Raw genomic sequence first — 56,358 nt, 5'->3', positions numbered from 1 at the left:
CGAGCGCGAGTTCACCCTCGGCGAGACCCCCGGCACCCTGTGGACGCCCGAATCCGCCGCACCGCTCCCGCTGGTTCTGATGGCGCACAACAACGGCCTTCCCAAGGCGGATCCCCGTCTGGTGGCCCGGGCCCGCTACACCGCGGCGCGCGGTTACGCGGTGGCCACCATCGACGCCGCCGGCTGCGGCGACCGTCCCCGTTCGGCCGCCGACGAGCAGGCCCGTGCCGACCTCCGGCGGGCGATGCAGGCCGGTGAGCCGGTCGACGAGATCTTCGAGTCCTTCATCGGCCCGCTGGTCGAGAACGCGGTTCCGGAATGGCAGGCCACTTTGGACGCCCTCCTCGAACTGCCCGGGATCGGCGGCCCCGTCGGGTACTCCGGGGGGTGGGCCGCCCTCGGCATCCGGCTGGCGGTGGTCGAGCCGCGCATCGCGGCCGCGGGCCTCTTCGCCGGAGGGTACGTGCCTCGTGCCCAGCGCGAGGAAGCCCGGCAGGTCTCCATTCCGCTGCTGTTCCTGCTGCAGTGGGACGACCAAGGGAACCCCCGGCAACGGGCCCTGGACCTGTTCGACGCCTTCGGCAGCAAGGAGAAGACGCTGCACGCCAATCCGGGTGGGCACATCGGCACCCCGTGGTTCGAGCTCGAGGACGGGTGCCGTTTCCTGGACCGGCATCTGAAGTGAGGCCGGGCCGTCCGGCGCGCAGGGGACGGCAGGCGGTGCCGGCCGGGACGCCGTCGCCGGTGACAGGTCCCGGCGTTCCTTGACGGCGGTGGCCGGCAGGTGCACAGCCGCCCCGATCCCGGCGGTAGCCGCGATCGGGGCGGCGCTCGGTCTTCAGCGCCGGCATGGGCCGGGAGCTGAGGCGACCCCGGGTCACTTGTCAGGTCGCTGGGGAAGGGGGCCGGTGGCCGGCAGGGGTGCAGCCTGCGGGACGCCGGCCTGCCGCCATTGCGCGGGGGAGAGGCCGTAGACCGTACGGAAGGCGCGGCTGAAGTGGGCGTGGCTGGCGAAGCCCCAGCGGTGCGCGATGGCAGCCACCGTCTGCCCCGCGAGTTCGGGGCGGAGGAGATCCCTGCGGCAGGCCTCGAGCCGGAGGCGCTTGATCCAGCGGCCGACGGTCATGGGCTCGTCCTGGAAGAGCTGGTACAGGTAGCGGACGGAGATGTGGTGGGCCGCCGCGACTGTCGCCGGGGCGAGGGTGGGCTCGTCCAGGTGGGCGCGGATGTACGCACGGAGGCGCTGCAGGAGGGCCTGCTCCACCGCGGCCTGTTCCCCGGCGCTTCCCTCCAGGGCGATCAGAGCCGTCAGCACATCGACGATCCCTTGCCTGAGGAATTCCGTGGAGGCCGGTGCGAAGTTGCAGTGGTCCGGTGCGCGGATGCAGCGGTCCGTGATCGTGACGAGTCCGTTGACGTACGAGGCGAGGATTCCGCTGATTCCGTGGCCGGGGGAGTAGGTCCGGCCGGTGGCCAGACGCAACGCCGAGTCGGGGAGTTCCACCAGCTGGCGGGGGACTGTGGCGACGTGTTGTCGTACGGGGCAGGTGAAGTCCAGGACGTAGGGCCTGCGGGTGTCGAGGATGACGAGTTGGCCGGCCGCGACCGGGGTTTCCCGGCCGTCTTGGGTGGCGATGCCGTACCCGGTCCTTTGGAGGCTGACGACCAGCGAGTCGTCGCCGTCCGCGGCGATGAGCGGCGCGGTTCGCACCATCCGTTGCGGGCTGGCCTCGAGGGACCCGACCTGGACGCCCGCGACGCATGCCTGGCGTATGGTGCCGTGGATTTTGGTTTCCGCCTGTGTGTGGACCTCCAGCCGGATGAAGGCCTTGCCTACGGCGTCCGTCCAGTACTCGGCCCGCTCGGCGGGCGGTTTTCTGTCGGTGCAGAATGCTTGGATCACGATGTCCTCGCGAAGGGCCAGGAGGCATTGGGCCCCCTGGAGGCTGCGCGGGGTGCGACACCGGGGACCCCTTACGCTGCCACCGTAAGGTCCTGCCGCGGTCCCGGGCGGCCTGGCGGGCGAGTGTGCAGGACATCCGTAGATGTGTGGCGCGGAGGCTGCGGAATTCCCGCTGTGCAGCTATGTGCGACTGAGCATGCTGTTGCACATTCCGCGGACGTCACCATTCTGGCCGGTACTTGCCAAGCATCGATTGTCCTTCCTGGCAACGCGCCGCGCCCCCTGCGCCGTCGCGGGCACACTCGACGTCGCCGAGTGGTCCTGCATCCTGATGTCCCGCACCATCTGCGCGTCCGCATCGGCTTCGGCAAGCCCGCGGCCAGGCGCACGAGGCCGCGCTCGCAGTGGCAGGCCGGCTCGACCCGGTCGCGGGTAATCGGCCGCCGCGTCCCGGAAGCCACCTACCGGGAGCTGCCGGCGCCGTACGGTACTGGGCTCGCACCCCGTGTGAGGCTCTACGGATTCGCACAAGCGCTGTTGGGGACGGCCTGCCGTTGCTGGTGGGAGGCGGCCCGACCTGGGCGGTGGCCGCGACCCTGCACCGGTACGGGATGTGCACGGTCGGTCGGGTGGCGCGTGTGCCATTGCAAACCCCTGCAGCGGGACCTCGAAGCCGCGCGATGGCGCGGCTGGTCCGTGAGCGTGCCAGCGGAATCGACCCGCGGCCGGTGACCGCGACCGCTCTGCCGCAAGCGTCGGCATCCAGAAGGCCTGGGCGGGGACACTCTCGACCCGGTCTCGTCGGCAGGGAGATTCTTCACGCGGTGGTGAAAGGGGCCCGCCGGCCACGCGAGCCTGCCCATCGACCCAGCCGGGCTCGGCGTCATCGAGGGCCGCCTGATCCGGCTGCTCGCTGCGCCCACTCGCCTGGACGTGTCCTCCACAGCAACCGCGTGGCGGCGCACACCGACAACTCGAATCTCCTTGACAAATTTTTTTGTCGGATGGATCCTGGGTACACGCGCCAGCCGCGAACTGCCGCCTGCGGGTGGTCGCGTGGGCACCAAGCGATCGAAGAACCGACACGAGAGACCGAGGAGCCGTGATGCGCACCCTGATCAGCACCGCTTTCATTTCCCTCGACGGCGTCATGGAGGCCCCGGGTGGCGAATCCGGCTACCGGAACTCCGGATGGACCTTCAAGGACATCGAGTTCGTCCCGGAGGCATACGAGATCAAGGGGCGCGAGCAGAGCGAGGCGGCAGCGATCCTGATGGGCCGGGTCAGCTACGAGGCGTTCAGCCCGGTGTGGCCGGACATGGTGGAGTTCGCCGCCTACAAGGCGATGCCGAAGTACGTCGTCTCGACCGTTCTTGCCGAGGGCGACCTGGTCACGAACTGGGGCGAGACCACGATCCTGCGCTCGCTGAACGAGGTCGCTGCTCTGAAGCGGACCGAGGGCGGCCCGATCATCGTCCACGGCAGCGCGTCCCTGAACCAGAGCCTCTCGGACGCCGGCCTGATCGACCGCTACCACCTGCTGGTCTTCCCGCTGCTGCTCGGTGCGGGCAAGCGCCTGTTCAGTGGGGCGGACAAGGACACGCAGAAGCTGAAGCTCGTCGAGCACGCGGTCTACGAGAACGGCCTGCAGAAGAACGTCTTCGACGTCGTCCGCTGACGCACGCGGCGCGGGCTCGGGCAGACCGAGGCCGGCGAAGCCGGGCACACAAGGCTTCCCTGGCGCGGAATTCCGAATTCGGGCGAGAGACCGCCCCCAGCATGGGGGGATGTCTTCCTCTCTTCCTGGGCGGCGCCCCGTCCGGGAAGAGAGACGGGGCCGCCGCCCCAGGGCCCGCCTCATCCGTCGAGTGACCGAAACCACGACGGCCCGCGCCGCTTTGCCGCGGACGCGGGCCGTTCCCTTGCCCATGGCCCCCGACCTCAGGCAGCGGTCAGGGCACCAAGCAGGCCAGAGCTCCATGGGGGGCTACACGAAGAGGTGGACGCCCCCCGCTCGCCTGCAGCGGCGCGGAAAAGGTCGCGTGGAAGCGCACTTGCAGCATGAGCTGAGGCTTGGCCGAGGAGATCATGGAACGCTGAGTCGGGCCATCGGCTCGCAGCGGTCGGCGGGCGCGTTCGGCTTCGTCCGAAATCTCAGCGCACGCGTCGGCCTCGGTGCGGCCTGCAGCGTGCCGCTTCCAAGGAGGTGCAGTTCGCGCGGCCCGGTCGCAAGCTGCCGCATGGATTGCCGCTTCGTCAGCGCGGCGAGACAGTAGAACCCTGGGGTGAGCCCACATCGCCCGCGGCCGCAATGGGCATCTTGATCCTGGGCACGAAACGGTGGCGCTTGACGGGTCTCCGGCGGTGCCGACAGCTTGAGGGAGGCCCTCGTGGAGCCTGATCCGATGCAGCTGGCGGAGGTGCTCAACGCGGCAGAGGACGCCGCGCCGGTGGAGTCGGTCGACGTGGTCGCACGCCACCTTCGTGACCGGTTCGACGCACGGTATGTGGCCTTCCTCTTCGTGGACGTCATCCGGCAGCGGTTGGTGCGGGTAACCGAGCACGCCGCGTGGCAAGGCAGCCGCCAGGTCGAACACGTTCCACTGGCAGGCAGTCCTTATGACGAGGCACTGCGTACCCAGCGGCTGGTGTATGAACCCGATGGCGCCCAGTGGTACCGGGTGCTCGCGCCGGTGACCAACCGCGGCGACTCCATCGGGGTGCTGGAGCTGACCGTGCCGCGCCCCACGGAGGAGATGCTGCGCCAGGTTCAGGAGACGGCGCACGCCCTCGCGTACATCATCGTCACCGACCGCCGCTTCACAGACCTCTACCAATGGGGGCAGCGCACCACGCAAGTGAGCCTGGCCGCCGAAATCCAGCGTCAACTACTGCCCACCGCCTCATGTTGCGAGGCAGCCCAGTTCATCCTTGCCGCAGCACTGGTGCCCGCGAACTTTATCGCCGGGGACACCTACGACTACTCCCTCGACCGCGAGACCCTCCACCTGTCCATCACCGACGCCATGGGCCACAATGTGGAATCCGCGCTGCTGGCCACCCTCCTGGTCAACGCCTCCCGCGGGGCCCGACGTGCCGGCTGCGATCTCGCGGAACAAGCCCGACGCACGCACCAGGCACTCCTCGACCACGCCCCGGGGACCCTCGCCACCGGCCAACTGATCCGCGTAGCCCTGGACGGAACCAGCTTTCAACTGATCAATGCCGGGCATCCCTGGCCGCTCCTCCTGCGCGACGGCGCGGCGGATGAAGCACGACTGAATGTCGACCTGCCCTTCGGCGTCCCCTCACCTATGCCGTTCAGAGTGCAGAACCTGGACCTGCAGGCCGGCGACCGACTCCTGCTCTACACCGACGGCATGCAAGAACGCGCAGCGCAGGCCGTGGACCTGCCGGCCATCCTCCGCGAAACCACCAAAGAGCACCCTCGTGAAGTCGTACGCACCTGCACCTCTGCAGTAACCGATGCCTGCGGACCACAGTTGGAGGACGACGCCTGCGTGATGTGCCTGGACTGGCACGGTCCTCAAACCTCCGGCCGCTCCACAAGGGCCGGAGCAGACATCTGACTACAGGCAAGGCAAGGTGAAGACCTCACTCGGTCATGAGCGTGGCGCGAGCAGGATCACGTCGTGGTGTGGATGCTGTCGGAGCTGAAGGCGCGGGCCCGAGGGAGGAACACTTCACAGTCAAAATGGCCGGGCGCTGACAGCGGGCGTCGGCTCGTGGGGACCGGACGGTCGCGCGTCTTCGTTACCGGCGTCCTCCTCCGGCACTACGTGCACGGCGGCCTCTTCTGCCCCGGTGGTACCGCCGTTTGATTTCGAAGCCGGTCGCCTGACCGGTCGGGAAGGGCCGCGGTGCCGTGCGTTCGTGGGCCGCCGTAGCGTTGCCGGAGCCTGCTGGCGTCAGCCCTCGACGGTGAAGGGCGGCCCGGCCCGTAGGGATGATCGCCTTCTGTCCGTGGTGGCAGTTGCCGATGAAGTGCACGTGGAGCGAGGTGTCGGAAGGCAATGTCATGATCCCTCGTGTACGGCAGGCGGTGTCGCTCGGCGCAAGGTGCCCCAGCCGTCGTGTTTGCGCGTCACGTCTGTCCCGGCCTCCGCGATGACGACGGCGCTCAGCCAGGCGAGTGGATGCACCTCCGCCACCAGCGGCTCGCTGTCGGGACCGCGGCCGACGAGCCCGCCCGGCCGCAGCTTCGCCCCGCACGACCAGGCGGACCGAGCGGCCCCGCTCGTCCAGAGCCGAGAGGATGCGGGCGGGGCCGCGCCCGTGGCGCCTCGTCCTGGGGGGCTGTCCCGTTCCGCTTGGGACGGGGCCGCACCTCCACACTGCGCTCAACCGCCCCAGGGGCATCCTGACGGGATGGAGCACCGCATAGTCGTGATGCCACCGGGGGACACCGGCGGCCGCGTCGTGCGCGTCGACAACGCGATCCTGGGCACCGCGTACCGCATGGCAGACCTGTTGGAGTTCCTACGCCGCACTGGCCTCGACCCCGACGACGTCAGCGTCCTCGATCCCGACTTCTTCGACTGGCGCGGTGGCGGCCCCGATGTGTGGTGATCGCCTATGGGGCATCTCGATGCCGTGATCAATCTGCTTGTGCCGGAAGTCGGAAGAAGTCATGGCCGGAGCGCGCGCATCGGGCACTGCGGAGTGGTTCCAACGACTCAAAGGCTTCGGCGTCACCGAGCAGGACGGTGGGTCGGATGTGCGGTGAGCACCGCAGCCCTTGAGACCGAGGGCGCCAGGAGTCTGACCGAAGGCCAGAAGGCGACGATGGAGGTCAGAACCGCGCGAAGGGCGCTCAGACCGAGAACGGCGTCGCTGAGTTCTCGGCGATCGCCAGCGGCTCGGATTGCTGGCTTCCCGTGCAGCCGTCAGTCGCACGCCTGCACCGGCTCGGCCGGTTCCTCGGCCTCGGCGCCGGCCCTCCACGCGAGCGGCTGAGGGCACAAGTTTCGCCTTTCGGGTTTCAGTCTCGTCGACAAGGCAAGGCGAAGGAGCGGAGCCACCGTCCTCCGTCGCGGGGGTGGCGGTGGCTCCCCGAGGGGGCTTCCCCTCGGCGGTTGGTGCCCTTGTAGATCGGGGCCTCTCTCCACGCTGGGCCCCGATCGACGAGGAGGTCACGATGGACGAGACAAGCCGCATGCACCGTCCTGGGGAGAAAGTCCCCGTCAGCGGAATATACGAGTGCACCTGCGGCCAGGGCCACCGCTTCACCAGCACGGATGTGCTGGGCCACACCTTCCCGCCGGTCCCGAGAGGTTGCTCAGGAATCGGCTGGAACCTCTTGACCCCCGCCCGTGCGGAGCGGAGCCCGTAGGACGAAGTTGCCCGCCTGGCTGTGCGGGGCCATGCAAGCGGTCAGGCGGGCCTCAGACGCGGTCCCGCCGAACACTGACCCGCCTGCCGCGGCGGGACCGCCACCTTTGGGATCGATCATGATCATCAACAGCATCACCGCCCGCCGGGTTGCCGCGGCCGCCCTCGCGGCACCCATCCTCGCGCTGATCGGAGTCGGCGCGGCCGCCGCCGCGCCACAGCAGACCGTCAAGACCACGCAGCAGTCCGTCGTCGCCCACGGCGGTTGCTGGGGCTACGGTTGCGGCTACGGCGGCTACGGCGGCTACGGATTCGGGTACGGACCCGGTTACGGCTATGGATACGGACCCGGCTATGGCTACGGCGGCAACGGCGTCATAGTGATTTTGGGGTAACCGCAAGCGAACTGACAGTGACGCCCCACCCGGGCACCGATGTAAACGTGCCCCTGAGCCCTCCCGTCGACTGCGGGAGGGCCCTGATCGAAGGGCAGTGTGAGCCCACCGCTGGTACTGCCCGAGCAAGAGGCCGACTGCCATGCCGGACGCTGTCGATTCCGGATCAGTTCGGACAGCTGGTGAGGGCAGCACATCTGGGACCTGTCCGGATATCCGGAAAGCGCCGGCGATGACTCGATCGGCTTCTCCGGTTCCGGACCGAGGGTCTGGGGGCAAGGGCGTCCTCAGCCCCTGTGGGGATTCCGCGTTCTCGGGTGCGAGGCCGGTGCGGCGCGGGCGGCCGTTGCCGAAGTGGGCCTTGGCGCGGAGGGCGGGTAAGGATGTGGCAGGGCTGCTGACCCGGTCTCATCGTCAACGACGCACGTTGACCTGCCCGTTCCTGACGGTCATCGGGTGGACTCGCCGGGTCGCCAATTCCCTGTCCTATCGCGGCGGATTCCTCCCGTCGGCCCGCCTCGGGGCCAGTGGGGAGGAGGCCCCGATCCACAAGGGCGCCGATCACCGAGGGGCGAAACTCATCGGGGAGCCACCGTACGGGCTGGTTGCGGCGTTCCGCCAGGTCGCTTACCGCTCGTGAGCCGCCGAAACCTTGAGGCTGGGATCCTCATGTCGCGTCCACTTCCGGGGCGCAACGGTGCGCATTCGGTAGCGAACCAGGCACTGTGCTGTCGCGGGCGGTGGGCGGTCCCTCAGCGGAGCAGACTTTGACGCCTGTGGCGCCCTCTCGCGACGATGTAGACGAAGTCGAGCACGAGGACGACGATGCCGATGATCAAAAGGTAGAACAGACCATGGGCAACCGCGCCGATCAGACCAAGGATGATCGCCGCGATGATCAGCAACAGGAAAAGCACCATTTCCGAGCACCTCCTCGACGCAGCTCCGCGACGGGCGTGCCATCGCCACCCCGCGACGTGAGCAATGGCTCCAGTAGGGCGTCTTGCCTCGGCCAGCCGTGGGAAACCACTACACCGGAGTAACTCACCGCGCGCCGAACCGCCCCGCATTCGCGCTGACGGTCCGCGCGCGATGGGACCGCCTACGTAGCCTTTGGCCTGGTCACCGGTCACTCTGCCTGTCCTCTACTCCGCGACCGAGAAGCACGGGAGCGGGTTCCTTCAGGTCCACGCGAGCGGCGGGACGCGCATCCGGCACCGGCGGGTGTGGGAGCGCGAGTACGTCGAGGTGCCGCAGTCGGAGATCGCGCGAGGATCGGAGCGCGGCCGGACTTCGCCATGGGGTCGCCCTGTCGGTGGCAGATCTTTGAGCAGCGGAAAGGTACGCCAGCTGTTCCGGCCCAGAGGTGACCTGGTTAGCCCTGCGCGGCGAGGGCGCCCCCTGGGCGTCATTCCTCGGCGGCGTGTTGAGCCCTTTCGCGAGCGAAGCGCAGCAGATCGGACAGGGGCAGAGCCGTAAAGGTGCCAGCCGCAAGACGGGTGACGCTGGGGGCGAAGACGAGGCCGGCCGCGAGGCCGGTGGAGATACACAGTCCCCTGCAGAACGGACAGGTAAGCGGTTCGCCTTTTGCGGGCGCCGCTACCGCGCACCGTTCAACGTCGGCCTGGGCAGGCACCACCCTGTCGGCGCACGCGAGTGAGGCGGCCGCCCGCTGGGTGCAGGCAGGGATCATGAGGCCGAGGCAGGTCCGCTCGCAATGAAAGCCGTTCGCCCATCCGGCTCGCTACCGCTCACTAAGACGGGTCGTCTCTGGGCAGCACATGAACGCCACCACCTGGCGACTTTTCTTGGTACGGCCACGATCGGCCCAATCGGCGCAGGTGACAGGCATCCGCACTGTCGGGGAACGTTGCATCGCTGAACCACCTGGCGGCTATGGCACAGGTGCGCCCGGCGACAACCACGGCGAAAGGGCGAACTCCGATATGGCAGTGCAGGTGGAGCCGACGCAGGGAGCGGAACGAGAGCGGCTCAAGCCCGGGGCGGTGATCGTCGACTGGCTGACGACGACGGACCACAAGAAGATCGGCTCCCTCTACCTGGGCACCGCCTTCCTGTTTTTCCTGTTCGCTGGGGTGCTGGCGCTGCTGATGCGGGCGGAGCTGGCCCGGCCCGGCATCCAGATCCTGTCGAACGAGCAGTACAACCAGACATTCACCCTGCACGGCACGATGATGCTGCTGATGTTCGCCACCCCGCTGTTCGCCGGGTTCGCCAACGCCATCATGCCGCTCCAGATCGGCTCGCCCGACGTGGCCTTTCCCCGGCTGAACATGCTGTCGTACTGGCTGTTCCTGTTCGGATCGCTGATCGTCGTCGCCGGACTCTTCACCACCGAGGGCACCGCGGACTTCGGCTGGACCGCCTACACCCCGCTGTCCGGCGGCGAACGCACCCCCTACGTCGGGGGCAACATGTGGGTGATCGGTCTGGCGATGTCCGGATTCGGCACCATCCTGGGTGCGGTCAACTTCATCACCACGATCATCTGCATGCGCTGCCCGGGGATGACCATGTTCCGGATGCCGATCTTCACCTGGAACATCCTGCTGACGTCCGTGCTGGTGCTGTTCGCGTTCCCGGTGCTGGCCGCGGCCCTGCTCACGTTGTTCGTGGACCGCAAGTTCGGGGCGCACATCTACGATCCGGAGAACGGGGGACCGCTGCTGTGGCAGCACCTGTTCTGGTTCTTCGGGCACCCCGAGGTGTACGTCATCGCGCTGCCGTTCTTCGGCATCGTCACCGAGGTCATCCCGGTCTTCGCGCGCAAGCCCGTCTTCGGCTACCTCAGCCTGGTCGGCGCGACGATCTCCATCGCCGGCCTGTCCGCCACGGTCTGGGCGCACCACATGTTCTCCACCGGAGCCGTGCTGCTGCCGTTCTTCGCGTTCATGACCTACCTGATCGCCGTGCCGACCGGGGTGAAGTTCTTCAACTGGATCGGCACCATGTGGAAGGGCAACCTGAGCTTCGAGACACCCATGCTGTGGTCGATCGGCTTCCTCATCACGTTCCTGTTCGGCGGTCTGACCGGGGTCATCCTCGCCTCCCCACCGCTGGATTTCCACGTCACCGACTCCTATTTCGTGGTCGCCCACTTCCACTACGTCGTCTTCGGCACCGTGGTGTTCGCCATGTTCGCCGGGTTCCACTTCTGGTGGCCCAAGTTCACCGGCAAGATGCTCGACGAACGCCTCGGCAAGATCCACTTCTGGACGCTTTTCATCGGCTTCCACGGCACCTTCCTGGTCCAGCACTGGCTCGGCGCCGAGGGCATGCCCCGCCGCTATGCCGACTACCTGGCCGCCGACGGCTTCACCACCCTGAACACCATTTCCTCCGTCGGCGCCTTCCTGCTGGGCCTGTCCACCCTGCCGTTCATGTACAACGTGTGGAAATCCTCCCGTTACGGGGTGCCGGTCGAGGTCGACGACCCCTGGGGCTACGGCCGGTCCCTGGAGTGGGCCACCTCCTGCCCGCCGCCGCGGCACAACTTCCTCACCCTGCCCAAGATCCGCTCCGAATCCCCCGCCTTCGACCTGCACCACCCCGAGATCGCCGCGATGGACCAGGAACTCAATGCCGGCCGCCGCGACGTCATCGAACCGGGCAAGGGCGTCGCGAAGCCGCTCGGCGAGGGGGACCAGACGTGAAACGACGAACTCCCCACGCTGTGGCCGGCGCTCCGACGGCCGCCGAGGGCATCGCCCAATGCGAGGATTTCCTTTCCTGGCACGCGGAGATCAGCGACGCCCAGAGTGCGGCCAGGGGATACGCCGACCGCATGCCCTGGCTGACCACCTCGCAGCGGCACGAAGTCGTACGGCTCTACGTCGCCGACCGGGTCGACCTGGTCCGCGTCATGCGGACACGCACCGCCGAGCGCAACAGAGCACTGAACGTCGAGTACATCAGACGCTACGAGGCCATGCGTGACCGACTGCTGTGCACCGTCGTAGCCGTCGCTTTGGTGACCGCGACCATCTGTATTCCTGTGCCTCTCCTGGTGCTCTTGACCGGAGATTGACCCGCCTACGATCCTCTGGCTCGGCTCGAGGCTCACACCCAACCCTTGCCGGCCAAGGCCAGACGCGAGACCTGACCCGGCAGCCCTGGTGCCGCCGGCCGTGGCACGGCTTGGTCAGCCTGCCATGAACTTCCCGCCGGTCAGTCGCCGCCGCGTCGCTGGTCGTCGCTTTCCTGACGCAGCTGCGCCGCGTGCCGGGTGAGAGCGTCGACGCGCGCGGCGACCTCCGGATGCCCCGGCTGCAGGTGAGCGCGGGTGGCCGCAAGGGGAGTCATCAGGCGCGCCGCGTCGTCGTGAGCGAGGGCCTCATCGACGGCTGCTACGGCGGAGCGGGCGCCGGGAGGGAGGTCGGTCAGCCCCGTGACGTGAGCGGCCAGGCGGCGCAGGTCTGCGGCGTTGTCACGCGCCCAGGCAGTGACGGTGCGGTCGGCGGCGCGGCGGTCGCGGGTCGCTCTCACGCGATCCTCACCCGTGGAGCCCGCTGCTCCCGGCTGCAGTCGCAGGTAGCGGCGTTCGGCGGCCTGACGACTGGCGACCCCGAGCGGACCGGCCAGGTCCGCCCAGCTGGCGCCGGCGGCTCGGGCGGTTTCGATCAGGCCCCTCTCCCAGCCGGCGAGCTGCTCGCGCACCTCCCGCAGAAGCAGCAGCGAGGCGATTGCCTCTTCCGCGTCGCCATCGGAAGGAGGTGCGGGCATTGCGTCTGCGGCACGGGCCTCGCGCACGGCCCGGTCAATGGCACCGAGAGCAGTCGCTGCGGCGAGGAGGGGTACCGGTCCGCAGCCGTCGGCGTCCCTGGGCGCGGGGGGCTCGGTCACGTCCATGGTCGCTCCTTTCGTCATCCGTTTGACGACTCAAGATTTGTCATCGCTTGGATGACATGGTACAAGGGAATCAGGTGAAGCGCATTGGCAGTCACTGCCCGAACCCTTGGAGGTGTTTCACGATGTTGATGCGCACCGACCCGTTCCGTGAGCTGGACCGTCTGACCCAGCAGCTGCTGGGCACGTCCGGCACCTGGTCGAGGCCCCAGGCGATGCCGATGGACGCCTACCGCGAGGGCGAGCACTACGTGATCGCACTCGACCTCCCCGGTGTGATCCCGGACGCGATCGACATCGACGTCGAGCGCAACATGCTGACGGTCAAGGCCGAGCGCCGCCCGGTGGCCAAGGCCGACGACGTGCAGATGGAGCTGTCCGAACGGCCCCTCGGTGTCTTCTCCCGGCAGCTGATGCTCGCTGACACCCTGGACACCGAGCACATCGAGGCGGACTACGACGCAGGCGTCCTGACCCTGCGCATCCCGATCGCCGAGCGGGCCAAGCCCCGCAAGATCGCGATCACGTCCACCGGCGACCGCAGGCAGATCAGCGGCTGATCTCCGGGCCGGGAGACCCACCCGGGATGCCCTGTGGCGGAGGACGGATGGCCGATGCCCTCCCTCCGCGGTTCCGTCCTCCGCATCACTCAAGGGGGAGATCATGGCATTGCGACGTGAAGCGTTCCTGGCGCGGGTCCAGGAACGCGGCGAATACCCGACGCGGCAGGAGGCGGACCGAACGGCCCGCGTGGTGCTCGGACTGCTCGGCGCGCATGTAGTCGGCGCAGAACGTTCCGAGCTCGCTGCCCTTCTGCCGGAGACCTACGCACTCATCCTGCTCAACCCGCTTCAGGCCGTCGAACCGCTGGACGCGGAGCGGTTCGTGCGGGCGACCGCCGCCTGGATCGACGGCGCGACCGAACAGACCGCGAGGTGGGATGTCGGCGCGGTCCTCAGCGTGGCCGCCGACGAGGCCGGACCGGAGCTGTTGCGACGGCTCCTGCTGCAATTGCCGCCCGGCTACGACCTGTTGTTCGGCTACCTCGAGCCGGCCTGACCTTCGCGATCTAAGGGGCTGGGCATGCTCTCCCGCCCCCCGGCACCACAGAGAGAGAAAGGCACTCCGATGTCTCCGCAGGGCACAGTGGACGACTCCCACTCAACGGCGATGGCGTTCGATGCGATGGTCGAGCATGTCCGCTACGAAGGTGCCTACGAAACACGGGACCAGGCCGAGCAGGCCATTCGTGAGGTACTGGGCGGCTTGGGACGGCAGTTGGTCGGCGACGAACGTGTCGCACTCGCTGCCCGGCTTCCCGTGGAGGCCGCGCTCGAGTTCACCGCCCAAGTCCCCCGGCCGGAACCGCTCACGGGTTTCGACTTCGTCAGCGACCTGGCCGGCCGCACCGGCGGAACGCCGGCCACCGCACGATGGGACGCCGGGACCGTCTTCGCGGTACTCGCGCGCCTGGCCGGGGAGGACCTGGTCAGCAGGGCCCTCGCACAGCTGCCGAGGGGGTACGCCTTGCTCTTCGGCCGCGCCGAACTTGCGTCGGCAGGATAGCGATTGCCGGGCCTGGGTATCTGGTTGCCTCTTCGGCGACCATGCTGCACAGATGTCGAATGAGACGTGTTGTGCGGCAGACGTCGCGTCGGTGGCCCCCACCGCCTTGTGCCCTCTGAGGGCCACGGTCGGTTACCGGCGATTGTGCACCCTGGGTCGGAGGTGGCACACGCGCGCGTCCCGGTTGCCGGTCGCGTCGCATCCGCGGACGTGGTTTGCATCGCCGCATGTCAGCCCCGCGCTCGGCGGACGACCCAGCCGAGCGCCCTGCGCCGCGTGGCGGCGGAGCCGATGCAGACCACAGACCAAGGACGCTCTGTGCTTGTCTGGTCTTGTCCCCCGGGTCCCGCCTGAGGTCAGCGCATGAAGTGCCAGTCGGGAGTGGTGGGCAGGTGGGGAGCGAGCGACAGGGCACGCTGCCACATTCCCTGGACCTGCTGGGCGGGGCGCTGCTGTTCGTTGTGCACGGCATTGAGGACAAGCAGTCCTCCCGTCAGGGCCGGAACCGCCCACTGCATCAGAGCGAGATGTCGCTGCGCTTTGTCGACTTCGATGGGGTGCTTGGCCGCCTTCTCCGCATCTTCGGGACGGTCTGAGGAGGCGAGTTCCAGTTTTTTGCCCAGGACGCGGGTGTAGACCGTGGCCGCCAGTGCAGCACCGGTCAGGACGGTCTTGGCGAGGGTCGAGGCGGCCACCCCCTGCTGGGCCACGACGCGGGCGGCGTTGACCGCGAGCAGGCCACTGCTGCCGACGAGGTGGGCGCCGATCGCCGTGGCATTAACCGGGCTCCAATTGGACCAGCCTGAAGCGGCGATCCGGGTGGTCGATTCCCACGTACTGCCCTCGGCCCGCGCGGCGCCGTTCAGCCCGACCGCGCCCATCAGGGAACCGCCGAACCAAGCGGCAAGGCCCAGGTCATGCAGGCTGCGAAGCACTGTGTTGCGTTCGGACATCGCTCGACTCCTCGGTGAAGGCACAAGGCTCGGAAGGCCGGCCGGTGTCTCCCACCGTCCCCGCAGGAGATCTCCCCGGCCATTCCAGGTGGTACGAACGGGCCACGCAAACGAGCGATGCATGCGGCTGGCTTGCTCACGGGACGCGGACCGTGGGGTCGAGAACGGCGGCGGAGTTCCCGACGAGCGGTCCCACGGTGATGCGGTCCTATGTTCGTTCGACGGCTAAGGGCGCCGGCGTGGTCCGCTGTCTGTCTACCGCGCGACGTCATGCGCGGGCGGGTGGCCGTGGTGACGCTGAACGTTGTCGGCGGTCCACACCGCGGTCGTCATGGTGCCCCGGAACGACGATCCGACCCCTCCCTGCGCCGTCTCGGATTCCACGACGACGTCTTCACACCTTCACCCTGGCGCTTTCGCGACCCACCATGCGTCGATCGTCCGAGCCGCCCCATGACCGGCTCGGACGGCCGGCGGCGCCCACGGACTGAGGCGGCCTTCACAGTGCGGAGAGCGTGATCCATCAGTGCCGGGCACGTCGAGCCCGGCGCGCCCATCGTCCGGTCATGTGCACGCTCGCCGGCATCGGGCAGAGCACCCGCTCCCGTGCGACGGCGCCGCGGACCTGGTCAGGGCCAACGAGGTGAACTTGCAGCCGCCCCCGCGCGGCCCGGGGTGTCGTATGCGATCAATGGTTAGGCGAATGCTGTAAGGCCTTCGCTTTCCACGTTCCCCCAGTCCGTCCGTACTGGGGGCGAAGGGAGTACGCAGTGATACGTCTACGCATGATGCCCGCAGCCGCTCTCGCGGTGGCGATGGCCGCGGTGGCAGCTCCCCAAGCGGTGGCCGCGCCGGTCAGCGACCAGGACACCGCTTTCGTGAGGGCTGCCCACCAGGGCAACCTCGCCGAGATCGCAGCAGGGCAAGACGCGCAGACGCATGCAGCGTCGGCTTGCGTGAAAGAGGTCGGCGACGTCCTCGTCCGTGACCACACCAAGCTCGACGCGGACCTGAAGGCCCTCGCCGGAAAGCTGGGTATCTCCCTGCCTGCCGGCCCCAGCGCCGCGCAGAACCAGGAACTGGCCTCGGTCCGGGAAAAGGCGGGCTCGTCGGCGTATGACGCCGCGTGGCTGAAGATGGGGGAGGCCGGTCACGTCAAGACGCTCGCACTGATCGACCAGGAGGTGAAGAGCGGAGCCAACGCCGAGGTCGTGGCCGCGGCCCAAGCGGCGCGACCGGTCGTGGCAATGCACCTGAAGATGGTCGAGGGCGGCACCTGCCACGCCGGCATGGAGGCCGGCACCATCCACGCGGGCAACGGCGGGCAGATTGCCGCGGCCAGCGACCGCTCGTACGGCACTGCCGGGCTTGTGACTCTCGCAGGTGGTGCGCTTCTGGCCGGTCTCAGCACCGGGTGGCTCCTGCGGATCCGGCGACGGAGCGCCGCCGCCCGTTGACACCACCCTCTGCGCTCCGCGCTGCGACTGCCCTGGCCGCTTTTGGCGCTGGTGCGGGTGTGATCGCCGCGGTGACGGGATGGGCCCTGCTCACGGGGCCCGCTCCCATCGGGGACGTCGGCAGCCTGAGGCAATCGCCTAGGGCTGCCGCGTCCGACGGCCTCGCCCCCTCGCCTCCCATCGAGATCCGCGGACCCGAGGGCTTCCGCGCGCCCTTGGTTCCGGTGGCGGCCGCGCCGGATGGCGCCCTGAAACTGCCCAAGAGCGGGCGCGTGGGCGGCTGGTGGGCGCTGGGCGCAGCGACGGGATCCGCCGAGGGCACGACACTGATCGCCGGCCATGTCGACACCCGGCGCGAAGGAATCGGAGCCTTCGCCGCACTTCTCACCCTGCAACCGGGAGCCGGAATCGAAGTGACGGCTGCCAATGGGCACGTCTATCGCTACGTCGTCATGGCCCGCCGCACCTACGGACAGGGCAGCCTGCCTGCCGCGCTCTTCACTCGCGACGGCCCGCACCGCCTGGCCCTGGTCACCTGTACTGGGGCCTACGACCGCGCCAAGGGTGGATACGACAGCTCCCTCGTTGTGTACGCCGCCCCTGCGATGGCGCTCCAGCAGCCAGGGCGGCGGCCTGAGCGCCACCACCCGCAGCGGTCTTGATCCCCTCCCCGACTCGTGGATGCGGGGAGACGAGCCGTCGCCCTCTCCCAAGGTGCGACTCGAACCGAGCCGGGGCACTCCGGGGAAAGTCGAATGGTCGTCCAATCGCCTCCGATGAGCGGTGGCCGGAGTGCCCAAGCAGCCGTGGAGTAAGGCCCCCTTCAGTGAAGCGGGCGTACCGGCCGAGAAAAGAGACAAGCCCCCGTCGCTTTGCCGCGGCGGGGGCCTCTGTCATGCCCGAGGGATCACGAGGGGAGGGCGAGCCCTCGAGCACTCCATTTCAGGCTGCTCCCCACCGCTCTGCAGCACAAGCCTGACGGCTCCCCGAGTGATGGACGCCCCGCCCTGGGGTGCGCGACGGGTGCGGACTGACGGGCGGGGCCGCACCTTCGACGTGCGCCCTGTCCTGCGGGGGCGGGCACTGCGCCGTCGAAGGCCAGTGCGGAGCCGGCGGCCGTCCGATCAGCTGTTGACGTACACCCGGGTCACGAATTCCGCGATCTGGGCGTCCGTCAGGTTGCGGGCGAGGTCGGCTTCGCTGATCATGCCGACCAGTTGGTGACCCTGCTCTGTGTCGATCACTGGCAGGCGCTTGATCTGATGCTGTTCCATCAACTGCAATGCCTCGTCGGCGCCGGCGTTCGAGTCGATCCATTGCAGGTCACCGGCAAGTGTTCCCGCTTGTACCGTTGCGGGGTCGATGCCCTCTGCATCGCACTGGACGACGATGTCGCGATCGGTGATCAGGCCGGTGAGCCTGTTGTTGTCCCCGCAAATGGGCAGGCATCCGACGTTCAGGTCACGCATCATCTTCGCCGCTTCCTGAAGAGACTGGTGCGCGCCGACGCACTGGACTCCGCCGGACATGATGTCCCTGGCCGTAAGGTGGTCGTTTCCTGTCATGATTCCCTCCTTAGCCTGCGCCGGCGGCCCGTGCGCCGGGCTTAAGGTGCCTGCGGCTGGCTGTTGGGGCCGGTGCGACAGCGGGATGCTTGTGAGGCGACACTGCCGAGAGTTCCGCGATCGCTTCCGCGTCGAGCGCGGAGCGAGCCCGCTGCAGCCCGTGGTTGTGGAAACGACGCGCTACAGGGCATCCCTCTCTCCCAGCATCCGCTTCGATCCTAGGGCGTGCATCTGCAGGGGGATCCCCATGGACGTCAGACTGTCAGCGTAATGGGATGCCCGCCCTCTGCCCCCAGTCCTCGGCGATGGGCACCTGCCGGCCTACCCGGAGGTGACACTACCGCCGCCAACGCGCGGGTGTAACGATCTACGGCTGTAGTACTGACGGGTGTTCCGTATGCGGAGCAGCTGCGGTGGCACAAGCAGCGTCGCCCGATGCACGGGGCCATCGAGGAGGCCGCCGATCACGCGGGGACCGAGGGGGAGCCTTTCGTTCTGGGCCGCCATCGCCGGTACATCCGCGACCGGCTTCCCAACCCCGTCGCTGCGGGGGCCCACCCCGGGCCGTGGCCGTCGGTCGCATCTCTCGCTACGCCGGTTTCGCTGCTCCTGCCCCGGTGCCCAAGACCTTGATCGGTAGTCCCGACGCGGACCAGCCCCCGTTCGGGCCTGCCCTCTCCGATGCGCATGCCGAACGCGTGGTCCCCGCACCTCATGGCGGGCCTGCGACCGACATTGCCGCCGATGCCGATGCGCGGCTTCCTCACCGACGACGACACCTGACCCGATAGACGCACGCCTGACGCACCCTCACAGATCGATGAAGCTCAACCGTGCTGCAGCCCACCGACGAACAGATCCCGGCTGCCGACGCTTTGGCCACCGGGGATCACATAGTGATCCACGCCGGTGCCGGCACCGTCAAGACCACGACTCTCAGCCGAACCCGTGCTCATCCTGAAGCGGCAGCGGATCAAGGAAGGCCCTCATGGTCCGATGTCGTCCGGGACGACGCGAATGCTCCCGCGGCCCGGGTGGGCGGAAGCCGTCGCGGCCACTGCCCGAGAGCTGGCCGCAGCCACCCGCACGGGAAGGCCGAGCACGCCGAGAGCGCGGGTCCTGATCGAGGAGCTCGTGGGGGTGCGGTCCCAGTACCGCTGCTTGGCCGGCACCGCTGGGTGGTCGAGAGGACCGTTTCGTGGCTGGCCGGCCGCAGACGCTTGCACCGCCGCTACGAGCTCAAGGTCGACCACTTCCTGGCCACGGTCAACCGCCGTGTCCGCGAGCCGGCGCCGCACAGGTGACGAGCGGGCCGACCCATGCGGGGGCTAAACAGATCCCGCGCTCAGGCCGAGCAGCCGGCTCAGCGTCGCGTACTTCTTACTGAGCCGACGCCGGGTTGGTTCGTCGAGCAGGGCGAGCCGGTTCGGGTCAGCGTTGTGCGCGAGGTCGGCTTCCTTGATGAGGCGAGCGCCCGGCACGGCGAGGATCCGCTGCGTGTATGCCTCGTCGCTTTCCCCAGGTCGCTTGGTCATGGCGTCGACCAAGTCCTTCACGTGTTGGGGAAGCTCCGCGGAGTCGAGCCATTCCCGTGAGAGCTTCTCATCCTCGATCGTGTCGTGCAGCCACGCGGCGGCAATCTGCTCGTCGGAGCCGCCCTGCTCCCTGACTCCGTCGGCCACGGCCTGCACGTGCTCCACGTAGGGCCGCCCCGATTTGTCCATCTGATGGGCGTGGGCTTCGCGCGCGATCCCCTCGATCTGCTCGAGCGTAAGGTCCGGCATGTGTACAACCCTACGAGCGCCCGGCCAGGGACGCCCGGGGGAGACCCTCGGCCCGGGCAGGCCTCGCAAGAAACCCGACAGCCCCAATGGACACGTACTGCACCGTCCTGTCCGCGAGTACCTGCGACGCCGAAGCGACCGACCGGCTCAAGCAGCACCGAACTGTGCCCACCAGGAATGACGAGCGCGGATCCCTCTTCCCCGGCACAGCCACCGCAGCAGCACTCGCCATCCGGCTCCGAATGGAATCGGCCGGACAAGTGCTGGTCAGCGCGTTCCGCGTCGGCTGCGGCCAGTCAGGGCGATGACGGAGACCAGGAACCAGAAGGCACCGAAGGCCGAGTATCCGGCGACAGTGGACAGGCCGCTCGTCGGCGAGGTGGAGCCGGCGGCGATGGCGGCGCCGGCGAGTACGGACTGTCCGCCGCTGATGACCATGGGCCACTGGGCGCCGACCGTGCGCCGACGTCGGACCGCCACGACGAGCTGGATGGCCCCGGAAAGGAGGGCCCAGACGCCGAACACGAGAAGGGCCGTCCCGACGGTGGAGAGCACGGCGATGATCATTCCGGCGGTCGTGGCGAGGCCGAGCCCCATGTTGACCGTGCTGACGCGGTTCGCGGAGCCGGCGCCCGCCAGGCGACGCTCGAGGAGCGTGGCGATGGCGTCCCACAAGGGGTAGACGACGAGCAGCACGGCCGCGCTCACCGTGGGCCTGTCCGTCGACACGAGCGAGGCGGAGGTCGTGAAGACGAGTGCCACCCAGATCAGGGAGAAGAGCACCCGGATCAGGTGTAGGGATCGGAGCCCGGAAGGCGTCGCCGTGGAAGGGGCCGAAGGGTCCGAGGTTACGGTGGTCTGAGTCATCAGGTGTCCCGTGGTGATCGTGACGGTGTGAGGCGGTCGCCTCGATCACGAGTCTCAGGGCCCTCGGGACAGGCCGTGTACTTCGAACGAAGTAGTTCTGCCATTCGCTTCGACGGCATGCGTCCGGCCGTCCCGACCGACCGCGGCGGATCCGCGGTCTACATCGTTTGAAGTACACGCACCCCGCACAAGTGAACGACAATCGGCTCATGGCCAAGGCGCGGAACAGTCAGGACGGGCTCGCGGCACCGCTGTGGGTCCGCCGCCCCGAGGTGCCGCACCGGGTCGCCTACGCGCTGGCCGCCCTGGTGTTCACCGGACAGATCGTGGCCGTGGTCCTGAGAGGCGCGGACTGGCCGACGGCCCTGTCCGTGCTCCTCGCCGGCGCCGGTGTCACCCTCTCGTGGCGGTGGCCGTGGGCGGGACTGGTCGTGACGAGCGCGGCGTCCTTCGCCGTCACGGCGGTGGGCCACGACCCCCTGTCGGTGTGGATGATGGCGGTGCTCGTCCTGTTCTCGGTCACCCTCAGGGGAAAGCAGCCGCTGGCCGCGACCGGCATCGTGGCGGCGTTCTTCCTCGGGGCGTTCATGACGGTCGGAGGATTCCGCGGCGGCGCGGTCGTGGGAGCCGCCGCCGTCTTCTCGGCTGTCGCAGGAGGTGCGACCGGGGCGGCGCTCCGCGTCCATCGGGACCACTGGTGGACTCTCGAGGAACGGGCGGAGAGCGCCATCGCCACCCGCGAGATCGAAGCCACCCGACGGGTGACCGAAGAACGGCTCCGCATCGCCCGAGACCTGCACGACGTCATCGGCCACCAGGTCGCGATGCTCAGCCTGCACCTCGGCGCGGCGGAGATCGGGCTGCCCGAGGACGCCGAGTCCTCCCGGCAGGCCCTCGTCTCGGCCCGGTCCAGCGCCCGCACCGTCGTCGTCGAAACCCAGCGCATCCTCGCGCTCCTCCGCCTCGGGGACGGCGTCTCCGGCGATGAGGCGCTCCGGCCGACCCCGGCGCTCAGCGGCCTGGAAGGACTGATCGCCTCCTTCGAGAGCATCGGCCTCGACGTCCGGCCCTCCATCGAGATCCCCTCCGGTTTCGTGGAGCCCAGTGTCGGCGTCACGGTCTACCGGGTCGTTCAGGAGGCACTCACCAATGCCTACCGGCACGGAGAGGGGACGGCCACGGTGGATGTCCGAGAGCACGACGGCAGGATCCGCGTCACCGTGGAGAACCGCGTCGGTCGCTCACCCCGCGGCGCCGACTCGGGCAGCGGACTAGGACTCGTCGGGATGCGCGAACGCGTCGAGTCCTCCAGCGGGCGGCTGACGATCGACAGTCACGACGGGCGATTCCGGGTCCGCGCGGAGTTCAGCCCCGTGGGAGCCGTCGTCCGATGACGCGCATCCTGATCGTCGACGACCAGGACGACATACGGGCCGGGATCCGGGTGATGCTCCGGCTCGACCCGGATCTCGTCGTCGTGGGTGATCTCTCCGATGGACTCCAGGTCGTCCCCTTCCTCCGGGAGCACCCCGTCGACCTGGTCCTGATGGACATCCGGATGCCGGGCATCGACGGTGTCGAGGCCACCCGCCGGATCCGCGCGGAGCATGCACCCGAAAAGACGAGGGTGATCGTGCTGACCACTTTCGACCAGGACGACATCGTTCTCGCCGCCCTGCGCGCGGGCGCCAACGGCTTCCTGAGCAAGACCGTGAGCCCCGCAGAACTCGTCGCCGGGATCACCGAGGTCGTCGCCGGTGGCGGTGCGCTGTCGGCCGCGGCGACGGCCGCGCTCATCGGTCACATGACGGACAGACCGCCGCCGGTGATCGACCGGGAACTGCTGCGACGCTTCGGCGCTCTGACCCCCAGGGAGCGGGACGTGGTCGTTCTCATCGCGAGCGGCCTCGGCAACGACGAGATCGCGGCCCAGATGTCGGTGTCGCCGTTCACCGTGAAGACGCATGCGGTGCGGGCCATGACGAAGGTCGGCGCACGTGATCGGGCGCAGCTCGTCTCGTTCACCTTCCGGGCCGGCCTCTACCCCTGAGCCGCGCGCGTCTTCCGTGGTGCACGCCGGTCCTCGCCTCCGGTGGTTCCTCACCGACCGGTCCCGGACGTGGAGGGCCACCCGTACACGAACCCCGAGGAGGGGTCCGCGTACGGGTGGCCGCGGGATCGTTCCCCGGGCCGGAACCGCGGAGGGCGCGAGCCCTGGAGAGCGGTTCCGGCCCGGCGCCGTGCTACTTCGTCAGGTAGGCGTCGACGATGGTCTCGTCGACGGTGTTGCCCTGCTTGTCCACGGCCTGGGCCTTGAAGGACACGCTGCCGCCGGCTTCGGGGTTGGCGACCCGGACCCGGCCGTCGCACACGCTGAGCTTCTGCCAGGTGGCTCCCTCGTCGTAGGAGGCCCACACGCTCAGGGACTTGAGGTTTCTGCCCGCGGCGGTGCCGTGGACGGTCACGGGGACCCACACCTTCGCCCGGGCCTTGCCCGTGCTGTCGAGGGACAGGGCGGGGGTGAAGCGCACGACGGACGTCGGGAGCTTCTTGATGCCGGGGGCGAACTCGGAGGAGAACGTCCAGCTCGCGGTCATGCTCGTGGAGACGTCGGCGACCGTGCCGCGCTTGACCGAGACGGTCAGCCGGTAGTCGGCACGTTCGTTCTCCGCGATGTAGAAGACGTCCATCGGGTAGATGCTGGAGTTGACCAGCTCACCGTTGCGGTAGAGGGACGTTCGCGCGCTCTCGATCGGCGAGTTGTTGTCGCTGACGTTCCCCTCGCTGTCCGAGAAGAGCGGAAGCCGCCCGTCGATCGCCTCGTCGGCCCGGAGCAGTCCGGCGCCCTCCGGGAGATCCGGCCCGAAGACACCGACGTTGAAGACGTGCCCGTAGGAGCGTCCGGGCTTGAACGTCCTCGGAAGGGCGTCGTAGCCGGCCTCGTACGAGTCGTTCGCGTCGACCTGCATGAAGCCCAGCTGCCACGAGGTGTTCCCCGAGAACAGGTGCAGGGTGCCGGTGTAGGGCAGGGCGTGCACGGTGCCGAGACCGGCACCGCCCTCGGTGACCGGTGTGACGAACCCGAACTTGCCCTTCGCCGGCGCTCCCAGCTTCGCCTCGACCTTGGCGAATTCGCGGGCCTTGGCGTGGTGGGTGAAGCCGGTGAGGTACCTGTCACCCGTCGGCTGGTACACCAGGTGGTACTCGTCGTGCCCACCCACGCCGGTGGAGAAGGTGGTCATGAGCTGCTGCGTCAGCCGGTCGCCGTCGGCCGCGTTCGGGCCGAGGTGGGCGGTGCGGTACTGCGCGAGGGAGCTGGTGAAGACCCCGTAGCGGGTGCTGTAACCGTCGGGCAGATCGATGCCCGCGCTGAAGAAGCCGAGGGCCGGCCGTGCGGATCGGTCGGGGACGGTGATGTCCAGAGGCTTGGCGGTGCGCGCGTCCACCGTCACCACGGTGTCCTTGGTGACGTCGAGGTTGGGCTGGTTGAACCAGTCACCGCCCTGGTCGTACGAACCCTCCGGGTCGACCCGGACCATGCTGTTGAGGAAGTACCGGCCCTTGGGGAGGCGCACCGAGTGCGTGTCGCCGGACAGCACGGTGTTGGTGCCCCTGGCGAGTCCCGACAGGCCCTGCAGCTGGGCGTCCCAGGCGGGGGCCGGCGCGGGCCTGCCCTGGCGGTCGAGGGTCTTCACCGTGACGGTGTACATCTCCGACTCGCGGTCCACGGCCAGCGCGGTGCCGACGGTCTGCCCGTCGCCGGTGGCCGTGATCCGTCCCGTGAAGGCACCGGTCGTGTCACCGCCGAGGCGGGTGTCGGCGGTGACCTTCACGGTCGCCTCGCCGTGTGCCGGGACGGTGACCTGCTGGTCCGCCGTGAACATCCCGTCGGGCGCGGCGCTTCCGTCCGGGCCGGTGGCGTCCACGGTCAGCTTCAGGGTGACCGGGGAGTCGCCCGAGTTGCGGTACGTGAGGTCCTTGGTGAGCGGCTGGTCGTCGGTGTGCGGCCACTGCGCGACACCGAACGAGAGCGACGTGTCGCCGGCGACGACGGTCTGTTTGATCGCCTTCCGCAGGTCGACGCGGCCCGAGCCCTGCTCGAAGGGCGTGTACCCGCCGGGCGTCGTCGAGGAGACCAGCGCGTCCTTGATGTCGTCGCCGGTCCAGTCGGGGTGCTGCTGGACGAGGATGGCGGCGGCGCCGGCGACGTGCGGGGTGGCCATCGAGGTGCCGTTGAGGGCCATGTACCCGTCCGCCACGGAAGGGGCGACACTGGCCAGGTAGCTGTCGTGCGCGGCCGCGGCCCCGATGGCCACACCGGGCGCCGTCAGATCCGGCTTGATGCCGCCGTCACCGACGCGCGGGCCGGTGCTGGAGAAGGAGGCCAGCCTGTCCTGCTTGTCCACGGCGCCGACGGTGAGGGCGGCGTCGGCGCTGCCCGGCGAACCGACCGTTCCGGCGCCCTGCTCGCCGTTGTTGCCGGCCGCGATGACGAAGAGGGCTCCGCTCTCGGCCGACAGCCTGTTGACGGCCGCCTCCGCCGGATCGATCTCCGGGGAGTCGTAGGTGCCGAGGCTGAGGTTGACGACGTCCGCCTTCTCGGCGACGGCCCACTCCATGCCCGCGATGATCTGGGACATGCTGCCGCTGCCGCTGTCTCCGAGGACCTTGCCGTTGAGGAGGCGGGCGCCCGGCGCCACGCCCTTGTACGTGCCACCGGACTTGGCTCCGGTGCCGGCCGTGATCGACGCGACGTGCGTGCCGTGACCGAACCGGTCCACGGCGTCCGGCGAGTCGGAGAAGTTCTGCTCCGCGACGACCTGTCCGGCCAGATCCGGGTGGGTGGTGTCGACGCCCGTGTCGAGCACGGCGATACGCGTACCGGTGCCGTCGAAGCCGGCCGCCCATGCCTCGGGGCCGCCGATCTGGGGGACGCTCTTGTCCAGGCTCGCCTGCACGACGCTGTCCAGCCACACCGAGGCGATACCCGGAGCCACGCTGCGCTTCATGGCGTCGGCGGACCCGTCGGTGATCGCGGACCACAGTTCCGCGGTGCCGTTGGCGGGCGCGGCGACGGCGTCGGCGTTGACGCTCGGCAGCGTGCGCTCGACCTTGGCACGGCCGGTGGAGCGCAGGGCCGTCCTGGCCGCCGGACGGGCCGCGTCGTACATCACGATGAGCCGCAGGTCATGGCGGTCCGCGTAGGCCGGCGTGCTCAGCGTGGTGATGTCGAACAGACGCCGGTCCACCCGTCCGCTCCGGACGAGGCTCCGGGCGTCGTCGGGCAGGGCGTAGGTGTGCCCGTCGCGGGTCTCCACCCGGATGGGTATGTCCTCCCGGCCCTTGGCGGGACGCGCGGCGACGATCCCGCCCTTCGCGTCCACCGCGATCCGGTCACCGGTGATCAGTGGGATCCACCGGTGCGCGCCGGTCCCGGCCGGAGTCCCCTTGATCCCGGGGCCCGTTCCGAAGGCCGAAACCGAAGCCGATGCGGAGGCCGAGAGCCGTGCCGACGACGACGCTGTGCCGGTGGGGGCGGCGAGTGCCAGGGACGCCGACGGGGTAGCGGCGACCAGCAGCATGCTGATTCCCAGGACCGTGCCGATCGCAGGTCTCTTGGATGTGAAATTCACGGTGTCCTCTCGCTCATTCACCCCGCGCCAACGCGTGGTTTGCACGGTGGACTTGGGGTGCGCCGCACAGCGAAGCACCAGTCCCGAGAGGGTGTCAACGGGTTGATCTTGGATTGACGGAAGGTGACCACGTCGCCAACCGGTGAGTTGACTGCGGCATTAGCGAACTTTTCGCCCCCAAACCGTTCGCTGTCCGGCAAGACAGGCACAGACCGCGTTTCACCTGTGGTGATGCCAGCGGATGCCGGGGGCCGGACACTCAAGCGTGAAGGTCGGCAGCTCTCGTCCCGCCCTTGCCGGGAATCGTGCCGGAATTCACTGTTTCCCCGTCAAACCTATTGGCTCCGGCCGGATTCGATGAGTTCATTCGACGGCCCCAAGCCCGGAGGAGCTCATGCAGGAACCGGCGCATCAGGGCGATTCCGCCCGCACCTGGCCACGTCGCGACGAGTGCCCGGTCCCACCCGAGTGGATACTCGGCTGCGGCCCGGGCACGCGAGGTCCGGCGGTGCTTCGTCCTGAAGTCAGGTCAGTTCATCGGGCACGGGGACGCCGAGGTGGGCGAGAAGCGCGCCGACCTTGCGGTCCAGCTCACGCCCCACTTCCGTGATCTCGGGCCGGCCGAGCGCGCTCACCGTGTCGCTGGGGCGGTCGATCGCGAACACCGCCTCGCCCGAGGGGGATTCGTGGATCGTGACGCGCAGGGGCGCGTACATCAGGGCACCGGCGTCGTGCCGGTACATGCGCTCGGCAATGGTGTGATTGCCCATCAGGTACTCGGTGCAGCGGGCCCGATCGCCGGCCACGCCGAACAGGGGCTGGGCGTCGAACTTCCAGTAGATCATGAACCCCTGTGGAGCGCCCTCGTCCGCGAGGCGGCGCACGGCGCTCCACGGCGCCCGCTCGGTGACCAACTCGAAGGTGCGCCGGTAGTCGAGCGGAGGGACGGCCTGCTCGAAGCGGGCGACGAACTGCTTGTAGTTCGTTCCGACCGGGATCTCCAGTCGCGTGACGGAACGGGGGAGTGCGCGGATCGTGGGGTGCGTCGTCGTGGTGTCGTGGGCCATGACCTGCTCCCTTCTGGCTTGCCTTACGGCATCCAGTCTAGGGCGCACTACAGGCTTTCGCATAAAAGCCAACAATTCGGGCATCAGGGAGAGGGTTCACAGGATCACGGGGTCGCGGCGGCGCCCAGGACCTGTGCGAGGTCGCTCTGCCAGGGCCTGATCCAAGCGGTCTCGGAGCGCGGCACCCGCTTCCGGCAGCGCGGGCAGCGGCTACCCGGTTCGAACGACTCCCCGCAGGTGCTGTGCACCAGACGCATCGGCCGCGTCGGTGACGCGGACTCGCTGTGGTTGTTCCCCCACACCATCATCGCGTGCAGGACGGGAAGCAGGTCCTCGCCGGCCCGCGTCAGCCGGTACTCGTCGCGGATCCGGCCACCACCCTCGGGCCGGTAGGGGGCGCGCGTGAGCAGCCCCGACTCGACGAGCTGCCGCAGGCGGTTGGACAGGACGTTGTCCGCGATGTCGAGTTCGGCCTTGAACTCGTCGAACCGCGTCGTCCCGAGGGTGGCGTTGCGCATGATCAGCAACGTCCACCGGTCGCCCAGGATGTCGGCGGTACGTCCGATCGGACAGGGCCCATCGGCGGTTCCGCGGCGGGGTCCCGGCATGTCGTACCTCCGGACTTGCTTAACGCAAGCCTACGACTTCTGCCGTCGGGCGCGGGGCCGCCGCCCCGCCGTGGACGGCGCGGACGCCTGCCCCGCACCCCTCGGAGGCCGGTGTGAGGGGTGCGGGACGGATCGGGGCCGGTGACCGGACGATGCCGTGGCACCCCCCGTTCCCCGGTTATCGGAGAGCGGGGTGCAAGCCGCGCACCGGGCTCAGCGTCTCCAGCAGCGAGGCGATGTGCAGGATGGTCGACTCCGCGTGCCAGCCGGCCGCCACCCGCACGCCGATCGGCATGCCGTCGCTGCTCGTGCCGAACCGCATCGACAGGGCCGGCAGTCCCGTCAGATTGAAGGGGACGGTCGTCGACGTGGCCAGCAGCCACGCGCGCAGGCCGGAAGGGCTCCGGCGACTCCGTCCGGCGGACGGTCGACCGTGCCCACCTGCACCCCGGCGTACGGACACCGCGACCTCGACGACCGCTGCCTCCTGAAGCGACGGCGCGTTCCCCGGCACCCGCGTCTTCGCGGTGCCTACCGGGGGTTCCGCGTCGTGGCGTTGGCGCGGTAGGGGGCCAGGAACGTGGTGAGCGCCGCCAGCAGTTCCTGCGGGGCCTCCTCGGCAACCCAGTGGCCGCTGCCCGGGACGACCAGGGACCGCACGTCGCCGGCCGCGAGCCTCATGGTGGTCGCCACTCCCTCTCCGACGCTTTGCGCTCCACCGACGGCGAGGACGGGGATGGTCAGCCGCCGCTTCACGCGGTCGGCGTTCTGCGTGAACGTGGTGTCGAGGTCGCGGTACCAGCCGAAGCTGCCGCTCAGTGCGTGGCGGTGCCAGGTGAGGGATTCGACGTAGAACCGGATGGCGTGGTCGGGCAGCTTTCGCGCGGCCTTGGTGTCGAGCTGCCAGCCGAAGTAGACGTCCTCCCGCCCCGCGACCAGGAGTTCGTTGACGTCGTCGAGCCGGTTGAAGGGGAAGTGCCAGAGCATGTTGTTTGCCTTGGCGGGGCCGAGCAGGGGCGGTGAGGGCGTCACACCGGGAATGACGGCTTCCGCCACGGCGAGACGGTCGACGCGGTGGGGGTGGTCCGTCGCGAGCGCGTAGCCGATCGGCATGCCGGTGTCGTGGCCGACGACCGCGAAGCGTTCGTGGCCGAGGGCGTCCATCAGCGCGGCGAGGTCGTTCGCGAGGGTGGCGGTGTCGTAGCCGTCGCGGGGTTTGTCGGTCAGCCCGATGCCGCGCTGGTCCACGGCGATGACCGTGTGGTTCCGCGCCAGCGCCGGCATGACCATGCGCCAGGCGTACCAGTTCTGCGGCCAGCCGTGTATCAGGAGCAGGGGCGGCCCGTCGCCGCCGACGACGGCGTGCTGACGTATGCCACCGGCCTGGATGAGCCGACTGGTGAACGTCCGGCGGAACCCGTCGGGGAGCCCGGGAACACCGGACACGGAGCCGAAGCCCCTCGGGGTCTGCCGCGGAGCGGCCGTAGCGGGCGGAGCGGCGACACCGGTGAGCGCGAGACCGGCGGTGACGGCCGCCGCGCCGCCGACGAAAGCGCGCCGGGAGACCCGGCGCGGCGGCTGGTCCGAGTGCGATGACGGCGTGACGGGACCGTTCTGGCCGGGCGGTTCGGTGGGGGAGGGGCTCACACTCGGTTCCTTCTGCGATGGTGGTCAGAGGGCGCTGGCGGGGGAAGGGGCCGGGCGATGGGGTACGGCAATAAGAGCATATGCTCCTAATGCAGGAAGGGCAATGCGGTGTGATCCGGGTCATTCCGGATAAGGAGTCTGGACCCACGTCGGCGGGCATGGTGCACCCTCCCCGATTCGCGAGTGGTCGCTCGTATGCCGCACGGGACGTCCGGCTCTATGGGACGTCCGGCTCTGCGGCGCAGGGCGTCGCCGGCCCTGGCGAGCCGGGCCTGACCGCGACCGACCAACGGGGATCGGTCGCGGTCAGGACTTCGCCGAATGACCCCTTCGGATGTGACCGGGCCCCGGCACGGCAGTGTTGTCCAGGGCCGCGGTCTGCTTCGGAGGCTACTGGCGGACGTTGATGGCCTGGACCGCCGCGGACTGGGCGACGGCCAGCGGGGAGGCGACGTTGGCCGACAGCGATTCGTTGCGGGCCTTCACGTGCGCGGACTTGAGCGACTTGCTGGTGAACCCGAAGTAGCTGAAGTCCGTGCCCCGACCGCCGTACCCTCCGCGGCCGTAGTCTCCGCGGTCGTAGCCGCCACGGCCGTAGTCTCCGCGGTCGTAGCCGCCACGGCCGTAGTCTCCGCGGTCGTAGCCCCGGCTACCGCGGCCGTCGTCCCAGCCGCACCCCGAACAGCTCGCGGGTGTGGCCAGCGCCGTACCGGCCAGAGGAACCCCTACGGCCGATACCGCCAATGCCACCGTGGCCGCGGCTCGAGCAAAACCTTTCACTGCATTCCTCCCTTGGGGATGGGAATTTCCTGATGCGAACCGAAGTTAGCCGATAGCCAGTCGGAAGTCATTCACGCTCCGCGGGGAAGGTCCGCCGAACAGGGCATCGCCGAAAAATCCACTACGGATCACGGGTGGTGGCAGCTTCGAGGTTTGTGCAGCTCAGAGCCGATATCGTCCTGCTGGACGAGATTTCCCGGCTTCTGCTTCGGTACACCTTGGAGTGAACCCGGAACGGTCTCTGGACGTCGATCGAATAGTGCGAGGCAGGATAAGATTAATTTATTCAAGCGAGTCGGGACCAGCAAAAGAGGCACCATTTGGACTGCTTGGCGGGGCATTTTGGTGCAACAATTGCGACCTGAGCGGGGGGAAATCAATAAATTGGGGAACTCGAAATCTGGGGCGGTGCCGTATCCGAACTTCCCGGTGTTCGCCGTGAGGCGCGGGGGCGGCACCGGACGGGGCCGTCCCCGGTGGCGCGCCCGCCTCGGGGAGCGGCCTACAGCGCACGCGTCGTCGACGGCAGGAACGTCCGGCTGTCGATCACCCCTTCGCGCAGCTACACCATCTGGTTCACCGCGAGCACCCGTCTCAACGCGCCCTCCCACGACTCGGTGGCCGAGGCGAAACGCGCGCTCGCATCGGCGAAGAGCCGCGGGTACAGCGCGACGCTCGGCGACTTCCGCTCCTGGTGGCACGACTTCTGGGGCAAGTCGTTCGTGCAGTACTCGGGGCTGTCCGGGGATGCGGACTACCTGGAGGACGTCTACTACCTGAGCACGTACATGATCGCCGCCGGGGGATACGGGACCAATCCGTTCCACTTCATCAACGGCGTGTTCCGGGCCACCCGTGACCAGACCAAATGGAGCAACGCCTACTGGTTCTGGAACCAGCGGGACGTCTACAACTCCTTCCTCGCCTCCAACCACGTCGACCTGCTGGCCGGCTTCAACCGCCTCTACAGCCGCAACGCGACGGCGCTGACGGCGTACACCCGGACCCGCTACAACGTCGACGGGCTGTGGGTGCCGGAGACCATGGGCTGGGACGGCAACGCGCGAGGCACCGTCAACAGCGACTTCACCAACAACATCTGGTCGACGGGCACCGAGGCCGCGTACAACATGTACCTGCAGTACGCGTACACCAACGACTCCGCCTACCTGCGGGACACCGCCTACCCCTTCATGCGCTGGTGAAGTTCTACGCCGCGAAGCTGTCCTACGACTCCGCGTCCGGCAAGTACCACGTGGCCAGTTCGCACGCGCACGAGACGTACTGGAACGTGCCGAACGCGATCACCGACCTCGCGGCGGTGCGCACCCTGTTCCCCCTCGCGATCCGCGCCTCCCAGTCCCTGGGCCTGGACGCCGACCTGCGGCCGCAGTGGCAGCGGATCGTGGACAACCTGATCGCCTATCCGTCCACCACCGACGTCTACCTCCCGCACACCCCGCCGCTCCCGCACACCCCGCCGCTCTCGCAGACCCGCAACGGCGAGAACGTGGCCGCCGAGATCATCTGGCCCTACGACCGGACCGGCATCGGCTTCCCGGACCAGCAGAAGGCCGTGAACACCTTCAACGCACGACCCTTCCCGTACGGCAACGTCTGGGCCAACGACGCCGTGCAGGCGGCCCGGCTGGGGCTGGGCGACCAGGCGTACCAGGGCATGAAGACGATGCTCCGCAAGTACCAGACCTATCCCAACGGGATGACCGACAACGGCGTCTTCGAGTACCTCGGCGTGCACCTGGCGGCCCTCGACGAGTCGCTGCTCCAGTCCTACAACGACAAGATCCGGGTCTTCCCGGCGGTGCCGGGCGACTCCTCGTTCACGGGACGGTTCACCCTGCTGGCCAAGGGCGGCTTCACGGTCAGTTCGGAGCGTGAGGCCGGCGAGGTGAAGTACATCGGCATCAAGAGCCTGTACGGGAACGCGACGCGGGTCGTGAACCCGTGGGGGACCCAGCAGGTGAGAGTCCGCGACGTGACCGGCGGCACGAGCGTCCTCACCACCAGCGCAGCCGAGTTCGGCCTTCCCACGACCGCCGGAAGGGTGTACGTGGTGGAGCGCACCGCCAAGCCGCTGTCCTCCTACACCTCCGTACGGCTCACCGGAACCGCGAACCAGGGAGAGAAGGCCCTGAGCGGCACCACCTCCACCCTGGGCATGGCCAGGACTCCCAACCCCATGGTGAACAACAGTCAGTTGACGTACGACAGCAATTGGCACGCGACCAGCGGGCGAGGCTACGGCGACTACAACGACGACACCCACCACAGCACGACGGTCAACGCGGTGGCCCAGTACACCTTCACCGGTACGGGGGTCGCCTTCATCTCCGAACGCAACGGCGACATGGGGCCGGTCGACGTCTATCTCGACGGCGCCTTCCAGGCGACGGTGGACCTGAAGGTGTCCGGCGCCCGCCAGGTGCAGCAGACCGTCTGGCAGCGCAGCGGACTGACCCAGGGAACGCACACCATCCGCATCGTCAACCGCAGCACCTCGGTGGGGATGGTGGACGCCCTGCGCATCACACCGCAGGACGTCCGTGGACCGGGGCGGTTCGCACCCGGTCGGGTTCCATGGGCCGGGCCGACGGGCCGGCCGAGCCCATGGAACCGCACGGCCCGCACGCCGCGAACACGCCCGGAGGTGCCGCGGCATGCCCCGGATCGACTGGCGCCCCTGGTGGTGCGTGACGGAAACAGCGTCCGTCTGGGTGTCACGACCGAGAGAGGCCGCAGGAAGCCGCGCCGGGCGACGGAGGAGGCGGACGCGGGCGCCGCGCGAGGGGTTCCCGGGCCCGAGTGAGCCGCGAGGCCCGCACCTGTCTGGGCCTTGCCCCCCGGGCGAGGGCTCGTCATCCACACGATTCTCGCCTTTCTGCTTCTGACGGCGGCCGCGAGCCTGTACGTGATCGCCGCGCTCCGGCCCGGCGGACAGTGAGCCTTGCCGCGATTGCGCGTGCCACTGCTCGAGGCCCCGCCTGCGCCTGCGCGCCGCGCCTTGTCGGGAGTCAGGGCAGGCCTGTGCGGTGCCGGAACGCACTCATAGGTCGGGGCCGCGCGGCGTCACATCCGGGATCTCAGCACGTCGACCTCGCAGCCGGGCGCGAACGGGTCGAAGCCGTGCTCCATCAGCCAGCGGACCACCAGCAGGCTTCGCAACGACCACCACGCGTGGATCACGTCGAGGTCGACGTCGGTACCGTAGCCGGCGATGACGTCCTCGAGGTGCTCCTCGTGTCCGAGCGTGAAGGTGGCCAGGTCGTACAGGGCATCGCCCTGGCCCGCCTCGGACCAGTCGATGATGCCGGTGACCTTGTCGCCGTCGACGAAGACGTGCGCGATCTGCAGGTCGCCGTGCGTGAACGCGGGAGTGCACGGCCGGAGCGCGGCCTCGGCGACCTGGCGGTTGCGGGTGACCAGATCGGCGGGCAGGACGCCGTTCGCCACGAGCCACTCGCACTCGCCGTCGAGGTCCGCCGCCAGCGCGACGATGCTCCGCCCGGCCTGTCCGGGCCAGGGCGGCAACGGCGCGTCGTGCAGCTTCCGGATGGCGGCACCCGCCGCGGCCCACGCCGCAGGTGTCCCGGTCGACGGCCCGCCGAGGCGTCCGAGCGTCGTCCCGGGGACCGCGGCGACCGCGAGCACGGGCGGCTTGCGCCACAGGACCCGCGGGGTCGGGACCGGCGCCAGTGCCATCATCTCGACCTCGACGTCGATGCGGGCCTGATCGGCGTCCACCTTCAGGAACACGTCGCCGACGCGCAGGGTCGCGCGCTCGGAATGGGCGACGACGACTTCGACCTCATCCATGGGCGACCAGTATCCCGGGGCCGATCGCAGACGTCGCCGGGTCTGTCGCGTGCGACGACACGGCTGACCATGTCCCGCCACCCGGCGGTCCCGTGCACGACACCGGCCGCCCGCCAGGTCAGGCCCGCCTCTCTTGCGAGGAGTTCCGAGCCGGGCACGGAGCCGCCGTGGGCGTGCGCGAGATGTCCGTGCCGCGCTGAGTGCGACACCGGTCCAGGTGCCACCTCGGACCGCATGTGAGATCTGGTGGTGGGACGATCGCCCGGTGACGCGCCCCTTGGATCGTGAGCGATCCCTCGAAGAGCTCGAACGTGACTGTTGACCGGATCCGCCACCGGACGTAACCCGGCTCATCACCACTGCACACACATTGCGGCGTCGGCCGACGGCGAACTGACCGTCGACGACATGCGCCTGTTGATCGGGCAGGACATCGGCCTGCCCTACCTCCTGCCGCTGGCGGTGGAGGTACTGCGGGAGAACCCGATGGCAGAGGGGCACATGTACGAAGGCGATCTGCTGTCCGCGGTCCTCACCAGGACCCAAACGGTCTGGGGCGGGTTTCCCGAACTCGACCGCGAACTTCGCGGGATCGTCTCGAGGCTGACCGGCCTGCCCACTGACCTGCAGCAGAAGGTCGGTCGCTTCCTGACTGCATAGGGCACCGAAGTAGGAGGTGCCCCATGTGAGGGAAGGTCGGCGCCTTTACGGAACGTCTCGCAGGAAAGATCGCGAGCCGAGAAGCGTCGCCGACCAGCCACGGGCGGGTGCACACCTGGGCGGTAACGCGAACACGTTCGACATGGTGTGCATTGACTGGGACTTGTCCGGACGATCATGTGTATAACGGGGATGACCGCGAGTGCTGCGGTGGCGGTATCGAGGAACGCATGGCCGCGTCTGCCATAACGGCCGTCGGCCCGGGGCGCGGAGCCGAGCACCGCCCTGCCCCGTGTGCTGATCGGCGGAGACGGCATGATGGGGATCATGAAGTCTCTCGCCGCAGCCGGTCTGTGCATCGTGGAGGGCTGGACCGCGCCCGACGGGCTCCTTCCGCCCACCGTCACCGGCCAGGCACCGAGCGTCCCGTCTGAGGACGGGCGCGTCGAGGCCATGCTGGACTTCCTCGATCCGCAGCTGCACGAGAAGGCGAACGCCGACTGGTACCGGCTGTCGGTCGAAGGAGGACTCTTCTCCGAGACCGACCGCAGGTTCCTGATCGCGCTCCACCCCGGCCAGGACCGCCTCGCACGGTGGCACTGCGTCGAGCTGCAGAGCGAGTGGGACATCATGGGCAAGGGTGCTGACGGGCTGCTCGGCAGTGCCCCCTGCCGGCCCGAGTTCAGCATGCTTTCCCTCGACGGGAACGTGCTGTGCTTCGCCACGACGTGGGAGCACGCGATCAGCACCTCGGTGCTGAAGGCGCCGCATCGTTCGCAGGTCCTCCGCCGCTGGGCGGAGGCGCTGACGGACGGCACCATGGACGACATGGACGACATGGGCGATCCGGACGACACGCCACTGAGCGTGGCGGCACGCCGCTGGCTCGACACCAGTAGGAATTTGTCCGACTGATCACATGCGGCGGCCTTCATTCCTGTGCAGTGCCGGCGGGCGCGCTGCAGAACGGTCGCACCTGCGCTGACCCCCTTTGACGCGGGCGCCGGCGGAGGATCGGTGCGGGCGCCGGCCGCGTGCTGATGTGCGCGGACGATGGTGGAGTCAACCGAGATGTCCCAGTCGATCTCACCGGCTGCGTCGGCCGCGGCTTGGACCCGCTGCAGCGGACGTTCCCACGTCCCGTCGGCCGACCACAGCCGGTGCAGTTCGTAGACGGTCTTCCGCGGCCCTACCCGTTCCGGCAGGTCACGCCACTGCACGCCGGTCCGCACCCGGTGCAGGATCCCGTCGATGACCTGCCGGTGGTCCCGCCACCGGCCACAACGCCTGTTGCTGACCGGCAGGAACGGCCGCAGCCGTTCCCACTCCGCGTCACTCGTCGCCCCCGCACATGTCCACATCAACGACCCGGCACCAAGTGGTCACGTGATCGACACGACAGCTCCCAGCGGCAGGGCCGACCTGCCTTCGTCGACCCGGCACCGGTAATCCGCTCCGGTTCCCGGAGGGCCGTGTCGTACAGCCGACGGGGCTTCCCGGCAGCTGAGTTGACCCGTCGCACATCGCGTTCAACCGCCGGGGAGCCTCGCCGTCCTACCCTCATGCGGCGCCGGTCCGGTGAGTACTCGACGGCGTCCGAGGAGCAGATCCCGTGCGACCGTTCCCATGGCGGCGCCGAGCATGGGTGCCAGCAGGTAGACCCACAGGAATGAGAACTGTCCCGCGGCAAGGGCAGGGCCGAACTGGCGGGCCGGGTTGGCGCTGCCGCCGGTGCTCGCGCCCAGCAGGGTTATGGCGAGGCACACGACGACACCCACCATGTACGGGGTGAAGCGCGTCAGGTGGCCGACTGCCGCGAACACTCCCACGAGCAGCACGATGACGCCCGTGGTCACCGCCTCCGCCACGAAGAGCCCGGCGGCCGACCAGTCTGGCGCCGGCCGCAGCGCGGCATAGGTCACCGGGGCCGTTGCGGCGACGTCACCCCACACGCCGCGCGCGGCCAGCACGCCGAGCAGGGACCCGGTGAGCTGAGCCGTGACGTAGAACGCCACCGCCGAGCCCGGGATGACTCCGAAGCGCCACATCGCGAAGGAGATCGCCGGGTTCATGTGGGCGCCGGACTGGCGGCCGAGAGGGCTGAGGACGAGCCCCACGACAAGTGTGCCGACGACCGCACCGATGATGAACAGCTGCGGGCGGGTGCCGGGAACGGCCTCGGAGAGTGCGGACGGGCCGACCACCCAGCGCACGACGGTCGTCACACCGAACAGCAGACTGAAGGTCAGTATCAGCTCCACGGCGCTCAGGCGGAGGGCCGACGGGGGAGTGCTCAACAGGACGCCTTGAAACAGGGACAGGGGGAGCCCACCTTGTCGATGGACAGCGGCTCCCCGTCGGAGCGGGTTGGCGAGGTCTCGGGCCGGGACATTTGGCGCGCGGCGCCATGCCGGCCTGTACCCGCGGTCAGATGTGCAGCCGGTCCGCGATGCCGGCGGATGTGAAGGCCCGGACGAGGTCGTCCCGGCCCTCGGTGAAGTGCGCCCAGCTGTCGCAGTGCGCGGGAACGACCCGCCGGGCCCCGAGGATCCGGGCGGCCGCGGCAGCACCGGCACCGTCCAGGACGACGAGTGCGCCGTCGAAGACGGGCAGCCGCGGGGCGCCGGCGAAGAGAACCGCGGAGTCGACGGGGCCGAATCGATCGGCGATTTGCCTCACCACGTCCAGTGACGCGTTGTCGCCGCTGACGTAGACGGTGGGCAGGTCGTCGGAGGTCAGGACGAACCCGATCACCTCACCCGCGATCGCCTCCGCTCCTTCCGGGCCGTGGAGGGCCGGAGTGCCCGTCACGGTCACCGTGCCGCCGTCCGGGCGGGGGAGGTCGACGGACGCCCACGGGGAGAGGCCGCGAACCGTGCCGCGGAGGCGTCGCGCCCCGTCGTGGGTGGAGAGGGTGAGCGGCACGCCGGCGAGAAAGCCTCGTCCGGATGTGTCGAGGTTGTCGGCGTGCTGGTCATGGGAGAGCAGCACGGCGTCGACGGGGCCGAGTTCCTCCGGCGTGATCGGGGAGGGCGCCGTCTTGGTCAGTACCAGCCCGCCAGGCAGCTCGTAGTCGCCCGGGCCGTCGAACGTGGGGTCGGTGAGAAGCCGCAGACCTCCGTACTCGATCAGAACCGTCGGACCGCCGAAGACAGTGATCGGAACATGCCGCACTCTGGAACACCTCACGGATAGGGTAGGGGTCATCCGTGACAAACATACGAGTTCTCACGGATGGCGGCAAGCCGTACCATGAGGTGCATGACGGCAAGCCCCATAGACCAGCCAGAGGTGCTGCCCGCGCCGGGTGCGGAGCGGTATCCGGCGCTCGACCTCGTCAACAGCGTCGTGACCCTTCCCGGCGGCCGGTCCCTGGACCTCCTGGACACCCCGTCCGGAACCGAGCAGTGGCTCACCGCACACGGCCTCGCGTCGACGGGCGCCGGCCTGCAGGAGGGTGACGCTGAGCGCCTCCGCGCGCTGCGCGCACACATCCGCTCTGTGATCGTTTCGAAGGTCCACGGCCACCCGGCGTCCGAGGCCGACCTCCAAGCGGTCAACGACGCTCTCACCCGCGCGCCGGCGGCGCCCCTGCTGCGCTGGGACCCCGCACTCGGTCTGCACCGCATGGCCGTACGCCGGGACAGCGGGATCCTCGACCACGCTCTGGCCCGGCTGGCCGCGGACGCGGCCGACCTGCTGACCGGCCCCGATGCGGAACGCCTCACCGCGTGCGACTCCGCCCCGTGCAGTCGCTACCTGCTCCGGCACGGCCGCCGTCACTGGTGTTCCACGCGCTGCGGTGACCGTGCCCGCGCCGCCCGCGCGTACGCCCGGCGCTCACGCTCCGTGACGGCCGATTGACGCAGGGGGCAAGTCGGCCGGGATCCGCCCCGCCTGGCACGTGATCCGCCCCGCCTGGACGTCGGCCGGGACCTCGGACGCCCGGGCCGCCGGGGCGCGGCGGATCCGTTCCTGCCGGGTGCGGAGAACGCCGACTCACTCCGGGGGGCGAGGCCGCCATTCAGTCCCGCATGTAATGGCAGTGCCAATTATGTGATTCCTGTGCCTTGGCGCCGGAGCCGGCGAACAGGAAGTGCCGTGCGAAATGGCGGACCTGCACGGCATGTTCACAATCAGCGGGAATTCCGGCGGCCGCACCGAGTTCCTTTGATTCCGTCCGGCGCTCTCTGCTAGCGTCACCGATCGTCCTCAGGTCGATTGCGAGCGAACGCCGGACGTTGTTCGGCGTCGACAGACGGCAGGCATACCTCCGTAGAGATTCCGGAGCGCCTCGCAGAACGGCTCATGCCGTGTCAGTCAGCTTGCCCACAGGGCGACATGACCGTCTCAGACACACTCGGGAATAGTTGATGACGACGAAGAGAACCCCTCGCCGGCGGCATGCCGAACGGCGCCGGCCGCTGCTGCTCGCGGCCGCGGCACTGGCGGTGGCCGGCGCGGTGGCGGTACCGGTGTTCGCACAGGCGACGGGTGAGAGGCCGCCCGTCACATCGACGCTGCAGGCCGACTTCACCGCCGCGGCCGCGGAGTTCGACGTGCCGGAGCAGGTGCTGCTGGCCGTGGCGTACCAGCAGTCGGCATGGGACGCGCACGCCGGGCAGCACAGCACGGATGGCGGCTACGGGCCGATGCATCTCACGGACGTGACGCCGTCGATGCTCTCCGCCGGGGACGCGGGTATGGCCGGACGGGCGGACGTGGCCTCGCTGGCGGCGGACCCGGCCCTGCACACACTCCAGGCAGCCGCGAAGCTCACCGGCCTGTCCGCGAAGGAACTGCGCGGCGACGCGACGGCCAACATCCGCGGCGGGGCCGCCCTGCTGGCCTCGTATCAGGAGTCGACCGGAGGCAAGGCCTCGCCGGATCCGGACGATTGGTACGGCGCGGTGGCCCGCTACAGTCAGTCCACCCAGCGGCAGGGCGCCCGGGCGTTCGCCGACCGGGTCTACGCCACGCTGAAGAAGGGCGCGAAGCGCACGACCGCCGACGGGCAGCGCATGGCGCTGGCGCCCGCGACGGGGGTGGCGCCGGCCACCGGCCAGCTGGACCGCCTGCGCCTCGCCTCGGCGGCGACCACCGGCACCGAGTGCCCGGCGACCGTGGACTGCTCCTTCGTGCCGGCCGCCCCGTCCAACGGTCAGGTCTCCGACCGTCCGGCCAACGGGATCCGGATCGACTCGATCGTCATCCACGACACCGAGTCCTCGTACGAGTCGGCGATCGCCACGTTCCAGACCGCGGGCGGGAGTTCCGCGCACTATGTGATGCGGTCCGCCGACGGCGCGGTCACGCAGATGGTCCCCACGAAGGATCTGGCGTTCCACGCGGGCAACTACTCCACCAACATGCACTCCATCGGCATCGAGCACGAGGGCTTCGCCGCGCACGGGGCGACCTGGTACACCGAGGCGCAGTACGAAGCGACGGCGGAGCTGGTGACGTACCTGTCCGAGCGCTTCGGCGTCCCGCTGGACCGGCAGCACATCATCGGCCACGACAACGTCGTGGGACCGACGTCGGCGACGGTGTCGGGCATGCACTGGGATCCGGGACCGTCCTGGGACTGGGAGCACTTCATGGCCCTGGTCGGCGTCCCGCTGTCCGGCAGGCACGGTGTCGGCCCGGTCGGCAGCGTCGTGACCATCGCCCCGGGCTTCGAGCGGAACCGGCAGACCGTCGAGGTCTGCCCGTCCGACGACCCGACCGGTGCCACCCCCGCCTGCGCGGACGTCGAGCAGCCCGCCAACTTCGTGTACCTGCGGACCGCGCCCAGCGCCACCGCGCCCCTGTTCGGGGACCAGGCGATCCACTCCGGTGGCGACGGTACCGACCGGATCAACGACTGGGGCAGCACCGTCCAGGCCGGCCAGCAGTTCGTGGTCGCCGGCAAGCGGGGGGCCTGGACCGCGATCTGGTTCAGCGGCAGCAAGGTGTGGTTCCACAACCCGAAGGGCCGGAACACCGTCCCCGCCCACGGCGTGACCATCGTCAGGAGCGGCACGACCACCGGCACCCCGCCGGTGAAGGTGTACGGCTCCAGCTACCCGGACGCCGCGGAGTACCCGGCCGGCTACGGCGCCTCCACCCAGGCCCCGCTGAGCATGTACTCCATCCCGTCGGGCCAGGCCTACGTCGCCACCGCGGCGCCGGCCCTGACCGACGACTACTTCAAGGCCGACGGCAAGGTCGTCTTCGGCGCCAAGAAGATGTACACGATCCAGTACAACCACCGCACCGCGCTGGTCTATGAGGGCGACGTCACCGCCCAGCACCCGGCCAACCCTCCCGGCCACCGCTGAGGCACCGCGACGCAGAACCGTGTGGTGGTGTCCGGGGCGTCCACGCTCCGGACACCACCATGCGCGCTTCCACCAGTGCCCGGGCCGGCCCCCCCCGACGGGCGGAATTCGTGACCGGTAGAGCCTGGACGCGCGCGGGCACCGCATAAAGCCTCAGGGAAATGCGCGCCACGCCATGGAACATCTGCGCCACAGGCGCAATCTTCCGGTTCTCGAGGGCGAGTGGGGCGAGTTGTTGAAATCCGAACTAGTTGTTAGGCTGCGGTCTCAGTGGGCCATGGCGCCGGAGCGTGCCGTCCGCGGTGAGTACGGATCGATCGGTAAGGCAGCGGTTACTCGAACCTCCCGTGGAGGGCTTTCGAAGTGATCGTGTGGGGGACAAAGTGGAAGACCAGCGATCGGCGGGATCCGCGAATTCCGAGCCGAGTTCCGGGAGCGGCGTCACATACCGGGCCGCCATGCGCCTGACCGCCGAGCAGGCGGAATCCTCGGAGCGGCATTTCCGTCACCAGGAACACAATCCGTTCGGGGAGAGCGGCCCCTTCTCGCACCTCACGCGCCTTGCCGTTCCGCACTCCGCCGCCGCACGCGGATTCCGCTTCAACGCACACGGCCAGCTCATCGACGGACTGCTGTCCGCGCAGGTCTACGTCGACTCCCTCACCGGGGTCTCCGGCAAGAACCTGCCTCAGGATCCGATCGTCGCGGACGTGGTGACCTCGGGCCGGATCGAGTTCCGGGCGGGCAAGGAGATTTACGACGTCCAGCCAGGGCGGATCTGCATTCGCGACACGAAGGCCTCGTGGCAGTTCTCCTGCGCGCCGGCCACGAACGTGCACGTCATCGCCATCCCGCGCCATCTGGTGCTACCGCACGTCCGATCGGGAAGGCAGTCCGGCCGGTCATGCGTAACGGACATCACCGCACCTGAGGTCCGGTTCCTCCTCAACTACCTCGAAGCGGTCAAGGGCAGCAGCCGGGAACTGGAGACATCGGGAACGGCGCGGCAGATGGCGCGTGACGTCTGCGCGAGCCTGCTCTCGAGCATCTTCTCCGACCGGCCCGGCTCGGCGCTCGCCGACGACTCGGGAGCCATCGTGACGGCCGCCAAGTACGCCATCGAACAGCATCTTGAAAGCGCGGACCTGTCTCCGGCGATGGTCGCGCGGCACGTGGGAGTGTCCCTCCGGACGCTGCACCGGAGCTTCTCGGCCGGGGACGACTCCGTCATGGCGTTCGTGCGGAGTCGTCGCCTGCAGAAGGCCCACGACGAACTCGTGGACCCGGACTCCGCGGCCGGCATCGCGGGGATCGCGGCACGCTGGGGCTTCTCGGACACGAGTCACTTCATCAGGCGCTTCAAGTCGGTGTACGGCGCCACGCCCGCCGCATACGTGAGGGACCGCAGAGCCGCGGACGGCGGGCACGACCAGAGCCGCGACGTCCAGTAGCCGGTGCCGTCGGAGGGCGTCACCGCTCCGCCCGGGGCTCCGCCCGCCGGGTCGGGCTTGGCAGTTGTCGCGTGATCATCGCACTCCCGGGCGGCTGAACCGGGTCTGAGGTCAGAGCTCCGGGATGAAGACGGGGTCGATGCCCATTGCGGTCACGCCGTCGCGCACGGAGCGGCCGAAGTGCTTGATCTCTGAAACGAGGGCATCCCAGCCGACGGGAGCGCTCCAGAAGTCCGGCGCGGAAACGGCGCCGATCCGCCAGCCCTGATCGGAGTTCACGACACGGATCGTCCCTTCCTGCGCCTGCATCGAATCGAACTCGAAGTCCTCATGGCCGGCAGCCGGACTTTGGAGCCAGAGCGCCAGGTGGTACGCCGGCTCGGCGACAGGGAACTGCTTCTCGAACCACACCGCCCGCCCGTGTTCCCAGATAGACAGCTCTGCCTCGATGTCGAGGAGCAGCACCGCCACGGGAGCCTCCTGCGGGATGAGGTCCCGCCGAGGCAGATCCGACAGTCCGAAGTCTCGGCAGGCGAACCGCACTGCCCGCCTCCCCGAGATCTAGGCCCACTACCCATCCGGGCCGAGCCAATGAAAGCAACCGTACCAAGGCGCGCGCCGATCGCCCGCCGGGGGAGGCTCAGCCGAAGGTGCGACGGGGAATGCGCGTGCGCCAACTGCCCGTTGCTGCCCGAGACGTGGCAGGTGCGTATGGAAGTGGAGTGCCAGAATGTGTTGGCCGTGGCGCGGATTTACATCGATGAATTGTGAAGCTTGACGCGGCCGGGTTTCCAATGTCCTGGGACCGTAACCGCTCATTGCTGGCGCGGTCACGGAAGTCCTTTTGTGTGGCGTCGCGTCCGCATTCCTTGTCAGAGTTGCGGTTGTGACGGGGGAGGTTCCCTTGAACCACATGGAAAGAGGTTATCGATGAAGGTCTCGACCGGCGCTCGCGTCGCACCCGTACTCGTTCTGGCGTTGGCGGCCCTGACGGCCTGCGCCCCGGAGACGGACAAGGCCGGTTCTTCTGGTTCTTCCCCGGTGGCGACCGCCTCGGACGCGTCGTCCTCGCGTGGCGATTCGTCGGCCGCCTCCCAGGGGCGAGCCGGTGGAGGGGAGGGGTCCGCCGACGGGACGTCGCGTGACCGTTCAGGTGCGCAGGACACGGATTCCGGTGCGGGTCGTGACGGCGGGCCGCAGCGGTGCGCGTCCGGAAACCTGCGGGTTTCCGTGGAGAACCAGGAAAGCGGTGCCGGCACGACGCACTTCGAGCTGGTCTTCCGGAACACGGGCACCGCGCCGTGCACCCTGACCGGATTCCCCGGAGTGTCCTTTCGCGGCCGCGACGGAGCCGAGATCGGTAATTCCGCCGACCGCGTCGAGACCACGCGCGCCACGACGGTGACCCTGATCCCCAATGCCCGCGCTGTCGCCGACGCGCAGGTCCTGAACGGTCAGTCCGGACTCTCCGATGCCGATTGCGGGTTGAAGAGCGTTTCGTTCCTTGGTGTCTTCCCGCCGGACTCGAGGGAGCAGATCGATGTGCCGTGGAAGGCCTCTGAGTGCAGTGTCCGCGGCGCGCACGGACTGAAGATCGGACCGGTTCACCCCGTCCGCTGACCTGGTACCGAGCGTGCGGAGCGGGTGCCGGGGCGTGGCCCCGGCGCCCCGCCGTGCCGGTGCCGGAAACCCTTGACGCGCGAGCCGCGGACCTCGCGCGCGCCACCGGCTCAGGCCCCGCCCGCGCGGGGTGATCCGCGACGCGTCGACGCGTGTTCGCGTTCCGGCTCACCGCGCGGCAGCCGCAAGGTGAACAGCGATCCCTGGCCGTAGGTGCTCTCGGCGGTGACGGAGCCGCCGTGGGCGTGCGCGAGGTTGCGGACGATGGCGAGGCCGAGGCCGCTGCCGCCCGTGCCGCGGTTGCGGGACTTCTCGGCCCGCCAGAAGCGGTCGAAGACCCGGGGCAGGTCCTCGGGCCGGATGCCGCCGCCCGTGTCGGCCACGGCGATGACCACCGCGTCGTCCTCCCGGCGTGCCGTGACCGTGACCGTGCCGCCGGGCGGGGTGTGGCGGACCGCGTTGGACACGAGGTTCGCCACGGCCTGACGGAGGCGTACGGGGTCGGCGACGACGCTGCCGATGCCGTCTGCGGCGACGTCGACGGAGAGGGCGACACCGGCGTGGTCGGCGCGTCCGCCGTGCGCGGTGGCGACCTGCCGGAGGAGTTCGCCGACCTCGCACGGCACCTTGTGCAGGCGCAGCGCACCGGCGTCCGAGGCGGCGAGGTCCTGCAGGTCGTCGACGATGTGCTGGAGGAGCAGCGCCTCTTCGAGCAGCGAGCCGACGAGTGCGCGGTCGGCCGGGACGACACCGTCGTCGGCGGCCTCGAGCCAGCCGCGGATGTTGCTCAGCGGGGTGCGGAGTTCGTGGGCGATGTCGCCCACCATCTCCGTGCGCAGCCTTTCGAGATTCGCGCGCTCCTGGGACATCTCGTTGAACACCTCGGCGAGGCGCCCGATCTCGTCCTTGCCCGTCACCTGGACGTGCGCGGCGACGTCCCCCGCCTTCACGCGCTGGGCGGCCGCCGTGAGGGCACGCAGCGGCCTGACCAGCTGCAGGCCCAGGCCCACGGTCACCACGACGGTGAGCAGGAGCACGCCGGCGACGACCCCCGCCATACGGAGGCGGTTGGGCGCGGAGAGGTCGAACGGGGACGCGGCGGCGGCGTTCTCCGGGGAGCCGATGAACAGCAGCGCGGCCGGTGCGACGTACGGGGCGAGCTGCTCGCGGCGGGCGCTGTCCAGGCACGACGCGACGAGCCCCTCGTCCGCCGGTTCGCGGCTTCGCGACGCGGGTGTCCATGTCAGGTCCGGCGCGAGCCGTACGGGTCCGCTGCCCCGCCTGCTGAGGCACGCGTCGACCAGGGCGCCGAGCCGGGCGAGGGCACGGGACTCGGTGCGGGTGGGCCGGTCCAGCGCGTCCTCGGCGCAGCGGGTGCCGCTGTAGCCCGGCGTGGTCACCCGGGGCCGTCCGCCGGGTTCGGTGACGGCGGTGGCGTCGATGCCGATGTCGCGCAGGCAGGTGACCCGGCGCTGCGCGATGACGGTCAGCCGTGTCCGTTCCGCCTGCGTCAGACGGAAGGGGCCGGCGGCGCGGGAGTCGATACGGTCGCCGCCTCCGGACCCCGCGAGCGCGGCGTCGACGGCGAGCGGGTCGACGGTCGCCGAGGCCCGGTCCGGCAGCGGGGTGCGGTGGCCGGCGTCGGCGGAGTCGGCGATGGGCCGGCGGTCCTGGGTGGTGAGGACGACGCGGTGCCCGGTCTCGCGGGCGAGGCGGTCCACGAGCGGCCGCACACCCTCCCAGCCCGCGTGCGTGGCGGCCCGGCCGAGGAGGGCTTCGTAGATCCGGGCGTCGTCGGAGATGGCCTGGCCCTGCTCCTGCCGGATCGCCCGGGTGGTCGTACGGACCGCGAGCCAGGCGGTCGCCGCGATCGAGCACACGGAGACCAGCACCGACAGCGCGAGCAGCCGCACCACCAGGCTGCTGTGGAAGCGGCGGCTCATGCGGTGTCTGACAGGACGTAGCCCACGCCGTAGACGGTGAGCAGCCGTACCGGACGGGCGGGATCGGGTTCGATCTTCCGGCGCAGGTTCATCACGTGGGTGTCCACCGTCCGCACGGTGAAGTAGCGGCCCGTGCCGTGGAGCTGCCCGAGGATCTGCTCGCGGGTGAAGACCCGGCCCGGCTGGGCGGCGAGCGTCTCCAGCAGCCGGAACTCCCCGGGGGTGCAGTCCACGCTGGCGCCGTCGCAGATGACCTCGTGGCGGGAGGGGTCGACGCTCAGCCCGCCGACGGTGAGCGTCGGGTCGGCCTCCGCGGCGGGCGGCGCGGCGGGCCGGGCGCGGCGCAGCAGGGTGCGGACCCGGGCGGTCAGCTCCCGCGGGCTGTACGGCTTCGACATGTAGTCGTCCGCGCCAAGGTCCAGGCCGAGCAGGAGGTCGTCCTCGGTGCAACGGGCGGTGACCATGAGCACCGGCAGGTCGGATTCACGGCGCAGGATGCGGCAGACGTCGAGTCCGTCGACCTTCGGCATCATCAGGTCCAGCACGAGCAGGTGCGGCGGGTCGCGGCGCAGCTCCTCCAGGGCGGCGCGTCCGTCGTGGACGACGGTGACCGAGTGTCCTTCGTGCTCGAGGTACACCCGCAGCAGCTGCGCCTGCTTCTCGTCGTCCTCCGCCACCAGTATGTGTGCGCTCATGGCCGGGAGTATAAGTACGCCAAGTGTCGTATTTGCGGTGTCGGGGCTCTGTCCGCGGGGGACCACGGTATGCCCATCGCTTCCTGACAGGTTTCCGACATTCGCCGGCCACGATCAGTCGGCATGACCCACCCACACCTCCCTCACCGCGCCCTCGGCGCGGCCACCGCGGTCGTCTGCGCCGTCCTGCTCACCGGCTGCGGCGGCTCGGCCGGGGGCACCGGCACGGCGTCCGGCACCCAGTCAGGTCAGCGGTCCGGGGAACAGGATGTCGCCTCGGTGGCGACCGGCACCTCCTCGGCGGCGCCGCGGTCACCGTCCGGGACGCCCGCCGGCGACAGCGAGCAGGGCCGCCCGCAGCTCCGCCTCGACAGCTCCGACGCCGAACGCGACCGCTACTGGAACGCCTACGCCACCTGTCTGAAGGACCACGGCCACAAGATGATCCTGGCCCGAGGCCCCTACTCCATCGACCAGAACGACAACAGCCCCACCGCCAAGGCCGCCCAGAAGACGTGCGCCGGCAAACTCCCCCTCCAGCCACCCGAGTTGCGCCGCGACTCGAACCCGCACTACGACGACGACTACCGCGCCTACATCAAGTGCCTGAACTCCCGCGGGCTCAAGGTCGTCGCGCTGCCCGACAACTCCGGCTGGACCTACGACGGCCAGACCACGATGAGCGACACCGAGCAGACCAAGGTGGACAAGAACTGCACGATGGAGGCCTTCGGTGGCAAGAACCGCTGAGCACCGCCTCCCCAGGCGGCGCCGGCGCCGGTTCACCGTGGCCCTGGCCGTCCTCCTGACGGCCGGCGGTGCCGGAGGTGCGACCGCCGCCTGGAACACACGGCAGGGCAGCCCGCAGACGGCGCCGGAACACCCGGTCGAGCTCGACACCGTCAAGGTCGCCAGGACCGACCTGTCCACCGACAGGACCCTGCCCGGCACACTCGGCTACGGCCCGCTGCGCACCCTCAAGGGCACGGGCGCCGGAGTGCTGACCGAGCTGCCCGCGCCCGGCGCCGAGGCCGTACGGGGCAAGCCCCTGTACCGGGTGAACGACCGGCCCGTCACCGTCTTCTTCGGCGACACCCCCTTCTTCAGGGCCCTGGACAAGCCGGGGCTGCGGGGGCGGGACGTGACCGTACTGGCGGACAACCTGCGAGCCCTCGGCTACGACATCGGGCACACCGCGAACCGCGCACCCACACGCACGGGGACCGGCGGCACCGAGTTCACACCCGAGCTGAGCGCGGCCCTGAAGCGCTGGCAGGTCGACACCGGCCAGGAGGCGACCGGGACCCTCACACCGGGCCGCGCGCTCGTACTGCCCGGCCCGGCGAGGGTCAACACCGTCACCGCCGCTCCCGGCGACCCGGTCGAAGGGGAGGTGCTGACGTACACCACCACCGCGAAGTCGGTGGCACTGACCGTGGACGCCGCCGGGGTCGGCGCCCTCCGCACCGGGCAGAGCGTCACGATCACCCTGCCCGACAGCCGGGAGGTCCCCGGTACGGTCACCGCCGTCGCGCGCGCCGTCCAGGGCGGTTCCGCCGACGACCAGAGCGGGCAGACGGGACCTCCCACGGTCGCCGTCACCGTCACGCCGCGGCACGCCGGCGACGTGAAGGGGCTGGACTCCGCCTCCGTCCAGGTCCGCTTCACTGCCACCGACCGCAAGGGCGTCCTCGCCGTCCCGGTCACCGCGCTCCTCGCCCTGAGCGAAGGCGGCTACGCGCTGCAGCGCCCCGACTCCTCCCTGGTCGCGGTGGAGACGGGGATGTTCGCCGACGGAATGGTGGAAGTCAGCGGGGCGGGCGTCAGCGAGGGTATGACGGTGGTGACCGCCTCGTGAACACCACCGGGCGCCCGGCCCCCGCGCTCGCCGTGCGCGAGGTGACCAAGACCTACGCGGGCGACGTCACCGCCCTGAACGGGGTGTCGCTCACCGTGGAGGAAGGGGAACTCCTGGCCATCCTGGGACCCTCAGGCTCCGGGAAGTCCACGCTGCTGCACATCATGGGCACCCTCGACCGGCCGACCAGCGGGACCGTCGAGATCGCCGGCCACGCCGCCGCCGGACTGTCCGACCGGCGGCTGTCCGCACTGCGGGCGCGACTGCTGGGCTTCGTCTTCCAGCACTTCCATCTCACCGACGGCCTCGACGCCACGGAGAACGTCGCGACCGGCCTGCTCTACGCGGGCGTGCCACGACGGCAACGCCGGCCCCGCGCCGAGGAGGCGCTCGCCCGGGTCGGCCTGGCGCACCGCACCCGCCACCTGCCCCAGCAGCTGTCCGGCGGCGAACGGCAACGCGTCGCCATCGCCCGGGCCCTGGTCAACGAACCCGCGCTCGTCCTCGCCGACGAGCCGACCGGAGCCCTCGACAGCGCCAACGGGCGCGCCGTACTCGACCTGCTCACCGGACTGAACCAGGAGGGCACCACCATCGCGGTCATCACCCACGACCGGGACATCGCCGCCCTTCTGCCACGCAGGATCCAGCTGCGCGACGGCCGGATCGCCTCGGACAGCGCCACCCGCGCGGACGCCTGGAGCCCGGCATGAACCGACCGATCAGACTCTCCCCCCTCGACGTCCTGCGGCTCGGCCTGCTGGGCCTGCGCACCCGCAGGACCCGTGCCGCGCTGTCCGCACTGGGCATCGCGATCGGCATCGCCACACTCGTCGTCGTCACCGGCATCCCCGCCTCCAGCCAGCGGGCCCTCATGGACGAACTGTCGGCGCTCGGCACCAACATGCTGCGCGCACAGCCGCAACCCGACGCCGAGCAGAAGGCCCTGCTTCCCGAGGCCGCCGACGCCATGGCGGCACGCATCGGCCCGGTCACCAGCGCCACGGCTGTGGCCAACACCCATGCCACGGTACGGCGTTCCGACCTTGCCGACCCCAACGACTCGATCGGGCTCAGCGTGCTCGCCGCCAGGACCGACCTGCTGACCACGATCGGCGGCACGGTCCGCTCCGGCCGGTTCCTCGACCGCGCCACCGAGCGCTTCCCGACGGCCGTCCTCGGCCAGCGCTCCGCGAAGCGGCTCGGCATCGACCGCGTCGTGCCGGGACGGGAGCCCCTGGTGACCATCGGCACGCACCACTTCTCGGTGATCGGCGTCCTCGGGCCGATGCCGCTCACACCGGACCTGGAGAGCTCCGTACTCGTCGGCTGGGACGCCGCACGCGACGTGCTCGACTTCGACGGCCACCCCACCGTGGTCTACGTCAAGGCACGGGAGTCGCGGATCGAGGCGGTACGCGACGTCCTGCCCGACACCGTCAACCCCGAACTGCCCGGACTCGTCCAGGTCAGCCGCCCCTCCGACGCCCTGGCCGCCAAACGCGCCACCGAACACACCTTCTCCGCCCTGTTCCTGGGGCTCGCCGGGGTGGCCCTGCTGGTCGGCGGCATCGGCGTGGCCAACACCATGTTCGTCTCCGTACTGGAACGACGCCGCGAGATCGGCCTGCGACGCGCCCTCGGCGCCAACCGCCGGCAGATACGGGGGCAGTTCCTGACGGAGTCCGTGATGCTGTCCGTCCTGGGCGGGCTGAGCGGGACCGTGCTCGGCGCGGCGGGCACGGCCGGTTACGCGCTCTCCCAGTCGTGGCCGCCCGTCCTGCCACCTCTCGCGCTCGGGACCGGTCTGGCCGGCGCGATCGTCGTGGGCGCCGTCGCAGGCGTCTACCCGGCCCTGCGCGCCTCGCGGCTGCCCCCGACGGAGGCCCTGTCCGCGGTCTGACGCCGGCCCCGCGGCGCCGGGAACGACCCCGCATGAAGCGTCGACCGGTCAGGACGGGCGCGGGGCTCACATGGATTATTCAGTGCGCGGACCCCGACGCGGTGTGCGGCGTACCCTGTCCCTTCCCACCGTCTTCCTCCTCTCCGGGCCATGAACAGAGCAACTATCCAAGGCCTCATCGGAGTTGCCGCGCCGCTCTGGTGGTGGTGGCCGGCGTCACCGGGTTCGCCGACGACCGTCCCGCGGCCGGCATCGGCCTGGCCGCCGGCCGGAGCGGGAACGGCACCTCGTACATCTTCGGAGGCCCGGGACGGTCCGGGAGCACGGCCGCCGTCCGCGCCTACCGGGACCTGCTCGACCACGGCTCGAACGCCAAGATCCTCACCGTCGCGCACCGGGGCCAGTGGCGGTACGCCGGAGGTGAGTGGCTGACGTACGACGTGGACGTCCCGCGCTCCGGTACGTACGCGCTGTCGGCCCGGGTGTCGTCGCCGTACACGCCCGCGGGCACCTACACCGTCTCCTTCGACGGCGGCGCCGAGAGCGAGCGGGTCGAGGTGCGGAACACCACGAGCCACAACAAGGAAGTGCTCCAGGCCAGTGGGGTGCGGCAGTTCCTCACCGCCGGCCACCACGTCCTGCGGATCAGCCTTCCGCAGGACGCCTACCAGAACTGGAACCTCGACTACCTCCAGCTCGAGCCGGTTCGCCGCTGACCCGCGCCCGGCCGGGCCCCGGGGAAGGGCCGGCCGGGACCGGTCGCCGGGTACGTCCGAAGTGAGCTGCCGGTGACGGGCGTCCGTCTCCTCCGTGCCGGATGGTCGCGCGGACCGGCGTCGGCTACTGGAGGGCCAGGGCCTGGCCGCGCAGACGGGTAAGGATCCGGGACAGGAGCCGCGACACCTGCATCTGCGAGATCCCCAACTGGGCGCCGATCTCCGCCTGCGTCATCTCGTGCCCGAACCGGAGGGAGAGGATCAGACGCTCCCGGTCGGTCAGCTGCCGGATGAGCGGCTTGACCGCCTCGATGTCCTCTATCCTGCCGAAGGCGCCGTCGTCGTAGCCCAGGCGCTCCGCCCACGCGGTCCCGCCGTCCTCGTCCTCTGTGGCCGGCGCGTCAAGGGAGGAGGCGGAATAGGCGTTGGCGGCGACCATCGCCTCCAGCACCTCGTCCTCGCTGATGCCCAGCCGGACCGAGAGCTCGACTACGGTCGGCGCCCTGCCCAGTTCGAGTTCCAGCGCGTCGGTGGCCTTGGCCACGTCCAGTCGCAATTCCTGCAGGCGCCTGGGCACGCGGACCGACCAGCTCGTATCACGGAAGAAGCGCTTCATCTCACCCACGACGGTGGGAACGGCGAACGTCACGAACTCCACGCCGTAGTCGGGATCGAACCGGTCGACCGCTTTGATCAGGCCGATCGTCCCCACTTGCAGGATGTCCTCCATCTGGTCCGCGCGCTGGGAGAACCGGCGGGCCACGAAATGGACCAGTGAGGTGTTCATCTCGATGAGCGTGTTGCGCACGTACTGGTAGTCCGCAGTGCCCTCTTCGAGGGCCTGCAGCCGGGTGAACATCGCCTTGGAGACCTGCCGGATCTCGAGCGGCGTCATGCTGCCCACCGTCTCGGGCGGCACCATCGCGGAGCCCGATTCCCGCTCCGTCCTGACACTCTCGCCGGCCACTGCGATCCCCATGTCAGCAACCCTCCACGTAGCTACGTTCACCAGCGCCTTCGGCGCACCGGCCCGCCTACCCTCGCTGGACCCGGTCACTCCACATCTGCGTGCCGCGGCCTTCGGGTGTTTGGGACACCGCCCAGCGGTCAGACGTAGCCACGGAAAATGATCTCGATGGCAGGAAGGTGATCAGCATGGCCGCGGACGAGAAGGCCAAGGCGAAGACCGAGCAGGCCGTCGGCAAGGCCAAGAAGACCGCCGGGGAGGCCGTGGGCAACGAGCGGCTGACCGCCGAGGGTCGCATGGAGCAGGCCAAGGGCGACGCCCGCCAGGCCAAGGAGAAGATCAAGGACATCGGCCGGGACTGACCACCGGCATCCGGACGTGTGGGGCGGCCTATTCGGGGCTGCCCCACACGCGTGCCGAGACCGTGTACTACCGTGCTCCCCGCGCGCGTCCCGCCTCCCCATGGCGGCAGCCGTCGCGGAGCAGATAGGAAATGGCGTCGGTGACGCCGTCGACGGTGTGGTGCGGGGCCACAAAGCCCTCGGGCCACGAGCGTCCGCGAACCCAGATGGTGCGGATGCCCGCCTGGTGCCCGCCAGCGATGTCGGCAGAGGGGCTGTCGCCCGTCATCCATGCCTCGGCGGAGAAACACGTGTGGCAGCGTGCTGCCGCGAGAGCGAACAATCGGGCGTCGGGCTTGCGCACGTCGATGTCCCCGGACACCGCCACACCGTCCACGAGGTCGGCGAGCCCCGTCGCGCCGATCTTGGCGCGTTGCACGTCGGAGGCCCCGTTGGCGACGATTCCGATGCGCCACTCGTCCGCCCGCAGTCGCTCCAACCCCTGGAGGACCGCGGGGTCGCAGCTGACGGCGTTCGCCATCCGGTCGACGAACTCGCCCCACAACGGCCCCGCCCTGCAGTCCAGGGCGTACTCGTGGCGCAGCCGAACGAAGTCGCCGGCATTGGCGCGGTCGGCGAGTTCACTGAGCATCCAGGCTCTGATCTCGACACCGAAGCCGTGCTCCAGACACAAAGCGGTCACCGCGTCGATGAAGGACGTCCGTCGGCGAACGAGGGTGTCGTCGAGGTCGAACAGCGCCAGTGCGGGACGCGGGTCCATCTGCCCGCCTCCAGGATCGTCGGGCCTCGCGGAAAGGGAGACCATGGCGTGGGCGACATCGCACCCCGGGCGCATCGCCTCTCCAGTTCACCGTCCCACCTGCGGGCGGTGAGGGCCAACGCGTGGGTGCGTCCCGCGGGAATCCGTCCGGCGGCGTTTGCCCCCGCTCCGCTCGGGCAGGCGCGGGCCACGAGGCGAAGGACGCCGCATCCCGAAGCGGATGCCGACCCGAAAGGTGGGCACATGTCGACGGTTGAGGAGTCTGTCGAGGTCGCGGTGCCGGTCACGACGGCGTACAACCAGTGGACGCAGTTCGAGGAGTTCCCCCGGTTCATGGAGGGGGTGGAGCGGATCGAGCAGCGCACACCGACCCTGACGCACTGGGTCGCCAAGGTCGACGGCGTCAAGCGCGAGTTCGACGCCCGGATCAGCGAGCAGATCCCCGACGAGAGGGTCGCCTGGGCGACGGTCGGCGGTGACGTGCACCAGGCGGGGGTGGTCACCTTCCACCGCCTGGACGACCGGCACACCAAGGTGATGCTGCAACTCCGGCACGAGCCGCACGGCGTGGCCGAGACAGTGGCCGACAAGCTCGGCGTCGTCAGGCGCCAGGCCAAGGGCGACCTCAAGCGCTTCAAGGCGTACATCGAGGCCCGCGGCATGGAAAGCGGTTCCTGGCGCGGCGAGGTGTAGGGGACACTCCCGACCCGCAGGTCCCGGACGCCGATCGGCGTCCGGGACCTCGGCATGACGCGGCAAGTCAGCGATCGGTCGTTGTCTTGGCAACGACCTCGGGTCATGGGGCAACGTTGTGCGCCGTTGGTACGCATCGACAACGGCCGATCGCGCAGGGCGATCCCGAGGCTTCCGGTCATCCACTCCCGCTCGTAGAGGCCCAGTCCGCCCGCCGGGGGCGTTGCGCTCCCCCTGGCGCGAGGCTGGAAGGATGACCGGCAGGACATCCGTCAGAGGAACAACCTGACGGTCACCGGCACTCCTGACGGCCCGGTGGTGGTGCTCGCGCACGGATTCGGGTGCGACCAGAACATGTGGCGCCTGATCGTGCCGGCGCCGGCCGAGCGGTACCGGGTGGTGCTCTTCGACCACGTGGGTTCCGGTGGCTCGGACCTGTCGGCCTCGGACCAGGAAAGGTTCCTCGCCGCACGGCTGCACCCAGGACGTCGTCGAGGTCTGCCAGGAGTTCGACCTCGGGCAGGTAGTCCTCGTGGGGCACTTCTCAGCGCCATGGTGGGCGTCCCGGCGGCGCAGGCCGCTCCGAAGCGGGTGGGGGCGCTGGTGATGGCCGCACCGTCACCCTGCCACATCGACGACGGCACCTACCGGGGCGGCTTGACCGCGGCCGACGTCGACGAACTCCTGAGTTCCCTGGAGGCTTCTGTGCCACCGCCCCCGACATCGCTCTGGTCAGCTCCTGTTCCAGCTCAGGCCGCTCCGGGCTGCCCATGATCACGGGAGCCGTGGCGGACGACCAGCCGCGGTAGTTCGACGCCACATCCCCGCAGAAGGTCACGCATGGCGACGAGTTGCCGGGGCAGACGCGTGGTCAGGAGGTAAACACAATGGTCCCCTTGCTCTTGGTCCTGTTGCTGGCGCTGATCCTTTTCGGTGCGGGGTTCGCCCTCAAGGCGCTGTGGTGGATCGCCATCATCGTGCTGGTGGTATGGCTCCTCGGGTTCGTCTTCCGAGCCGCCGAAGGCGGCGGGCGCCGTCGTTGGTACCGATGGTGAGCTGATACCTCCCACCAGCCAGGGTGGGGTTCGCGATGCGGCCGCGAACCCCACCCTTCGCGCTGCCCGGCCGCGTTGCGGGTAGACGTACCGGAGGCGGCTCGCCGGTATCGCGTTCGGAATCAGCGCGGACCTCCCCGGCGAGCCGTCCCCCCGAGGCACTTCACCGCCGGCCCGGTTCCGGGCCCGGGGACGGCTGTTCGGTCGCCATGGCCACGGACCCTACTCGGCGGCCCGTTCCGGCCGGCGTCCCGCGACAGCACCGCGCGACACCGCATGAAGCTCGGGGACCGGACGCCCGCCCCACCGCCGTGGGGCGGGCGCCCGGCGGCTCCGATGGGGGCGGCCGCGGCCCACACGACGCGGACCCGACGGCCCCCGTGCCCGGGTGCAGGCCGACCGGGCACCGGCACGGACTTCCGGCTCCGGGCCGGCCTGCGTACGTTGAGACCGGACGGCTCACGGTTCTGTGACGGCCGCCGAGGTCGTCGGGCCCTGCGGCGGCGGTGTGAAGCGGGGCGCGGGACGGCGACCGCGCCCCGCGCCCGACCACGACACGGCTCCCGTAGTGCTCGGACAGTGTGCCCTTCGGTTTCCACGGGAACTGGATCGCCGACGACGAGATCGGTCCCAGCTGACCGGTCGGTCGCAGAGCGCAGGGGGACGGCTTCCGGTGGATTCCCCTGCGAAGGGAACAGGCACTCTCCGTGATGTGACCCAGCGCTCGCCGCACCGCGTTGCCTGCGGCGAGGACTCCGCACTAGATTCTCGGTAGATAGAACGTTCTTTCTGCATTCTGAGCCCGCCGCTGCGCCCGCATCACCGTTGGAGAATCGATGTCCCACCGCCGCCCCGTCCGCCGTGTCCGTCTCGCCGTCGTCGGCGCGGTAGGCCTCGCCCTGGCCGCCGGACTGGCCACGACCGCGTCCGCCACCCAGGACCGGCACACGAAGCCGGCGGGCAAGCCCGCGCCCAAGCCGACCGTCGTCCTCGTCCACGGCGCCTGGGCGGACTCCGCCGGCTGGACCGGTGTCGCCAAGCGCCTGCAGGCCGACGGGTACCCGGTCGCCGCCCC

General features: G+C 69.7%; 54 protein-coding genes and 3 pseudogenes (2 of these 57 only partly in view). 33 read left to right on the top strand and 24 right to left on the bottom strand.

What is annotated here, in order from left to right:
- Window positions 1-685, top strand: the 3' portion of a protein-coding gene (locus PV342_RS09335) for a dienelactone hydrolase family protein (protein WP_500316532.1). Its footprint begins 41 nt before the window's first position; only the last 685 of its 726 coding nucleotides appear in the window; its start codon lies beyond the left edge, outside the window; it ends in the stop codon at window positions 683-685.
- A 192-nt stretch (window positions 686-877) separates the two neighbouring features.
- Here PV342_RS09335 and PV342_RS09330 read toward each other — a convergent pair whose 3' ends face one another.
- Window positions 878-1,903: a helix-turn-helix domain-containing protein gene (locus PV342_RS09330; protein ID WP_400808789.1), complete on the bottom strand. Its 1,026-nt coding sequence runs from the start codon at window positions 1,901-1,903 to the stop codon at window positions 878-880.
- Window positions 1,904-3,008: 1,105 nt separating this feature from the next.
- On the opposite strand from PV342_RS09330, the gene PV342_RS09325 reads away from it, so the two are divergent.
- Window positions 3,009-3,581 carry a dihydrofolate reductase family protein gene (locus PV342_RS09325; protein ID WP_386997853.1) on the top strand — a complete coding sequence of 191 codons (573 nt, stop codon included), beginning with the start codon at window positions 3,009-3,011 and terminating at the stop codon, window positions 3,579-3,581.
- Between the two features lie 712 nt (window positions 3,582-4,293).
- Complete coding sequence (locus tag PV342_RS09320; protein ID WP_500316531.1) at window positions 4,294-5,493, top strand: PP2C family protein-serine/threonine phosphatase; 1,200 nt, start codon at window positions 4,294-4,296, stop codon at window positions 5,491-5,493.
- A 447-nt stretch (window positions 5,494-5,940) separates the two neighbouring features.
- Here the strand turns inward: PV342_RS09320 and PV342_RS09315 are convergent, their stop codons facing one another.
- Entirely contained in the window at window positions 5,941-6,123 is a 183-nt protein-coding gene (locus tag PV342_RS09315; RefSeq protein WP_500316710.1) for a DUF6098 family protein, read from the bottom strand.
- Between the two features lie 169 nt (window positions 6,124-6,292).
- Between PV342_RS09315 and PV342_RS09310 the strand changes: the two genes are divergently transcribed.
- On the top strand, window positions 6,293-6,493 hold the full coding sequence (locus tag PV342_RS09310; RefSeq protein WP_037732964.1) for a hypothetical protein: 201 nt from the start codon (window positions 6,293-6,295) through the stop codon (window positions 6,491-6,493).
- Between the two features lie 881 nt (window positions 6,494-7,374).
- A complete protein-coding gene (locus PV342_RS09305; RefSeq protein WP_500316529.1) occupies window positions 7,375-7,650 on the top strand; it encodes a hypothetical protein in 276 nt (91 codons plus the stop codon).
- Between the two features lie 752 nt (window positions 7,651-8,402).
- On the opposite strand, the gene PV342_RS09300 is transcribed toward PV342_RS09305, so the two are convergent.
- On the bottom strand, window positions 8,403-8,570 hold the full coding sequence (locus PV342_RS09300; protein WP_018562898.1) for a hypothetical protein: 168 nt from the start codon (window positions 8,568-8,570) through the stop codon (window positions 8,403-8,405).
- Between the two features lie 488 nt (window positions 8,571-9,058).
- Window positions 9,059-9,343 carry a DUF1360 domain-containing protein gene (locus tag PV342_RS09295; RefSeq protein WP_400808799.1) on the bottom strand — a complete coding sequence of 95 codons (285 nt, stop codon included), beginning with the start codon at window positions 9,341-9,343 and terminating at the stop codon, window positions 9,059-9,061.
- 253 nt (window positions 9,344-9,596) lie between these two features.
- Between PV342_RS09295 and ctaD the strand changes: the two genes are divergently transcribed.
- Together ctaD and PV342_RS09285 are read left to right on the top strand one after the other, a co-directional pair.
- Window positions 9,597-11,324, top strand: coding sequence for an aa3-type cytochrome oxidase subunit I (gene ctaD, locus PV342_RS09290; protein WP_500316527.1), 1,728 nt, complete (start codon window positions 9,597-9,599; stop codon window positions 11,322-11,324).
- Window positions 11,321-11,698, top strand: coding sequence for a hypothetical protein (locus tag PV342_RS09285; protein WP_400808802.1), 378 nt, complete (start codon window positions 11,321-11,323; stop codon window positions 11,696-11,698). The genes ctaD and PV342_RS09285 overlap by 4 nt, the downstream gene beginning before the upstream one ends.
- Window positions 11,699-11,838: 140 nt before the next feature.
- On the opposite strand, the gene PV342_RS09280 is transcribed toward PV342_RS09285, so the two are convergent.
- Window positions 11,839-12,519, bottom strand: a complete 681-nt coding sequence (locus PV342_RS09280; protein ID WP_500316525.1) for an HSP18 transcriptional regulator — start codon at window positions 12,517-12,519, stop codon at window positions 11,839-11,841.
- Between the two features lie 122 nt (window positions 12,520-12,641).
- Here PV342_RS09280 and PV342_RS09275 point away from each other — a divergent pair, with 122 nt between their 5' ends.
- From PV342_RS09275 to PV342_RS09265, 3 genes are all read left to right on the top strand, one after another.
- On the top strand, window positions 12,642-13,076 hold the full coding sequence (locus tag PV342_RS09275; RefSeq protein ID WP_392607751.1) for an Hsp20/alpha crystallin family protein: 435 nt from the start codon (window positions 12,642-12,644) through the stop codon (window positions 13,074-13,076).
- Window positions 13,077-13,179: 103 nt separating this feature from the next.
- Window positions 13,180-13,575 (top strand): DUF2267 domain-containing protein, encoded by a 396-nt coding sequence (locus PV342_RS09270; RefSeq protein ID WP_500316523.1) that lies wholly within the window; start codon window positions 13,180-13,182, stop codon window positions 13,573-13,575.
- A 111-nt stretch (window positions 13,576-13,686) separates the two neighbouring features.
- Window positions 13,687-14,082: a DUF2267 domain-containing protein gene (locus PV342_RS09265; RefSeq protein ID WP_500316521.1), complete on the top strand. Its 396-nt coding sequence runs from the start codon at window positions 13,687-13,689 to the stop codon at window positions 14,080-14,082.
- Between the two features lie 356 nt (window positions 14,083-14,438).
- Here PV342_RS09265 and PV342_RS09260 read toward each other — a convergent pair whose 3' ends face one another.
- Window positions 14,439-15,035 carry a hypothetical protein gene (locus PV342_RS09260; RefSeq protein WP_386997199.1) on the bottom strand — a complete coding sequence of 199 codons (597 nt, stop codon included), beginning with the start codon at window positions 15,033-15,035 and terminating at the stop codon, window positions 14,439-14,441.
- 785 nt (window positions 15,036-15,820) lie between these two features.
- On the opposite strand from PV342_RS09260, the gene PV342_RS09255 reads away from it, so the two are divergent.
- Complete coding sequence (locus PV342_RS09255; RefSeq protein ID WP_361014343.1) at window positions 15,821-16,492, top strand: DUF4142 domain-containing protein; 672 nt, start codon at window positions 15,821-15,823, stop codon at window positions 16,490-16,492.
- 59 nt (window positions 16,493-16,551) lie between these two features.
- The gene (locus tag PV342_RS09250) at window positions 16,552-17,154 is read left to right on the top strand and encodes a class F sortase (protein ID WP_500316519.1); all 603 of its coding nucleotides are present in this window, start codon (window positions 16,552-16,554) and stop codon (window positions 17,152-17,154) included.
- A gap of 462 nt (window positions 17,155-17,616) precedes the next feature.
- Here PV342_RS09250 and PV342_RS09245 read toward each other — a convergent pair whose 3' ends face one another.
- Window positions 17,617-18,057 carry a CBS domain-containing protein gene (locus PV342_RS09245; RefSeq protein ID WP_386997196.1) on the bottom strand — a complete coding sequence of 147 codons (441 nt, stop codon included), beginning with the start codon at window positions 18,055-18,057 and terminating at the stop codon, window positions 17,617-17,619.
- 1,124 nt (window positions 18,058-19,181) lie between these two features.
- Here PV342_RS09245 and PV342_RS09240 point away from each other — a divergent pair.
- Window positions 19,182-19,361 (top strand): annotated as a pseudogene (locus PV342_RS09240) (hypothetical protein); the annotation flags it as partial.
- Window positions 19,362-19,385: 24 nt separating this feature from the next.
- On the opposite strand, the gene PV342_RS09235 reads toward PV342_RS09240, so the two are convergent.
- Both PV342_RS09235 and PV342_RS09230 read right to left on the bottom strand, forming a co-directional pair.
- A complete protein-coding gene (locus PV342_RS09235; protein ID WP_400808817.1) occupies window positions 19,386-19,841 on the bottom strand; it encodes an HD domain-containing protein in 456 nt (151 codons plus the stop codon).
- Window positions 19,842-20,108: 267 nt separating this feature from the next.
- The gene (locus PV342_RS09230; RefSeq protein WP_500316516.1) at window positions 20,109-20,624 is read right to left on the bottom strand and encodes a DUF308 domain-containing protein; all 516 of its coding nucleotides are present in this window, start codon (window positions 20,622-20,624) and stop codon (window positions 20,109-20,111) included.
- 293 nt (window positions 20,625-20,917) lie between these two features.
- On the opposite strand from PV342_RS09230, the gene PV342_RS09225 reads away from it, so the two are divergent.
- Window positions 20,918-22,102: a sensor histidine kinase gene (locus PV342_RS09225; RefSeq protein WP_500316515.1), complete on the top strand. Its 1,185-nt coding sequence runs from the start codon at window positions 20,918-20,920 to the stop codon at window positions 22,100-22,102.
- Window positions 22,099-22,758: a response regulator transcription factor gene (locus PV342_RS09220; RefSeq protein ID WP_400808822.1), complete on the top strand. Its 660-nt coding sequence runs from the start codon at window positions 22,099-22,101 to the stop codon at window positions 22,756-22,758. Before PV342_RS09225 ends, PV342_RS09220 begins: the two co-directional genes overlap by 4 nt.
- Window positions 22,759-22,951: 193 nt before the next feature.
- Here PV342_RS09220 and PV342_RS09215 read toward each other — a convergent pair whose 3' ends face one another.
- The 6 genes from PV342_RS09215 to PV342_RS09190 form a co-directional block, all read right to left on the bottom strand.
- The gene (locus PV342_RS09215; RefSeq protein WP_500316513.1) at window positions 22,952-26,341 is read right to left on the bottom strand and encodes a S8 family peptidase; all 3,390 of its coding nucleotides are present in this window, start codon (window positions 26,339-26,341) and stop codon (window positions 22,952-22,954) included.
- Between the two features lie 524 nt (window positions 26,342-26,865).
- Window positions 26,866-27,408 carry a DUF302 domain-containing protein gene (locus tag PV342_RS09210; RefSeq protein WP_400809267.1) on the bottom strand — a complete coding sequence of 181 codons (543 nt, stop codon included), beginning with the start codon at window positions 27,406-27,408 and terminating at the stop codon, window positions 26,866-26,868.
- Between the two features lie 104 nt (window positions 27,409-27,512).
- Window positions 27,513-28,016 carry a winged helix-turn-helix transcriptional regulator gene (locus PV342_RS09205; protein WP_500316511.1) on the bottom strand — a complete coding sequence of 168 codons (504 nt, stop codon included), beginning with the start codon at window positions 28,014-28,016 and terminating at the stop codon, window positions 27,513-27,515.
- A gap of 178 nt (window positions 28,017-28,194) precedes the next feature.
- Entirely contained in the window at window positions 28,195-28,479 is a 285-nt protein-coding gene (locus PV342_RS09200; RefSeq protein ID WP_500316708.1) for an amidase family protein, read from the bottom strand.
- 68 nt (window positions 28,480-28,547) lie between these two features.
- The gene (locus PV342_RS09195) at window positions 28,548-29,663 is read right to left on the bottom strand and encodes an alpha/beta fold hydrolase (RefSeq protein WP_500316509.1); all 1,116 of its coding nucleotides are present in this window, start codon (window positions 29,661-29,663) and stop codon (window positions 28,548-28,550) included.
- Between the two features lie 390 nt (window positions 29,664-30,053).
- A complete protein-coding gene (locus tag PV342_RS09190) occupies window positions 30,054-30,413 on the bottom strand; it encodes a hypothetical protein (protein ID WP_500316507.1) in 360 nt (119 codons plus the stop codon).
- Window positions 30,414-30,919: 506 nt separating this feature from the next.
- On the opposite strand from PV342_RS09190, the gene PV342_RS09185 reads away from it, so the two are divergent.
- Together PV342_RS09185 and PV342_RS09180 are read left to right on the top strand one after the other, a co-directional pair.
- Entirely contained in the window at window positions 30,920-31,648 is a 729-nt protein-coding gene (locus PV342_RS09185) for a hypothetical protein (protein ID WP_500316506.1), read from the top strand.
- Entirely contained in the window at window positions 31,645-33,270 is a 1,626-nt protein-coding gene (locus PV342_RS09180; protein WP_500316504.1) for a hypothetical protein, read from the top strand. The genes PV342_RS09185 and PV342_RS09180 overlap by 4 nt, the downstream gene beginning before the upstream one ends.
- A gap of 260 nt (window positions 33,271-33,530) precedes the next feature.
- On the opposite strand, the gene PV342_RS09175 is transcribed toward PV342_RS09180, so the two are convergent.
- Complete coding sequence (locus PV342_RS09175; RefSeq protein ID WP_400809249.1) at window positions 33,531-34,277, bottom strand: phosphotransferase family protein; 747 nt, start codon at window positions 34,275-34,277, stop codon at window positions 33,531-33,533.
- A 318-nt stretch (window positions 34,278-34,595) separates the two neighbouring features.
- Here PV342_RS09175 and PV342_RS09170 point away from each other — a divergent pair, with 318 nt between their 5' ends.
- A complete protein-coding gene (locus tag PV342_RS09170) occupies window positions 34,596-34,937 on the top strand; it encodes a contact-dependent growth inhibition system immunity protein (protein WP_500316502.1) in 342 nt (113 codons plus the stop codon).
- 327 nt (window positions 34,938-35,264) lie between these two features.
- Complete coding sequence (locus tag PV342_RS09165) at window positions 35,265-35,852, top strand: hypothetical protein (protein ID WP_500316500.1); 588 nt, start codon at window positions 35,265-35,267, stop codon at window positions 35,850-35,852.
- Window positions 35,853-35,926: 74 nt separating this feature from the next.
- On the opposite strand, the pseudogene PV342_RS09160 reads toward PV342_RS09165, so the two are convergent.
- The 3 genes and pseudogenes from PV342_RS09160 to PV342_RS09150 all read right to left on the bottom strand — a co-directional run.
- Window positions 35,927-36,298, bottom strand: a pseudogene (locus tag PV342_RS09160) (IS5 family transposase); the annotation flags it as partial.
- A 168-nt stretch (window positions 36,299-36,466) separates the two neighbouring features.
- Window positions 36,467-37,234: an MIP/aquaporin family protein gene (locus tag PV342_RS09155; protein WP_500316498.1), complete on the bottom strand. Its 768-nt coding sequence runs from the start codon at window positions 37,232-37,234 to the stop codon at window positions 36,467-36,469.
- 130 nt (window positions 37,235-37,364) lie between these two features.
- Window positions 37,365-38,144: an MBL fold metallo-hydrolase gene (locus PV342_RS09150; protein WP_500316496.1), complete on the bottom strand. Its 780-nt coding sequence runs from the start codon at window positions 38,142-38,144 to the stop codon at window positions 37,365-37,367.
- Window positions 38,145-38,198: 54 nt separating this feature from the next.
- On the opposite strand from PV342_RS09150, the gene PV342_RS09145 reads away from it, so the two are divergent.
- The 3 genes from PV342_RS09145 (at window position 38,199) to PV342_RS09135 (ending at window position 42,711) form a co-directional block, all read left to right on the top strand.
- Window positions 38,199-38,801 carry a CGNR zinc finger domain-containing protein gene (locus PV342_RS09145; protein ID WP_400809236.1) on the top strand — a complete coding sequence of 201 codons (603 nt, stop codon included), beginning with the start codon at window positions 38,199-38,201 and terminating at the stop codon, window positions 38,799-38,801.
- Window positions 38,802-39,310: 509 nt separating this feature from the next.
- Window positions 39,311-41,260, top strand: a complete 1,950-nt coding sequence (locus PV342_RS09140) for an N-acetylmuramoyl-L-alanine amidase (protein ID WP_500316494.1) — start codon at window positions 39,311-39,313, stop codon at window positions 41,258-41,260.
- A gap of 290 nt (window positions 41,261-41,550) precedes the next feature.
- A complete protein-coding gene (locus tag PV342_RS09135) occupies window positions 41,551-42,711 on the top strand; it encodes a helix-turn-helix domain-containing protein (protein WP_500316492.1) in 1,161 nt (386 codons plus the stop codon).
- A gap of 111 nt (window positions 42,712-42,822) precedes the next feature.
- Here PV342_RS09135 and PV342_RS09130 read toward each other — a convergent pair whose 3' ends face one another.
- The gene (locus tag PV342_RS09130) at window positions 42,823-43,182 is read right to left on the bottom strand and encodes a DUF7878 domain-containing protein (protein WP_500316490.1); all 360 of its coding nucleotides are present in this window, start codon (window positions 43,180-43,182) and stop codon (window positions 42,823-42,825) included.
- Between the two features lie 459 nt (window positions 43,183-43,641).
- Between PV342_RS09130 and PV342_RS09125 the strand changes: the two genes are divergently transcribed.
- Complete coding sequence (locus tag PV342_RS09125; RefSeq protein ID WP_500316488.1) at window positions 43,642-44,331, top strand: DUF4232 domain-containing protein; 690 nt, start codon at window positions 43,642-43,644, stop codon at window positions 44,329-44,331.
- A 110-nt stretch (window positions 44,332-44,441) separates the two neighbouring features.
- Here the strand turns inward: PV342_RS09125 and PV342_RS09120 are convergent, their stop codons facing one another.
- Both PV342_RS09120 and PV342_RS09115 read right to left on the bottom strand, forming a co-directional pair.
- A complete protein-coding gene (locus PV342_RS09120) occupies window positions 44,442-46,274 on the bottom strand; it encodes a sensor histidine kinase (protein ID WP_500316487.1) in 1,833 nt (610 codons plus the stop codon).
- Window positions 46,271-46,969, bottom strand: a complete 699-nt coding sequence (locus PV342_RS09115; protein WP_400809222.1) for a response regulator transcription factor — start codon at window positions 46,967-46,969, stop codon at window positions 46,271-46,273. The genes PV342_RS09120 and PV342_RS09115 overlap by 4 nt, the downstream gene beginning before the upstream one ends.
- Window positions 46,970-47,092: 123 nt before the next feature.
- On the opposite strand from PV342_RS09115, the gene PV342_RS09110 reads away from it, so the two are divergent.
- The 5 genes from PV342_RS09110 to PV342_RS09090 all read left to right on the top strand — a co-directional run bounded on the left by PV342_RS09110 (window position 47,093) and on the right by PV342_RS09090 (window position 51,446).
- On the top strand, window positions 47,093-47,719 hold the full coding sequence (locus PV342_RS09110; RefSeq protein ID WP_500316486.1) for a hypothetical protein: 627 nt from the start codon (window positions 47,093-47,095) through the stop codon (window positions 47,717-47,719).
- The gene (locus tag PV342_RS09105) at window positions 47,703-48,827 is read left to right on the top strand and encodes an efflux RND transporter periplasmic adaptor subunit (protein ID WP_400809219.1); all 1,125 of its coding nucleotides are present in this window, start codon (window positions 47,703-47,705) and stop codon (window positions 48,825-48,827) included. Before PV342_RS09110 ends, PV342_RS09105 begins: the two co-directional genes overlap by 17 nt.
- Window positions 48,824-49,540, top strand: coding sequence for an ABC transporter ATP-binding protein (locus tag PV342_RS09100; protein WP_500316484.1), 717 nt, complete (start codon window positions 48,824-48,826; stop codon window positions 49,538-49,540). The genes PV342_RS09105 and PV342_RS09100 overlap by 4 nt, the downstream gene beginning before the upstream one ends.
- Complete coding sequence (locus tag PV342_RS09095) at window positions 49,537-50,730, top strand: ABC transporter permease (RefSeq protein ID WP_386997162.1); 1,194 nt, start codon at window positions 49,537-49,539, stop codon at window positions 50,728-50,730. The genes PV342_RS09100 and PV342_RS09095 overlap by 4 nt, the downstream gene beginning before the upstream one ends.
- 206 nt (window positions 50,731-50,936) lie before the next feature.
- Window positions 50,937-51,446: a carbohydrate-binding protein gene (locus PV342_RS09090; RefSeq protein WP_400809217.1), complete on the top strand. Its 510-nt coding sequence runs from the start codon at window positions 50,937-50,939 to the stop codon at window positions 51,444-51,446.
- A gap of 124 nt (window positions 51,447-51,570) precedes the next feature.
- On the opposite strand, the gene PV342_RS09085 is transcribed toward PV342_RS09090, so the two are convergent.
- Window positions 51,571-52,425 carry an RNA polymerase sigma factor SigF gene (locus PV342_RS09085; protein ID WP_400809215.1) on the bottom strand — a complete coding sequence of 285 codons (855 nt, stop codon included), beginning with the start codon at window positions 52,423-52,425 and terminating at the stop codon, window positions 51,571-51,573.
- Window positions 52,426-52,601: 176 nt separating this feature from the next.
- On the opposite strand from PV342_RS09085, the gene PV342_RS09080 reads away from it, so the two are divergent.
- Window positions 52,602-52,775 carry a CsbD family protein gene (locus tag PV342_RS09080; protein WP_018561959.1) on the top strand — a complete coding sequence of 58 codons (174 nt, stop codon included), beginning with the start codon at window positions 52,602-52,604 and terminating at the stop codon, window positions 52,773-52,775.
- Window positions 52,776-52,842: 67 nt separating this feature from the next.
- Here PV342_RS09080 and PV342_RS09075 read toward each other — a convergent pair whose 3' ends face one another.
- Window positions 52,843-53,535, bottom strand: a complete 693-nt coding sequence (locus tag PV342_RS09075; RefSeq protein ID WP_400809212.1) for an HAD family hydrolase — start codon at window positions 53,533-53,535, stop codon at window positions 52,843-52,845.
- 243 nt (window positions 53,536-53,778) lie between these two features.
- Between PV342_RS09075 and PV342_RS09070 the strand changes: the two genes are divergently transcribed.
- The 4 genes and pseudogenes from PV342_RS09070 to PV342_RS09055 all read left to right on the top strand — a co-directional run.
- On the top strand, window positions 53,779-54,228 hold the full coding sequence (locus PV342_RS09070) for an SRPBCC family protein (protein ID WP_361012116.1): 450 nt from the start codon (window positions 53,779-53,781) through the stop codon (window positions 54,226-54,228).
- Window positions 54,229-54,462: 234 nt separating this feature from the next.
- A pseudogene (locus PV342_RS09065) lies at window positions 54,463-54,933 on the top strand (alpha/beta fold hydrolase); the annotation flags it as partial.
- A 182-nt stretch (window positions 54,934-55,115) separates the two neighbouring features.
- Window positions 55,116-55,283: a DUF5670 family protein gene (locus PV342_RS09060; RefSeq protein ID WP_018561957.1), complete on the top strand. Its 168-nt coding sequence runs from the start codon at window positions 55,116-55,118 to the stop codon at window positions 55,281-55,283.
- A gap of 836 nt (window positions 55,284-56,119) precedes the next feature.
- Window positions 56,120-56,358, top strand: partial view of an alpha/beta fold hydrolase gene (locus PV342_RS09055; protein ID WP_400809208.1) — the beginning only. It continues 637 nt past the right edge of the window; 239 of the gene's 876 nt are visible here — the first part of the coding sequence; its start codon is at window positions 56,120-56,122; its stop codon lies beyond the right edge, outside the window.

It is taken from the genome of Streptomyces sp. PA03-3a, from assembly GCF_033792735.1.
Lineage (GTDB): Bacteria > Actinomycetota > Actinomycetes > Streptomycetales > Streptomycetaceae > Actinacidiphila.
This window is presented reverse-complemented; position numbering and strand designations above follow the sequence as displayed.

Excerpts from the sequence above, each read along its gene's own strand:
- PV342_RS09150 (WP_500316496.1), bottom strand. The coding sequence starts at position 38,144 with ATGACCCCTACCCTATCCGTGAGGTGTTCCAGAGTGCGGCATGTTCCG.
- PV342_RS09205 (WP_500316511.1), bottom strand. The coding sequence starts at position 28,016 with ATGCCGGGACCCCGCCGCGGAACCGCCGATGGGCCCTGTCCGATCGGA.
- PV342_RS09280 (WP_500316525.1), bottom strand. The coding sequence starts at position 12,519 with ATGGACGTGACCGAGCCCCCCGCGCCCAGGGACGCCGACGGCTGCGGA.
- PV342_RS09235 (WP_400808817.1), bottom strand. The coding sequence starts at position 19,841 with ATGCCGGACCTTACGCTCGAGCAGATCGAGGGGATCGCGCGCGAAGCC.
- PV342_RS09115 (WP_400809222.1), bottom strand. The coding sequence starts at position 46,969 with ATGAGCGCACACATACTGGTGGCGGAGGACGACGAGAAGCAGGCGCAG.
- PV342_RS09275 (WP_392607751.1), top strand. The coding sequence starts at position 12,642 with ATGTTGATGCGCACCGACCCGTTCCGTGAGCTGGACCGTCTGACCCAG.
- PV342_RS09220 (WP_400808822.1), top strand. The coding sequence starts at position 22,099 with ATGACGCGCATCCTGATCGTCGACGACCAGGACGACATACGGGCCGGG.
- PV342_RS09225 (WP_500316515.1), top strand. The coding sequence starts at position 20,918 with ATGGCCAAGGCGCGGAACAGTCAGGACGGGCTCGCGGCACCGCTGTGG.
- PV342_RS09270 (WP_500316523.1), top strand. The coding sequence starts at position 13,180 with ATGGCATTGCGACGTGAAGCGTTCCTGGCGCGGGTCCAGGAACGCGGC.
- PV342_RS09145 (WP_400809236.1), top strand. The coding sequence starts at position 38,199 with ATGACGGCAAGCCCCATAGACCAGCCAGAGGTGCTGCCCGCGCCGGGT.
- PV342_RS09085 (WP_400809215.1), bottom strand. The coding sequence starts at position 52,425 with ATGGGGATCGCAGTGGCCGGCGAGAGTGTCAGGACGGAGCGGGAATCG.
- PV342_RS09075 (WP_400809212.1), bottom strand. The coding sequence starts at position 53,535 with ATGGACCCGCGTCCCGCACTGGCGCTGTTCGACCTCGACGACACCCTC.
- PV342_RS09210 (WP_400809267.1), bottom strand. The coding sequence starts at position 27,408 with ATGGCCCACGACACCACGACGACGCACCCCACGATCCGCGCACTCCCC.
- PV342_RS09125 (WP_500316488.1), top strand. The coding sequence starts at position 43,642 with ATGAAGGTCTCGACCGGCGCTCGCGTCGCACCCGTACTCGTTCTGGCG.
- PV342_RS09140 (WP_500316494.1), top strand. The coding sequence starts at position 39,311 with ATGACGACGAAGAGAACCCCTCGCCGGCGGCATGCCGAACGGCGCCGG.
- PV342_RS09260 (WP_386997199.1), bottom strand. The coding sequence starts at position 15,035 with ATGTCCGAACGCAACACAGTGCTTCGCAGCCTGCATGACCTGGGCCTT.
- PV342_RS09060 (WP_018561957.1), top strand. The coding sequence starts at position 55,116 with ATGGTCCCCTTGCTCTTGGTCCTGTTGCTGGCGCTGATCCTTTTCGGT.
- PV342_RS09310 (WP_037732964.1), top strand. The coding sequence starts at position 6,293 with ATGGAGCACCGCATAGTCGTGATGCCACCGGGGGACACCGGCGGCCGC.
- PV342_RS09080 (WP_018561959.1), top strand. The coding sequence starts at position 52,602 with ATGGCCGCGGACGAGAAGGCCAAGGCGAAGACCGAGCAGGCCGTCGGC.
- PV342_RS09070 (WP_361012116.1), top strand. The coding sequence starts at position 53,779 with ATGTCGACGGTTGAGGAGTCTGTCGAGGTCGCGGTGCCGGTCACGACG.
- PV342_RS09255 (WP_361014343.1), top strand. The coding sequence starts at position 15,821 with ATGATGCCCGCAGCCGCTCTCGCGGTGGCGATGGCCGCGGTGGCAGCT.
- PV342_RS09175 (WP_400809249.1), bottom strand. The coding sequence starts at position 34,277 with ATGGATGAGGTCGAAGTCGTCGTCGCCCATTCCGAGCGCGCGACCCTG.
- PV342_RS09165 (WP_500316500.1), top strand. The coding sequence starts at position 35,265 with ATGAAGTCTCTCGCCGCAGCCGGTCTGTGCATCGTGGAGGGCTGGACC.
- PV342_RS09325 (WP_386997853.1), top strand. The coding sequence starts at position 3,009 with ATGCGCACCCTGATCAGCACCGCTTTCATTTCCCTCGACGGCGTCATG.
- PV342_RS09300 (WP_018562898.1), bottom strand. The coding sequence starts at position 8,570 with ATGGTGCTTTTCCTGTTGCTGATCATCGCGGCGATCATCCTTGGTCTG.
- PV342_RS09305 (WP_500316529.1), top strand. The coding sequence starts at position 7,375 with ATGATCATCAACAGCATCACCGCCCGCCGGGTTGCCGCGGCCGCCCTC.
- PV342_RS09295 (WP_400808799.1), bottom strand. The coding sequence starts at position 9,343 with ATGATCCCTGCCTGCACCCAGCGGGCGGCCGCCTCACTCGCGTGCGCC.
- PV342_RS09265 (WP_500316521.1), top strand. The coding sequence starts at position 13,687 with ATGGCGTTCGATGCGATGGTCGAGCATGTCCGCTACGAAGGTGCCTAC.
- PV342_RS09245 (WP_386997196.1), bottom strand. The coding sequence starts at position 18,057 with ATGACAGGAAACGACCACCTTACGGCCAGGGACATCATGTCCGGCGGA.
- PV342_RS09120 (WP_500316487.1), bottom strand. The coding sequence starts at position 46,274 with ATGAGCCGCCGCTTCCACAGCAGCCTGGTGGTGCGGCTGCTCGCGCTG.
- ctaD (WP_500316527.1), top strand. The coding sequence starts at position 9,597 with ATGGCAGTGCAGGTGGAGCCGACGCAGGGAGCGGAACGAGAGCGGCTC.
- PV342_RS09095 (WP_386997162.1), top strand. The coding sequence starts at position 49,537 with ATGAACCGACCGATCAGACTCTCCCCCCTCGACGTCCTGCGGCTCGGC.
- PV342_RS09110 (WP_500316486.1), top strand. The coding sequence starts at position 47,093 with ATGACCCACCCACACCTCCCTCACCGCGCCCTCGGCGCGGCCACCGCG.